The 56,885-nt window shown below is 68.1% G+C and carries 53 protein-coding genes and 1 pseudogene (1 of these 54 running past the window's edge); 43 read left to right on the forward strand and 11 right to left on the reverse strand.

Translation table 11 applies throughout. The features are described from left to right. On the forward strand, positions 1-805 hold an 805-nt coding region (locus tag ACK5IN_RS00005), incomplete at its 5' end, for an ATP-dependent 6-phosphofructokinase (protein WP_416894181.1). Positions 806-991: 186 nt separating this feature from the next. Here ACK5IN_RS00005 and ACK5IN_RS00010 read toward each other — a convergent pair. Then, positions 992-1,873: an endonuclease domain-containing protein gene (locus ACK5IN_RS00010; protein WP_416894182.1), complete on the reverse strand. Its 882-nt coding sequence runs from the start codon at positions 1,871-1,873 to the stop codon at positions 992-994. Between the two features lie 289 nt (positions 1,874-2,162). Beyond that, positions 2,163-4,289 carry a S9 family peptidase gene (locus ACK5IN_RS00015; RefSeq protein WP_416894183.1) on the reverse strand — a complete coding sequence of 709 codons (2,127 nt, stop codon included), beginning with the start codon at positions 4,287-4,289 and terminating at the stop codon, positions 2,163-2,165. A gap of 177 nt (positions 4,290-4,466) precedes the next feature. Between ACK5IN_RS00015 and ACK5IN_RS00020 the strand changes: the two genes are divergently transcribed. From ACK5IN_RS00020 to ACK5IN_RS00040, 5 genes are all read left to right on the forward strand, one after another. Then, complete coding sequence (locus tag ACK5IN_RS00020; RefSeq protein ID WP_416894184.1) at positions 4,467-5,816, forward strand: anion permease; 1,350 nt, start codon at positions 4,467-4,469, stop codon at positions 5,814-5,816. After that, the gene (locus ACK5IN_RS00025; protein WP_416894185.1) at positions 5,813-6,145 is read left to right on the forward strand and encodes a peptidase; all 333 of its coding nucleotides are present in this window, start codon (positions 5,813-5,815) and stop codon (positions 6,143-6,145) included. The genes ACK5IN_RS00020 and ACK5IN_RS00025 overlap by 4 nt, the downstream gene beginning before the upstream one ends. A gap of 28 nt (positions 6,146-6,173) precedes the next feature. Then, positions 6,174-7,103, forward strand: coding sequence for a metallophosphoesterase (locus tag ACK5IN_RS00030; protein WP_416894186.1), 930 nt, complete (start codon positions 6,174-6,176; stop codon positions 7,101-7,103). Between the two features lie 114 nt (positions 7,104-7,217). Then, positions 7,218-8,681: an aspartate ammonia-lyase gene (locus tag ACK5IN_RS00035; protein ID WP_416894187.1), complete on the forward strand. Its 1,464-nt coding sequence runs from the start codon at positions 7,218-7,220 to the stop codon at positions 8,679-8,681. A gap of 76 nt (positions 8,682-8,757) precedes the next feature. Beyond that, entirely contained in the window at positions 8,758-9,177 is a 420-nt protein-coding gene (locus tag ACK5IN_RS00040; protein WP_416894188.1) for a DUF4190 domain-containing protein, read from the forward strand. A gap of 21 nt (positions 9,178-9,198) precedes the next feature. Here ACK5IN_RS00040 and ACK5IN_RS00045 read toward each other — a convergent pair whose 3' ends face one another. Further along, complete coding sequence (locus ACK5IN_RS00045; protein ID WP_416894189.1) at positions 9,199-10,068, reverse strand: fumarylacetoacetate hydrolase family protein; 870 nt, start codon at positions 10,066-10,068, stop codon at positions 9,199-9,201. Between the two features lie 59 nt (positions 10,069-10,127). On the opposite strand from ACK5IN_RS00045, the gene ACK5IN_RS00050 reads away from it, so the two are divergent. The 3 genes from ACK5IN_RS00050 (at position 10,128) to ACK5IN_RS00060 (ending at position 12,529) form a co-directional block, all read left to right on the forward strand. Further along, positions 10,128-11,300 carry a PrsW family intramembrane metalloprotease gene (locus ACK5IN_RS00050; RefSeq protein WP_416894190.1) on the forward strand — a complete coding sequence of 391 codons (1,173 nt, stop codon included), beginning with the start codon at positions 10,128-10,130 and terminating at the stop codon, positions 11,298-11,300. Positions 11,301-11,505: 205 nt separating this feature from the next. Continuing rightward, entirely contained in the window at positions 11,506-11,871 is a 366-nt protein-coding gene (locus ACK5IN_RS00055) for an FKBP-type peptidyl-prolyl cis-trans isomerase (RefSeq protein WP_416894191.1), read from the forward strand. A gap of 100 nt (positions 11,872-11,971) precedes the next feature. Beyond that, entirely contained in the window at positions 11,972-12,529 is a 558-nt protein-coding gene (locus ACK5IN_RS00060; RefSeq protein WP_416894192.1) for a YceI family protein, read from the forward strand. Positions 12,530-12,586: 57 nt separating this feature from the next. Here ACK5IN_RS00060 and ACK5IN_RS00065 read toward each other — a convergent pair whose 3' ends face one another. Both ACK5IN_RS00065 and ACK5IN_RS00070 read right to left on the reverse strand, forming a co-directional pair. Next, a complete protein-coding gene (locus ACK5IN_RS00065) occupies positions 12,587-13,894 on the reverse strand; it encodes an MFS transporter (RefSeq protein ID WP_416894193.1) in 1,308 nt (435 codons plus the stop codon). Next, positions 13,894-14,115 carry a DUF167 domain-containing protein gene (locus ACK5IN_RS00070; protein WP_416894194.1) on the reverse strand — a complete coding sequence of 74 codons (222 nt, stop codon included), beginning with the start codon at positions 14,113-14,115 and terminating at the stop codon, positions 13,894-13,896. The genes ACK5IN_RS00065 and ACK5IN_RS00070 overlap by 1 nt, the downstream gene beginning before the upstream one ends. 152 nt (positions 14,116-14,267) lie before the next feature. Between ACK5IN_RS00070 and rpsO the strand changes: the two genes are divergently transcribed. Together rpsO and ACK5IN_RS00080 are read left to right on the forward strand one after the other, a co-directional pair. Next, complete coding sequence (rpsO, locus tag ACK5IN_RS00075; protein ID WP_416894195.1) at positions 14,268-14,537, forward strand: 30S ribosomal protein S15; 270 nt, start codon at positions 14,268-14,270, stop codon at positions 14,535-14,537. Positions 14,538-14,791: 254 nt separating this feature from the next. Next, positions 14,792-15,952, forward strand: a complete 1,161-nt coding sequence (locus ACK5IN_RS00080) for an AMP-binding protein (protein ID WP_416894196.1) — start codon at positions 14,792-14,794, stop codon at positions 15,950-15,952. Positions 15,953-16,135: 183 nt separating this feature from the next. Here ACK5IN_RS00080 and ACK5IN_RS00085 read toward each other — a convergent pair whose 3' ends face one another. Continuing rightward, the gene (locus tag ACK5IN_RS00085) at positions 16,136-17,149 is read right to left on the reverse strand and encodes an isopenicillin N synthase family dioxygenase (protein WP_416894197.1); all 1,014 of its coding nucleotides are present in this window, start codon (positions 17,147-17,149) and stop codon (positions 16,136-16,138) included. A gap of 277 nt (positions 17,150-17,426) precedes the next feature. On the opposite strand from ACK5IN_RS00085, the gene ACK5IN_RS00090 reads away from it, so the two are divergent. Then, on the forward strand, positions 17,427-18,626 hold the full coding sequence (locus ACK5IN_RS00090; protein ID WP_416894255.1) for an LLM class flavin-dependent oxidoreductase: 1,200 nt from the start codon (positions 17,427-17,429) through the stop codon (positions 18,624-18,626). 9 nt (positions 18,627-18,635) lie between these two features. Continuing rightward, positions 18,636-18,953: pseudogene (locus ACK5IN_RS00095) on the forward strand (NADPH-dependent FMN reductase); the annotation flags it as partial. Positions 18,954-18,967: 14 nt separating this feature from the next. On the opposite strand, the gene ACK5IN_RS00100 reads toward ACK5IN_RS00095, so the two are convergent. Further along, positions 18,968-19,147, reverse strand: a complete 180-nt coding sequence (locus ACK5IN_RS00100) for a DUF5302 domain-containing protein (RefSeq protein ID WP_416894198.1) — start codon at positions 19,145-19,147, stop codon at positions 18,968-18,970. A 294-nt stretch (positions 19,148-19,441) separates the two neighbouring features. Between ACK5IN_RS00100 and ACK5IN_RS00105 the strand changes: the two genes are divergently transcribed. From ACK5IN_RS00105 to dapF, 24 genes are all read left to right on the forward strand, one after another. Beyond that, entirely contained in the window at positions 19,442-21,697 is a 2,256-nt protein-coding gene (locus tag ACK5IN_RS00105; protein WP_416894199.1) for a polyribonucleotide nucleotidyltransferase, read from the forward strand. Between the two features lie 202 nt (positions 21,698-21,899). Next, positions 21,900-22,967 carry an aldo/keto reductase gene (locus ACK5IN_RS00110; protein WP_416894200.1) on the forward strand — a complete coding sequence of 356 codons (1,068 nt, stop codon included), beginning with the start codon at positions 21,900-21,902 and terminating at the stop codon, positions 22,965-22,967. Positions 22,968-23,059: 92 nt separating this feature from the next. Then, positions 23,060-23,662, forward strand: a complete 603-nt coding sequence (locus ACK5IN_RS00115) for a histidine phosphatase family protein (protein WP_416894201.1) — start codon at positions 23,060-23,062, stop codon at positions 23,660-23,662. A gap of 41 nt (positions 23,663-23,703) precedes the next feature. Beyond that, positions 23,704-24,459 carry a 4-hydroxy-tetrahydrodipicolinate reductase gene (dapB, locus tag ACK5IN_RS00120; RefSeq protein ID WP_416894202.1) on the forward strand — a complete coding sequence of 252 codons (756 nt, stop codon included), beginning with the start codon at positions 23,704-23,706 and terminating at the stop codon, positions 24,457-24,459. Continuing rightward, complete coding sequence (locus tag ACK5IN_RS00125; protein WP_416894203.1) at positions 24,456-24,941, forward strand: hypothetical protein; 486 nt, start codon at positions 24,456-24,458, stop codon at positions 24,939-24,941. Before dapB ends, ACK5IN_RS00125 begins: the two co-directional genes overlap by 4 nt. A 383-nt stretch (positions 24,942-25,324) precedes the next feature. Beyond that, complete coding sequence (locus ACK5IN_RS00130; protein ID WP_416894204.1) at positions 25,325-29,002, forward strand: SdrD B-like domain-containing protein; 3,678 nt, start codon at positions 25,325-25,327, stop codon at positions 29,000-29,002. A gap of 33 nt (positions 29,003-29,035) precedes the next feature. Then, the gene (locus tag ACK5IN_RS00135) at positions 29,036-30,400 is read left to right on the forward strand and encodes a right-handed parallel beta-helix repeat-containing protein (protein WP_416894205.1); all 1,365 of its coding nucleotides are present in this window, start codon (positions 29,036-29,038) and stop codon (positions 30,398-30,400) included. Between the two features lie 20 nt (positions 30,401-30,420). Continuing rightward, positions 30,421-31,134 carry a hypothetical protein gene (locus ACK5IN_RS00140; RefSeq protein ID WP_416894206.1) on the forward strand — a complete coding sequence of 238 codons (714 nt, stop codon included), beginning with the start codon at positions 30,421-30,423 and terminating at the stop codon, positions 31,132-31,134. Next, entirely contained in the window at positions 31,131-32,330 is a 1,200-nt protein-coding gene (locus ACK5IN_RS00145; protein WP_416894207.1) for a Dyp-type peroxidase, read from the forward strand. The genes ACK5IN_RS00140 and ACK5IN_RS00145 overlap by 4 nt, the downstream gene beginning before the upstream one ends. A gap of 122 nt (positions 32,331-32,452) precedes the next feature. Then, positions 32,453-33,262 carry a thymidylate synthase gene (locus tag ACK5IN_RS00150; RefSeq protein WP_416894208.1) on the forward strand — a complete coding sequence of 270 codons (810 nt, stop codon included), beginning with the start codon at positions 32,453-32,455 and terminating at the stop codon, positions 33,260-33,262. Beyond that, entirely contained in the window at positions 33,262-33,750 is a 489-nt protein-coding gene (locus tag ACK5IN_RS00155) for a dihydrofolate reductase (RefSeq protein WP_416894209.1), read from the forward strand. Before ACK5IN_RS00150 ends, ACK5IN_RS00155 begins: the two co-directional genes overlap by 1 nt. 17 nt (positions 33,751-33,767) lie before the next feature. Beyond that, the gene (locus ACK5IN_RS00160; protein ID WP_416894210.1) at positions 33,768-34,550 is read left to right on the forward strand and encodes an SDR family NAD(P)-dependent oxidoreductase; all 783 of its coding nucleotides are present in this window, start codon (positions 33,768-33,770) and stop codon (positions 34,548-34,550) included. Beyond that, positions 34,547-35,524, forward strand: a complete 978-nt coding sequence (dapA, locus tag ACK5IN_RS00165) for a 4-hydroxy-tetrahydrodipicolinate synthase (RefSeq protein WP_416894211.1) — start codon at positions 34,547-34,549, stop codon at positions 35,522-35,524. The genes ACK5IN_RS00160 and dapA overlap by 4 nt, the downstream gene beginning before the upstream one ends. Then, positions 35,521-37,200, forward strand: a complete 1,680-nt coding sequence (locus tag ACK5IN_RS00170) for a ribonuclease J (protein ID WP_416894212.1) — start codon at positions 35,521-35,523, stop codon at positions 37,198-37,200. Before dapA ends, ACK5IN_RS00170 begins: the two co-directional genes overlap by 4 nt. Positions 37,201-37,275: 75 nt before the next feature. Continuing rightward, on the forward strand, positions 37,276-39,957 hold the full coding sequence (locus tag ACK5IN_RS00175; protein WP_416894213.1) for a DNA translocase FtsK 4TM domain-containing protein: 2,682 nt from the start codon (positions 37,276-37,278) through the stop codon (positions 39,955-39,957). Positions 39,958-39,982: 25 nt separating this feature from the next. Next, entirely contained in the window at positions 39,983-40,555 is a 573-nt protein-coding gene (pgsA, locus tag ACK5IN_RS00180; RefSeq protein ID WP_416894214.1) for a CDP-diacylglycerol--glycerol-3-phosphate 3-phosphatidyltransferase, read from the forward strand. Then, positions 40,552-41,031 (forward strand): CinA family protein, encoded by a 480-nt coding sequence (locus ACK5IN_RS00185; RefSeq protein ID WP_416894215.1) that lies wholly within the window; start codon positions 40,552-40,554, stop codon positions 41,029-41,031. Before pgsA ends, ACK5IN_RS00185 begins: the two co-directional genes overlap by 4 nt. Positions 41,032-41,162: 131 nt before the next feature. Continuing rightward, positions 41,163-41,471 carry a helix-turn-helix domain-containing protein gene (locus tag ACK5IN_RS00190; protein WP_416894216.1) on the forward strand — a complete coding sequence of 103 codons (309 nt, stop codon included), beginning with the start codon at positions 41,163-41,165 and terminating at the stop codon, positions 41,469-41,471. Further along, positions 41,472-41,696: a DUF3046 domain-containing protein gene (locus tag ACK5IN_RS00195; protein WP_416894217.1), complete on the forward strand. Its 225-nt coding sequence runs from the start codon at positions 41,472-41,474 to the stop codon at positions 41,694-41,696. Between the two features lie 250 nt (positions 41,697-41,946). Further along, positions 41,947-42,996: a recombinase RecA gene (gene recA, locus ACK5IN_RS00200; protein ID WP_416894218.1), complete on the forward strand. Its 1,050-nt coding sequence runs from the start codon at positions 41,947-41,949 to the stop codon at positions 42,994-42,996. Between the two features lies 1 nt (position 42,997). Beyond that, complete coding sequence (locus ACK5IN_RS00205) at positions 42,998-43,666, forward strand: regulatory protein RecX (RefSeq protein WP_416894219.1); 669 nt, start codon at positions 42,998-43,000, stop codon at positions 43,664-43,666. A gap of 60 nt (positions 43,667-43,726) precedes the next feature. Further along, positions 43,727-45,271, forward strand: a complete 1,545-nt coding sequence (miaB, locus tag ACK5IN_RS00210) for a tRNA (N6-isopentenyl adenosine(37)-C2)-methylthiotransferase MiaB (RefSeq protein ID WP_416894220.1) — start codon at positions 43,727-43,729, stop codon at positions 45,269-45,271. A gap of 71 nt (positions 45,272-45,342) precedes the next feature. Continuing rightward, positions 45,343-46,281, forward strand: coding sequence for a tRNA (adenosine(37)-N6)-dimethylallyltransferase MiaA (miaA, locus tag ACK5IN_RS00215; RefSeq protein ID WP_416894221.1), 939 nt, complete (start codon positions 45,343-45,345; stop codon positions 46,279-46,281). 181 nt (positions 46,282-46,462) lie between these two features. Then, a complete protein-coding gene (gene dapF / locus ACK5IN_RS00220; protein ID WP_416894222.1) occupies positions 46,463-47,353 on the forward strand; it encodes a diaminopimelate epimerase in 891 nt (296 codons plus the stop codon). Here the strand turns inward: dapF and ACK5IN_RS00225 are convergent. Beyond that, positions 47,345-47,989 carry a class I SAM-dependent methyltransferase gene (locus tag ACK5IN_RS00225; protein ID WP_416894223.1) on the reverse strand — a complete coding sequence of 215 codons (645 nt, stop codon included), beginning with the start codon at positions 47,987-47,989 and terminating at the stop codon, positions 47,345-47,347. The genes dapF and ACK5IN_RS00225 overlap by 9 nt on opposite strands. Before the next feature lie 51 nt (positions 47,990-48,040). Between ACK5IN_RS00225 and hflX the strand changes: the two genes are divergently transcribed. After that, positions 48,041-49,603, forward strand: a complete 1,563-nt coding sequence (gene hflX, locus ACK5IN_RS00230) for a GTPase HflX (RefSeq protein WP_416894224.1) — start codon at positions 48,041-48,043, stop codon at positions 49,601-49,603. Here hflX and ACK5IN_RS00235 read toward each other — a convergent pair. The 3 genes from ACK5IN_RS00235 to lexA form a co-directional block, all read right to left on the reverse strand. Further along, the gene (locus ACK5IN_RS00235) at positions 49,590-51,524 is read right to left on the reverse strand and encodes a S9 family peptidase (protein ID WP_416894225.1); all 1,935 of its coding nucleotides are present in this window, start codon (positions 51,522-51,524) and stop codon (positions 49,590-49,592) included. The two genes, hflX and ACK5IN_RS00235, sit on opposite strands and share 14 nt — an antisense overlap. A gap of 230 nt (positions 51,525-51,754) precedes the next feature. Then, positions 51,755-53,158 carry a hypothetical protein gene (locus ACK5IN_RS00240; protein ID WP_416894226.1) on the reverse strand — a complete coding sequence of 468 codons (1,404 nt, stop codon included), beginning with the start codon at positions 53,156-53,158 and terminating at the stop codon, positions 51,755-51,757. A 15-nt stretch (positions 53,159-53,173) separates the two neighbouring features. Beyond that, positions 53,174-53,866: a transcriptional repressor LexA gene (gene lexA, locus ACK5IN_RS00245; protein WP_416894227.1), complete on the reverse strand. Its 693-nt coding sequence runs from the start codon at positions 53,864-53,866 to the stop codon at positions 53,174-53,176. Between the two features lie 256 nt (positions 53,867-54,122). On the opposite strand from lexA, the gene ACK5IN_RS00250 reads away from it, so the two are divergent. The 5 genes in view from ACK5IN_RS00250 to priA are tightly spaced (at most 20 nt apart) and all read left to right on the forward strand, a layout consistent with a single transcriptional unit that may run on beyond the window. Continuing rightward, complete coding sequence (locus tag ACK5IN_RS00250) at positions 54,123-54,506, forward strand: LysM peptidoglycan-binding domain-containing protein (protein WP_416894228.1); 384 nt, start codon at positions 54,123-54,125, stop codon at positions 54,504-54,506. Positions 54,507-54,526: 20 nt separating this feature from the next. Then, positions 54,527-55,621, forward strand: coding sequence for a histidinol-phosphate transaminase (locus ACK5IN_RS00255; protein WP_416894229.1), 1,095 nt, complete (start codon positions 54,527-54,529; stop codon positions 55,619-55,621). Further along, a complete protein-coding gene (hisB, locus tag ACK5IN_RS00260; RefSeq protein WP_416894230.1) occupies positions 55,618-56,223 on the forward strand; it encodes an imidazoleglycerol-phosphate dehydratase HisB in 606 nt (201 codons plus the stop codon). The genes ACK5IN_RS00255 and hisB overlap by 4 nt, the downstream gene beginning before the upstream one ends. Next, entirely contained in the window at positions 56,220-56,873 is a 654-nt protein-coding gene (gene hisH, locus ACK5IN_RS00265) for an imidazole glycerol phosphate synthase subunit HisH (RefSeq protein ID WP_416894231.1), read from the forward strand. Before hisB ends, hisH begins: the two co-directional genes overlap by 4 nt. Positions 56,874-56,878: 5 nt before the next feature. Continuing rightward, on the forward strand, positions 56,879-56,885 hold the beginning of the coding sequence (gene priA, locus ACK5IN_RS00270) for a bifunctional 1-(5-phosphoribosyl)-5-((5-phosphoribosylamino)methylideneamino)imidazole-4-carboxamide isomerase/phosphoribosylanthranilate isomerase PriA (RefSeq protein WP_416894232.1). It continues 740 nt past the right edge of the window; only the first 7 of its 747 coding nucleotides appear in the window; the start codon lies at positions 56,879-56,881; the stop codon falls past the right edge of the window.

Raw genomic sequence — 56,885 nt, forward strand, 5'->3', positions numbered from 1 at the left:
CTACGAGGGGCCGCGTGGCGGGGCCGAGAACATCTCCAAGACCCTGTACGGGCATCGTATCGACGGCATTGTCGCGATCGGCGGAGAAGGCACACTCGCCGCGGCTGACCGCCTGCACAAGGATGGGATCAACGTGCTGGGCGTGCCGAAGACCATCGACAACGAGCTTCGCGCGACGGACTACTCGTTCGGCTTCGACACCGCGGTGACACTCGCCACCGACGCGATGGCCCGGCTGCGCACCACGGGCGACTCGCACAAGCGCTGCATGGTGGCCGAGGTCATGGGCCGGCGCGTCGGCTGGATCGCCCTGCACGCGGGCATCGCCGCGGGCGCGCACGTGATCTGCATCCCCGAGGTGACGATGTCGATCGACGAGATCGTCGCCCAGGTCGACAAGGCGCACGACCGCGGCCGGGCGCCGCTCGTGGTGGTCTCCGAGGGCTTCACGCTGACCGGCATGGACGAGGCGTACAGCGACAAGGGACTGGATGCCTTCAACCGCCCGCGCCTGGGCGGCATCGGCGAGGTGCTCGCCCCCCAGATCGAGCAGCTCAGCGGCATCGAGACCCGGTCGACGGTGCTGGGGCACATCCAGCGCGGCGGTTCGCCGTCGGGCTTCGATCGCGTGCTGGCCACGCGCCTCGGGCTGCACGCCGCCGATGCCGTGATGGACGAGGCATGGGGTCAGATGGTCGCGCTGCGCGGCACCGACATCGAGCGGGTGCCGTTCGCCGACGCGCTCGGCGAGCTGAACACGGTGCCGCTCTACCGCTACGAAGAAGCTGCCGCTCTCTTCGGCTGACACGCCCCTCTCTTCGGCTGACACGCCTCCTGCCGCTTCCCCCTCACCCCGACCCCTTCGCCCGAGCTCCTTCACCCCGACCCCTTCGCCGAAAACTCCTGTTCTGGCGGAGACAGGCCGTCAGACACCCGCCACATCCTGACTCCGCCGGATCAGGAGTTTTCCGCGAGGGGGCGGGTCGCCGGATCAGGAGTTTTGGACGACAGCCTGTCGGTGCAGGTTCTGCGCCATCGCCGTCAGCACTGTCGTCAGCACACTCGACCAGTCGAAGAGCACCTGGTAATAGTCGAACCTGAGGACGGTGTAGCCACGCAGCACGAGCCGCGCATCGGCCGCGAGGTCACGGCGCCGCTCCGCCGCCCTATGGTGGGTGAAACCGTCGATCTGCACGATCAGCGAGTCGCCGACGAGTCCATCGACCGCGTGCCCATCGATCCAGACCTGCTGTCGCACGGCGACGCCCGCCGTGCGCATGCCGTCGACGAAGTGAGTCTCGAGTCCGGAATCGGACAGGAAGGATGCCACGGCCGCGAGCGCGGCGGCATCCTCGCTACGCCACGCGACCCGCATGAGCACACCGGTTTCGACGGCTTGGTTCCGGATCGCCGACTCCCATACCGCCAAGGCGTCGCGACGAGCAAGGCAATGCGCGACGTGGAACAGCACGTTGACGATGTGCTCCTCCGTCGCACCTCGTCCGATGGGTGCCGGCCCGGTTCCCCAGTGGACATGGAGCCCGTCGGCGTCGAATCGGGATGCCGTCCCGGGAACCGCGACATGGATCTCGCCGTGCTTCGGGACCCAGAGTCTCTGTATCGCCGCCGCGCTGACGCACGTCACACGCCCACCGACGCGTGCGGCAGCGACTCGCCGGCGATCGCAGTCGATGGTGACCAGCCAGGAGCGACGCACACGGCGGAGTGCGTCCAGGCGCACCGCGTGCGCGACGTCGTACGGACGAAAGCCGGCCGCGCGCACGAGAGACGTGTGCGCGACACCGTGGCGAGTGCCCATCCACTCCATGAGTGCACGGTGACGGGTGACGATCGGCGGCTCTGTGCGTTGCATGTCGACGATCCTGCACGCGCGCTCACGCCTGTCGGGCGCCCCGGATGCATCCTGTGCAGAACTCGACCGCCGATTCACGTTGGGGAGGAACAGACCGCCCGCAACGGTGCGCCCCGCGACCGACCGCCTCCGAGATCAGGTGTTCTTGCTGACACAGGATGCCTGCGGCATCCATTCTCCTGATGTCGCCAGATCAGGAGTTTTCGGTGAAGTGAGGAAGGAGTGCGGCTGGGGTGCAGGGGTGGGGTGGGGTCGGTGGGGGCAGGTTGAGTGCAGGCGGTGCAGGGGGTCAGGATGTGTGCAGGACGTCGAGCAGCCAGGCGATCTCTACGGCGCGCTCGCGCCAGGCGTTGTAGCGCCCGCTCACACCGGCGTGACCGGCGACCATCTCGCACTTCAGCAGTGCGTCGGCGCCGACCTCTCGCAGCCGTGCCACCCACTTCGCGGGCTCGACGTACAGCACGCGCGTGTCGTTGAGCGAGGTCACGGCGAGCACCCGTGGATACTCCACACCGGAGCGCACGTTCTCATACGGCGTGTACGACTTCATGTACGCGTACACCTCGGGGTCGTGCAGCGGGTCGCCCCACTCGTCCCACTCGATGACCGTGAGCGGCAGTGACGGGTCGAGGATCGTCGTCAGCGCGTCGACGAACGGCACCCCGGCCAGGATACCGGCGAACAGCTCGGGCGCCAGGTTGGCGACCGCGCCCATCAGCAACCCACCCGCCGACCGCCCCTCGGCGACCAGCTGCTTCGGCGTCGTGTACCCGGCGTCGACCAGGTGCCGTGCGCAGTCGACGAAGTCGGTGAACGTGTTGCGCTTGCGCTGCAGCTTGCCGTCCTCGTACCACTGCCGGCCCATCTCGCCGCCGCCGCGGATGTGTGCGACGGCGAACACGACGCCGCGGTCGAGCTCCGAGAGCCTCGGCACCGAGAAGCCCGGCTCGATCGAGTGCTCGTACGAGCCGTACCCGTACAGGTGCAACGGTCGCGGCGACGCACCGGCATCGCCGAACGACCGCTTGAACACCAGCGACACGGGGATGCGGGTGCCGTCCTGCGCCGTGGCCCATACTCGCTCCTGCGCGTAGTCGGCCGGATCGTAGCCGCCGAGCACGGGTTGCTGCTTTCGCAGCAGCAGCTCGCGCGTGGCGACGTCGTAGTCGTACACCGTGCTCGGAGTCACGAACGAGGTGTACCCCAGCCGCACGACCGGCGGCGCCCACTCGGGGTTGCCGCTCGCGCCGGCCGCGAAGAGCGGTTCGGGGAAGGCGATCTCGCTCACTTCGCCTGTCGCGTACGGCAGGATGCCCGTGCGCGCCAGGCCCTCGCGCCGATAGTCGACCACGGCCCAGTCGCGGAAGCAGTCGACATCGAGCAGTCGGCGGCCGGGTACATGCTCGAGCAGCACGCGGCGGGCGCCCTGCGGGTCGTCGGCGTCGACGGCGACCAGTTCGAAGTCCAGCGCCTGTCCGCCGGCGGCCGCCTCGTCGTTGTGCAGCACGAGCAGGGTGTCGCGTCCGTCGATCACGGCATGGTCGACGGAGTACTCGACGCCCTCGCGGCGCGGCCAGACGACGACCGGCGGCGCGGACAGATCGGATGCCGGGACCAGCCACACCTCGGACGTGATCGACGAGCCGAGCCCGATCACGAGGAACCGGTCGCTGCGCGTGAACCCGCCGCCGAGCCAGTAGCGCTCGTCCGGCTCGTGGAACAGCTGCACGTCGTCGGCGACGGCGCTGCCGAGCACGTGATGCCACAGAGTGTCGGGCCGCCACGCGTCGTCGACGGTCGTGTAGACGATCGACGCGCCGTCGGGGGAGAACTCGGCGCCGGAGAACGTGTTTGCGATCTCGTCGGGCAGCTGCTGGCCGGTCACCAGGTCGCGCACGCGGATCGTGTAGCGCTCGTCGCCAGCGACGTCGATGCCGTAAAGCATGCGCGTGCCGTCCCGCGACACGTCGAACGAGCCCAGCGCGAAGAACTCGTGCGCGGCCGCTTCGACGTTGCCGTCGAGCAGGATCTGCTCGCCGGCGACGTCGACACCAGGGGTGAGTGCCGGGGGAGTCCAGTCGTCGGGGCCGGCGATCGGCGCGCGGCACTGGATGCCGTACTGCTGACCCTCCACCGTGCGCCCGTAATACCACCAGTCGCCGCGGCGGGACGGCACCGACAGGTCGGTCTCGAGCGTGCGCCCCTTGATCTCCTGGAAGATCTGCTCCTGCAGTCCGGCCAGATGCGCGGTGCGCTCCTGCGTGTACGCGTTCTCGGCCTCGAGGTGCGCGGTGACGTCGGCATCGTCTTTCGCGCGCAGCCACTCGTACGGGTCGTCGAACGTGTCACCGTGGTGGGTGCGGGGCGTGGGGTGGCGCGTGGCGACGGGGGCGTGGGCAGTGGTGTCCTGGGTCACTCGTCCACCGTAATCGAGAGCGGCACGGCAGGCGCCCGCGCCGGTTACCCGATGTCCCGCGAATGTGCGAGGATTTGCGTGTCCGGTTACCGGACTCAGAACTCTCGGTGAACTGTTCGTTCGCGTGCGCCGGCTCCGCCGGCTCCTACCCATCCACATCTCTACGGAAAGCGAACGGTGGAAGCAGCAGCACTGATCGTCGTCCTGGTCATCGCGCTGGCCCTCTTCTTCGACTTCACCAACGGGTTCCACGACACGGCCAATGCGATGGCCACGCCCATCGCCACCGGCGCGCTCAAGCCCAAGGTGGCGGTGTTGCTGGCGGCGGTCCTGAACCTCGTCGGCGCGTTCTTGTCGACGGAGGTCGCCAAGACCATCTCGGGCGGCATCATCCGTGAGGATCAGTTGTCGGCGGCGATCTTCCCGTCGATCATCTTCGCCGGCCTCATCGGGGCGATCACCTGGAACATGCTCACGTGGCTGCTGGGTCTGCCGTCCAGCTCGTCGCACGCGCTGTTCGGCGGCCTCATCGGTGCCACGCTGGTGGGTGCGAGCGCGGCGGCCATCGACTTCGGCGTCGTGCTGTCGAAGGTGATCCTGCCGGCCGTCATCGCGCCGCTGACCGCCGGTGTGATCGCATACGCGGTCACCAAGCTGGCCTATGCGCTCACCCGGAGGTACGACACCAAGCCCGACGGTCGCGATGGCTTCCGTTGGGGGCAGATCTTCACGTCGTCTCTGGTCGCTCTGGCCCACGGCACGAACGACGCACAGAAGACGATGGGCGTCATCACCCTTGCCCTGATCACAGTGGGCTGGCAGTCCGCCGCCCACCACGAGCCGCAGCTGTGGGTGGTCTTCGCGTGCGCGATCACGATCGCGCTGGGTACCTACATGGGCGGCTGGCGCATCATCCGCACCCTCGGCAAGGGGCTGACCGATGTGAAGCCCGCACAGGGGTTCTCGGCAGAGACGTCCACGGCATCCACGATCCTCGCGTCGAGCTTCTTCGGGTTCGCACTGTCGACCACGCAGGTCGCATCGGGATCGGTGATCGGGTCGGGCCTGGGCCGGCGCGGGTCGAAGGTGCGCTGGCGCACCGTCGGGCGCATCGCGATCGGCTGGCTCCTCACGCTCCCCGCGGCCGGTGCGGTCGGTGGTGCGGCGGCGCTGCTCGTCGTCTGGTTCGGCACGTGGGGCGTGCTCGTCGACGCGGTGATCGCGCTCGCCGTCATCGTGGGCCTGTTCCTGCGCTCACGTCGCAACCGGGTCGACGCCAGCAACGCCATGAGCGATGTCGCGGATTCGGGGCACGCCATCAAGATCAAGCGCAACCCGCCGCCCACGCGCCGGCAGCGGCGCATCCTGCGCGAGGAGGAGAGGCTCAAGGTCGAGGAGAGGGCCCGACAGAAGGCGGACGCGAAAGCGAAGGCGAAGGCGCTCGCGCGGCGTGACGCGGAGGAGCGGGCACGGGCGGATGCCCCGGCGAAGACCGCCGCACGCAACGGCGAGGGGGACGTGAAGTGATCGAGATCAACTGGGTCGCCTTTTTCGAGGTGTTCGCCGCCGCGCTCGTCGCCGCCGTGCTCGTGGTCGGCTTCTACGCGATCGCACTGCGCCTGATGGTGCGCGCCGGGCGGGCGCCGGTCGTGGCACCGGCCGAGTTCACCGACGCCATCTCGGTGATGACGTCGAAAGAGGTGCGCAAGGCCGAAAAGGCCGCGGCGAAGGCCGCCAAGCGCAGCCCGCTGACCGAGGGGCAGAAGCTCGTCGCGCTGATCGGCGCGTATGCGTGCTTCGGCCTGTGCGGGCTCGCGGTTCTGGGCGGCATCGTCCTGTTGGTGATCGGGCGCTGACGTCGGCCGCGGCTCCTAAGCTGGCGGCATGCGTGACGAGGCCGGCATCCATCCTTCCTTCGGTCAGCACCCACCGGCGCGGCACGTGCTCGTCCACGTATCGGACACGCACTTCCTGGCCGGGGATCGCCTGCTCGGCGACCGCTACGACACGGCGGCGAACTTCGGTCGCACGCTCGAGGCGATCGAGCGGCTGGAGGTGCGGCCGTCGGCGCTCGTGTTTACTGGGGATCTCGCAGATCTGGGCGAGCCGGAGGCGTATCACGCTCTGCGGCGTGCCGTCGAGCCCGTCGCCCGGCGCCTGGACTGCCCCGTCGTATGGGTGGCGGGAAACCACGACGAGCGCCCGGCGTTGCGGCGCGACCTGCTCGGGCTCGAGCCGACGCAGGATCCTGTGACATCCGTCCATGACCTCGACGGCCTGCGTCTGATCGCGCTCGACACGAGCGTGCCCGGCTGGCACCACGGCGAGCTCGGCGCACAGCAGCTGGCCTGGCTCGCAGACGAGCTGTCGCGGCCGGCGCCGCACGGCACGCTGCTGGCGCTGCACCATCCGCCGCTGCCGAGTCACGTGCCGCTGTTCGACATCCTCGAGCTGCGCGATCAGCCGGCGCTCGCCGAGGTGATCGCCGGGTCGGACGTGCGCGGCATCCTGGCCGGTCACCTGCATTACTCGACCAGCGGCACGTTCGCCGGCGTTCCGGTGGCCGTCGCGGCGGCGACGTGCTACACGATGGACATCTCCCGCCCGGCGGTGGAGGTCAACGGCATGGACGCCGGCCGATCGTTCCACCTCGTGCACGTGTACGACGAAATGATCACGCACTCGGTCGTTCCGGTCGTGGGCGAGGGCGAGCCGGGATTCTTCTCGGCGGAGTGGATCGAGCGGATGGCACGCCTGAGCCCGCAGGAGCGGCTCGACGTGTTCTCGCGTAAGCCGCCTCGGTACGACGATTAGGTGTTGCTGGCGACCGGCGTCGCAGAGTCTCTTCACGGAGGCAGGGGATTGCGGCATGCGCGGGGGTAGGCTCGACCCATCCCACACAACGCCGTGACCCAGAAGGACGCACGCATGGCCCTCGACTCCGCCCTGAAGACCCGCACCGAATCCGACTCCCTGGGGTCGATGGAAGTTCCTGCAGACGCCTACTGGGGCATCCACACCGCTCGCGCGCTGGAGAACTTCCCGATCGCCAAGCGCCCCATCTCGGTGTACGACGACCTGGTGCGCGCCCTCGCGATGGTCAAGCAGGCGTCGGCGCGGGCGAACCGCGACATCGGCACCCTCGCCCCCGACAAGGCCGAGCTCATCGACCGTGCCGCGCAGCGGGTGATCGACGGCGAGTTCCATGACCAGTTCGTCGTCGGTGTGATCCAGGGCGGTGCCGGCACCTCGACGAACATGAACGCGAACGAGGTCATCACCAACATCGCCCTCGAGCTGGCCGGACGCGAGAAGGGCGACTACGCGTTCCTCTCACCGATCGACCACACCAACCGCAGCCAGTCGACCAACGACGTCTACCCGACCGCGATCAAGGTGGGTCTGTCGCTCATGCTGCAGAGCATGCTCGAAGAGCTCGCACTCCTTCGGCAGGCGTTCCTCGACAAGGCTGTCGAGTTCCACGACGTGCTCAAGGTCGGCCGCACCCAGTTGCAGGATGCCGTACCCATGACGCTCGGCCAGGAGTTCCACGGGTTCGCCACGACGCTGCGCGAGGACTACGGCCGCCTGCTCGAGAACCGCTACCTGCTGTTCGAGGTCAACATGGGGGCCACGGCGATCGGCACCGGCATCACGACGCACCCCGAGTATGCGTCCACGGTGGTCAAGCACCTGCGTGAGATCACGGGCCTCGACCTCGAGACCGCGGCCGATCTGGTGGAGTCGACCAGCGACACGGGCGCGTTCATGTCGTTCTCCTCCTCGCTCAAGCGCAATGCCATCAAGCTGTCGAAGATCTGCAACGACCTGCGGCTGCTCTCCAGCGGCCCGCAGGCCGGCCTCGGCGAGATCAACCTGCCCGCCATGCAGGCGGGCTCGAGCATCATGCCGGGCAAGGTGAATCCCGTCATCCCCGAGGTCGTGAACCAGGTGGCCTTCTCGGTCGTCGGCGCCGATATGACGGTAACGATGGCGGTGGAGGCCGGCCAGTTGCAGCTGAATGCGTTCGAGCCGGTGATCGCGCACTCGATCTTCCAGTCGATCACCTGGATGCGTCAGGCGATGTGGACGCTGCGCGTGAACTGCGTCGAAGGCATCACCGCCAACCGCGAGCGCCTGGGCGCGATGGTCGGCTCGAGCGTCGGCGTGGTGACGGCGCTGACCCCGTTCATCGGCTATGCGGCTTCGGCCGCCCTGGCCAAGACCGCGTTGCTGACCGGTCGCAACATCGCCGATCTCGTGGTCGAGGCCGAGCTCATGTCGCGTGACGAGGTGACCAAGCAGCTGTCGCCGGCGCGCCTGTCGGGGCTGGAGGCCATCACGGTGGCGATCCCGATCGTGCAGGCTGCCGAAGACGTCGTCGTCGAGTGAGGCGGCGTTACCTGCCGAGGCCCGCATGCTCTAGCGTTTCGAGTGCGTCCCTGCGAGCGCTGACGAGAGGAACATCATGACCGATCCGCAGAACCCGACCCCGCCCGCGTACGGGACGCCACCACCCGCGTACAGTGCACCGCCGCCGGCGCCGTCGGTCGCGCCCGGACAGCCGCCGGCAACCAACACCTATCCGGGGAAGACGATGGGCATCGTCGCTCTGGTGCTGTCGTGCATCTTCTTCGTCGGCATCTCGGTGCTGGTGGGGCTGATCCTCGGCATCGTCGCGCTGGTGCAGAGCAAGAAGGCAGGCCGCAAGAACGGCCCGGCGCTCGCCGCGATCATCGTGGCATCCGTGCTGATCGTGATCAGCATCATCGTCGGCATCATCCTGGCGGTGACGCTGCTGCCGCTCATTCTCGACATGGCGGCGTTCTGCGTCGAGATGGGCCCGGGCGAGCACCTCTACAACGGCGTGATCATCACCTGCAGCTGAGCCGTGCGACGCGCTGTCGAGTCAGTCGATGATCCGGCAGTGCGTCGTCAGTTCGCCGATGCCGTCGATGCCGACGGTCACGGTCGAGCGGTCGCGCAGGAAGATCTGCGGATCCCGCGAGTAGCCGGCGCCGCCCGGACTGCCGGTTGAGATGAGCGTTCCCGGCAGCAGTGTCACCGACTGCGACAGGTGCGAGATGAGGGCGGCCACCGAGCGGACCATCTGCCCCGTCGAAGCGTCCTGCACCCGGTGCCCGTCGACGGTCGTCCAGATGTGCAGGTCCTGCGGGTCGGGGACCTCGTCCGCGGTGACCACGACGGGTCCTGTCGGCGTGAACCCGTCGAACGATTTGCACCGCGACCACTGCGCCTCCGAGAACTGGATGTCGCGTGCCGTGATGTCGTTGACGACGGTGTAGCCCCAGACGTGGTCGAGGGCCTCGTCGACCGACACGTCGTGTGCCGGGCGGCCGATGATCACGCCCAGCTCGGCCTCGTAGTCGATCGACTCGCTGAGCGACCGCGGCCACGACGTGGTCTGCCCGTGCCCGGTGAGCGAGTTGGGCCACAGTGTGAACACGGTCGGGTTGGTGTCGGTCTTCAGGCCCAGCTCGCCCGAGTGTGCGGCATAGTTCAGTCCGACGGCCAGGATGACGGGCGGGGCGAGGCAGGCCGACGCGAAGGCGACGTCGGAGAGTGGATGCCGCGGCGCGCCGCCCCGCGCCAGTCCCGCACGCAGCGCCTCCTGACCGGCGCTGCCTGCAGCGATGAGGCGCTCGAGCGTCGACGGCGCCCGTGCGTCGAGGTCGGACGCCAGAATGGCGTCGGTGTCGTCGACGACCGCCAGTCGAGGATCGGTGAATCCGGGCAGCACGACATGGGCGAAACGCATCCCTCCACGCTACCCGCGCTTTCGCTCGTGCAAACGATCGTGACCATAGGCTGAGCGATATGAGCTTTCCGTCGCCGCTATCGCAGCCGCAGCCGGGTGCGCCCGCGCTCGTGCCGCCGGCGCCGCCGGCCGGTCCGACGCCGTTGCCGGTCGCACCGCGGCGGGCGGGGTCTGCGGCGATCTGGATCATCGGCGTGCTGGCGGTGGTCTTGGTCGGGGTCGTCGGCTACTTCCTGACCTTCCTGGGTGCGGGTGCGTCGCTCATCGGCATGGTGCTGGCGCTGATCCCACTCGTCGTGGTGCTCGCCGTGGTGCGGGTCATCGACAGGTGGGAGCCCGAGCCGCTCCGGCTGCTCGTGCTGGCCTTCGTGTGGGGTGCGGTGGCGGCCGTCGCGCTCACGCTGCTCGTCGATACCGGTCTGCGGGTCGTGCTCGACCCACAGCCGTCGGGTGCGCAGGACGTGCTGAGCGGCATCGTGCAGGCGCCGATCGTGGAGGAGCTCGCGAAGGGCCTCGGCCTGCTCATCATCCTGGCCACCGGTCGTCGTGCCTTCGACGGCCCGGTCGACGGGGTCGTGTACGGGGCGATGATCGGCGCTGGATTCGCGTTCACCGAGAACATCCAGTACTTCGCGATCGCGTTCATCGAGGGCGGCCTGGCCCAGACCTCGACGACCTTCTTCATGCGCGGCATCCTCTCGCCGTTCGCGCACGTCATGTTCACCGCGGTCACCGGCTTCGCTCTGGGACTGGCCGCCCGCCGCGGCGCCCGCGGCGCCGCGGCGCTGAGGCCGTGGCTGGCAGGACTGGCCGGTGCGATCATGCTGCACGCGCTGTGGAACGGGTCGGCGCTGCTCGGCGACTTCTTCGCGCTCTACCTCACGCTGCAGGTGCCGCTGTTCCTTGGCTTCATCGTCGGCATCATCGCCCTTCGCCGTGAAGAGGCCCGGCTCACGCGTGCACGCCTGAGCGACTACGCGGCTGCCGGCTGGTTCACGCCGCAGGAGGTCGAGATGCTGGCCACGCCGGTTGGCCGGCGGACCGCGTTGGCCTGGGCGAAGACGCTGCGCGGCGACCGCACCGACATCATGCGGGCGTTCGTGCGCGACGCGACGGCGCTCGCCGCCACGCGCCAGCGCGCACTGACCGGTCGTGACCCGCGTGCGGTGCAGGACGAGCACGCGTACCTCGAGCGGGCCGCCGCTGCCCGGGCGGCGCTGCTCGCACCGTGACCGAGGCGCAGTGCTCGCAGCAAGACTCAGCGCCCGGTGCCGCGGCGATGCCTGCGTGTCTCCCGAGCGCTGAGTTGATCTGTCCTCAGGTTGCCGGGTCTGGCGACTTCTGTCAAGCATCCCGCCGGCACGTATTCGCGTCGGCGCGTTTCGCGGCACGCGTACCCGATTGACCCCGCCGGGCGCCCTCGGGTTGGATGGAGGCATGACCGATCGCACAAAGCCCGAGATCGACGCCCCCGAGGGGCCCGCACCGTCCGAGCTCGTCATCCGCGACATCATCGTGGGTGACGGCACCGAGGCTCAGCCCGGCGACACCGTCACTGTCCACTACCTGGGCGTCGAATACGACACCGGCGAGGAGTTCGACTCGTCGTGGAGCCGGGGGGAGAGCATCCAGTTCCCGCTGCGCGGCCTCATCCAGGGCTGGCAGGACGGCATCCCGGGCATGAAGGTCGGCGGCCGGCGCGAGCTCGTCATCCCGCCGCACCTGGCGTACGGGCCGGCCGGCGGGCACTTCCTCGGCGGCAAGACCCTGATCTTCATCATCGATCTGCTGGCGGTCGGCTGAAGAGAAACTTTCCATGCGCGGGAATGGATCAGGCAGAAGTGCCGTTCTCCTTTCGTGAGCTTGTCGCTGACGCGACGACGAACCGACACGAAGGATCGACATGACCACCACCACGATCGACATTCCCGGATACAAGGTCGGCACCTGGGTGCTCGACCCGTCACACAGCGAGGTCACCTTCAGCGTGCGCCACATGATGATCTCGAAGGTGCGCGGCACCTTCGGCGTCAAGAGCGCCACGATCGTCGCCGCTGAGAACCCGCTCGAGACCACGGTGACCGCGTCGGTGGACGTGACCTCGGTCGACACGAAGGACGAGGGCCGCGACAACCACCTGCGCTCGGCCGACTTCTTCGACATCGAGAACCATCCGACCATGGACTTCCGCTCCACCGGCGTGCGCATCGAGGACGGCGACTTCCTCGTCGACGGCGACCTCACGATCCGCGGCGTCACCAAGCCGGTCACGTTCGAGCTGGAGTTCGGCGGCTTCGGCACCGACCCGTGGGGCAACTACAAGGCCGGCGCGACGGCGACGACGATCATCAACCGCGAGGACTTCGGCCTCACCTGGAACACCGCGCTCGAGACGGGCGGTGTGCTCGTCGGCAAAGACGTCACGATCTCGCTCGACCTGCAGGCGAACCTGCAGGCCTGAACCTGCGTGAGAGGGCGGGATGCTGCGGCAGCACGCCGTGGCATCCCCCACCCTCTCTCACGGCACGGGGTTCTCGGCGTCGTACTCGCGGAAGCGGGGGTGCAGGCGCACGAGCAGGCCGACGAGGCACACGATGACGATGCCGCCCAGCAGCGGCGGGAACCACAGTGCCGCGAACGTCGCGAGCGTTCCCGAGTAGAGCGCTCCCAGTCGTGGCCCGCCCGTGACCACGACGGTGAAGATGCTCTGCAGCCGCCCGCGCACCGCATCTGGCACCGCCGACTGCATCATCGTCATGCGGTAGATCGCGCTGACGTTGTCGGCGGCGCCGACGAGGGCGAGGGTGAGGGCGGCCAGGCCGATGAGCACGTAGTTGGCATGGGTCTCGTCCACGATCGCGGGGGCGAACCAGCCGAGCTGGGCCGCGCCGAGCACGAGACCGAACAGCACGGTGGCCAGGCCGAACACCTGGATCGCCCGTTCGATGCCGAGGCCCTGCCGGCGCACGCGCCCGATGGGACCCGAGAACAGGCTCGACAGGAAGGCGCCTGCGGCGATGGATGCCGTGAGCACACCGGTCGTGATCGCGCCGCCGCCCAGCAGCACGGCACCGATGGCGGGGAACAGTGCCAAGGGGTGCCCGAACGTCATCGCGATGATGTCGAGGATGTACTGCAGGCGGATGTTCGGCGCGCGGCGGAGGAACCGCAGTCCGTCGCGCAGCGACTCGAGCCCGGGGCGGACGATCTCGCCTTCGGGCCTGATGCTCGGCAGCGTCCACAGCCCGAGGAACAGCGTCGACATGAGCAGCACGTCGATGCTGTACGTCCAGGCGTACCCGGCGACGGCGACCAGCACACCGGCCAGCGCGGGCCCTGCCATCACCATGATGCCGACGGTGATGCCGCTCAGCGCCGCGGCGGCCGGCAGCAGATCGCGGGGGATGAGCCGGGGCACGATCGCCGACCGGGTCGTCATCACGATGGAGTTGGCCGCCGCGTTGATGACGCTCAGCACGTACAGCCACCACACCGTCTCGAGCTGTGCCCAGGCCAGCACCGCCAGCATGAGCGTCGACAGCAGCGTGACCGACGCCGACAGCAGTCCGACGATACGGCGATCGAACGCGTCGGCGAGCATGCCGCCGTACAGGCCGGCGACGATCATCGGCACGAGTCCCGCGACGGCGATCATCGACACCGCGAACGTGTCGTGGGTGAGCTCGTAGACATGCAGCATGACGGCGACGATCGTCAGCTGGCCGCCCATGCCCGACAGCGTCGACCCGATCCACAGCCGGGTGAACGCGGGGGAGACCCGGAACGGCCGCAGGTCGATGAAGTGGTCGCGGCGCAGCCGCGCCATCAGGAGTCGACCTCGATGCGCTTGACGCGTGCGGAGTGCCCGCCCACGATGCGCACGCGGCTCGGCGCGGTGCCGAAGTGCGCCGCCAGCGCACGGACGACGCCGTCGTTGGCCGCGCCGTCGACGGCACGCTCGCGCACGAAGACGGTCAGGGCGTCGCCGGTCGTCTCGACCAGCGGCCCCTTGCGGCTCCCGGGCTTCACCCGCACCGTGTACTTCACGTCATGAGGCTACCCGGACCGGCGTCGTCGGGTGTGCGCGGGCATCCTGCTGACTGGTAGACTTGTGCGGTTGCCGTTTGATCGGCCGCGGATAAAGAGAGCTCACGCAGCAGGCGTCGGGCACCGCGCAACGACGAGGAAGGGGATCACCTATGGCATTGGAAGCAGACGTCAAGAAGGCGATCATCGAAGAGTACGCGACGCACCCCGGTGACACCGGATCCCCCGAGGTGCAGGTCGCAATGCTGACGCAGCGCATCAAGGACCTCACCGAGCACCTCAAGGAGCACAAGCACGACCACCACTCGCGTCGTGGTCTGTTCCTGCTCGTCGGTCAGCGCCGCCGTCTGCTCGGCTACCTCCAGGACATCGACATCGCGCGTTACCGCACGCTGATCGAGCGCCTGGGGCTGCGCCGCTGACGCGACCCGGCGTATATCGCACTTCTTCCGAAGGCCGTCCCACGGTGTGGGGCGGCCTTCGCCGTGCCCGTGGCATCCCATCACCCCCATCACCCCCATCACCCCCATCACCCCCATCACCCTCCCCATCGCCACCACCCATCGCCACCACCCATCGAAAACTCCTGATCTGGTGACATCAGGATGTTTCGGGGACGGAACGTCCTGTGTCGGCCGGAACACCTGATCTGGGAAGCGCCGATAGGGTCGGGAGCGTGCCCGAACGTCGCCTGCTGACCGTTGACCCGGCCGATTGGCGTGGGGTGCACGCGGCGCTGCGCGCGCGGCTGGACGGCGCTGGTGCTGCAGTGTTCCCAGTGAATGCGGCCGACGCGCCAGTCGAGGTGGGCGATGACATCGCGCTGGTGATCGAGACGTCGGGGTCGACCGGCGCACCCAAACGGGTCGCGCTGAGCGAGCGGGCGCTGCGGGCGAGCGCACAGGCGACGGATGCCGCGCTCGGCGGCGCGGGGCAGTGGCTGCTGTGCCTGTCGCCGGCCTTCGTCGCCGGCTCGCAGCTGCTTGTGCGCTCGGTGCTGTGCGGGACCGAGCCGATTGCCGGGCCGCTGCACGGGTTCGACGCACCCGGCTTCGCCGAGGCATCCGCCGCGATGACGCATGCACGCCGCTACACCGCGCTGGTTCCCGCGCAGCTCGCTCGCCTGGTCGAGGCCGGGGAGTCGGATGCCGCGGTGCGCACCGCCACGGCGCGCTTCGATGCCGTGCTCATCGGCGGGCAGGCGCTGCCGGCATCCGTCGCCGCCCGGGCGCTTGACCTCGGGTACCGCATCGTGCGCACCTACGGCTCGTCCGAGACCGCGACCGGCTGCGTCTACGACGGATACCCGATCGGCCAGACGCGGCTGCGCATCAGTGACGGCGTGCTCGAGATCAGTGGCCCCATGCTCGCCGACAGCTATCTCGGCGACCCTGACGCCACGGCCGCTGCCTTCCGCATCGACGACGGCGTGCGCTGGTATCGCACCGGCGACCTCGCCGAGCTCCGTCCCGACGGCCGGCTGCGGGTGCTCGGCCGTGCCGACGACGTGATCATCTCTGGCGGCGTGAAGGTGGCGCTCGGGCGCGTCGAGGCGCTCGTGCGCGAGCTGCCCGGTCTGACCGACGCGGTCGTGGTGGGTGCGCCCTCGGCACGGTGGGGTGAGGTGCCGGTCGTCGTCGTGGCGGGTGAGCCCGCGGCATCCCTCCCTCTGGAAGACGTGCGCACCCGCGTGGGCGCGGGGCTCGGCGCTGCTGCGCGCCCGGCATGCATCGTCACGATGCCGGAGCTGCCGCTGCTCGCAACAGGCAAGCCCGACCGTCGCTCCCTCGCCGCCCAGCTCGCGCCCGACGCCCCTGAGTACCCTGACGCCCCCTGAGCGCCCCCGCACGTCCTCTGAGCGCCCCCGCACGCCCTCGCTCCAAAACTCCTGATCCGGCGCATTCAGGGCATGCGCGGCAATGATCGTCCTGTGCTCGTCAGATCAGGAGTTTTCGGCGGTGGGGGTGGGGCACATCACGCGCCGACGGCAGGGCACATCACACGCGGGCGGTGGATCACATCACACGGCGGTGGCGCGGGCCGCGAGCAGGTCGGCATGCCAGCGCTCGGCGACGTCGGGGTGCGCGCGCAGGCGCGACTTCAGCGCGTTCTCTCCGTACAGTGCGTGGATCGGGTTCGCCGGGTCCTGCGTGACACCGGTCGCCTGAGCGGCGAGCTCGGCGGGCAGCTCGATGAGCGGCAGCCGCTGGTCGAGCGCGGGATTGAAGAAGAACGGCACCGAGATGCGGTCGTCGGGGAACCGCGGCGACACGACGCGGTGGTTGGTGGCCTTCAGGTAGCCCTGCGTAGCGTACTCGAGCAGTTCGCCGATGTTCACGACGAAGGCGCCGGGCACCGGTGGCGCATCCACCCATTCGTCGCCGCGCTGCACCTGCAGGCCGCCCTTGCCGGGCTCGATCCACAGCAGCGTGAGCACACCGGAGTCCTTGTGCGCACCGACGCCCTGCTGGGGCTCCGGCGCGGTCGACCCGGGGTAGCGCACGATCTTGATGAGCGTCGACGGCTCACCGAAGTGCTCGTCGAAGTACGACTCCGCCGCACCGAGCGACAGCGCCCACGCACGCAGCAGTCTGCGCGCCACGCCGCTGAGGTGATCGTGCCACTCGGTCACGACCTGCTGCAGCTCTGGCTGCGCCGCCGGCCACAGGTTCGGGCCGATGAGGCGGTGGAAATCGGGCCCGCCGACGACCACCTCGCGCTCGGGGCCGATATCGATCTGCTCGCGCCAGTCGACCTCGCCCTGCGTGCGCTCGCCGCCGGTACGGGTGTAGCCGCGGAAGTGCGGGCTCGTGACGTTCTCGATCGCGAGCTTGTCGGCCACGGGCAGGGCGAAGAAGTCGCGCGCGGCGCGGTGCAGGCGCCCTTCGAGTTCGGGCGTCACCCCCGTGCCGGTGAGATAGAAGAAGCCGACCTCGTGCGTCGCCCTGCGCAGGTCGTCGCAGAATGCGGCGGCAGCGATGGGCCCGTCGTCGAGGCGGGACAGGTCGAGGATGGGAAGGTTCAGATCGGGCATACATCGACCGTAGGCGGATACGACGCCGCCCGGGCGCACTGTTGCGTCGTGTTAAGCGACCGCGTGATGTGATGGTGCGGCCGGCCGGAGGGGCGCGTGGCCTACCCGACCCGGGCATGCCCCGTGCGAGACGACCCCGCACCAGCTCGTGCGTGACATGGTGCAGCTGTTCGAGACCGCGCCCCAGGAATAACCTCGACATGGCTGCGTTTCACGAAGTATATTCACTCGCATAAACTACGGAGCGATCGTGAGCGACAACACCAGCTGGCCGGCCATGCAGTTCGGCATCTTCTCGGTGAGCGACATCACCCAGGACCCGACCACGGGGCGTACGCCCTCCGAGGCCGAGCGCATCCAGGCCACCTTGACCATCGCCACGCACGCCGAGGAGGTGGGGCTCGACGTCTTCGCCATCGGCGAGCATCACAATCCGCCGTTCTTCTCGTCGTCGCCGACCACGACGCTCGCCTACATCGCTGCGCAGACCGAGCGGCTCGTCGTCTCGACGGCCACGACGCTCATCACTACGAACGACCCGGTGAAGATCGCCGAGGACTTCGCGATGCTGCAGCACATCTCGGGCGGCCGCGCCGACGTCATGCTCGGCCGCGGCAACACCGGACCGGTGTACCCCTGGTTCGGCAAGGACATCCGCCAGGGTCTTCCACTGGCGATCGAAAACTACGCCCTGCTGCACAAGCTGTGGCGCGAAGACGTCGTGGACTGGGAGGGTACGTTCCGCACACCCCTGCAAGGCTTCACCTCCACGCCGCGGCCGCTCGACGACGTGCCCCCGTTCGTGTGGCATGGCTCGATACGCACACCCGAGATCGCCGAGCAGGCCGCCTACTACGGCGACGGCTTCTTCGCGAACAACATCTTCTGGCCCGCGGAGCACTACCAGCGCCTCATCGAGCTGTACCGCCAGCGCTACGCCCACTACGGGCACGGCGCTCCCGAACAGGCGATCGTGGGCCTGGGCGGTCAGGTGTTCTTGGCGGCGAAGTCACAGGACGCCATCGCGCAGTTCCGCCCCTATTTCGACGCCGCCCCGGTGTACGGACACGGCCCGTCCCTGGAGGACTTCACCGAGATGACGCCACTCACCGTCGGCTCACCGCAGCAGGTCATCGACCGCTACGCCGGCATGCGCGACCTGTTCGGCGACTACCAGCGCCAGCTGTTCCTCATGGACCACGCCGGCCTACCGCTCAAGACCGTGCTCGAGCAGCTCGACATTCTCGGGGGCGAGGTCGTGCCCGTGCTGCGCCGCGAGCTCGCGCAGAACCGGCCGACCGCCGTCCCGGACGCTCCGACTCACGCCGCGCTCGTGCGTGCCACGTACGGCGACGAGGCCCCCCGCCAGCCGCGCCCGAACGCCAACCGCGGAGACAACGTCACGGGCGGCTCGCCATACCAGGACACGCCGGCCCCCGCCGGTGCGGCCTTCGGCCTCGCACGGAAGGATGCCTGAGATGACCGCGGCACACCGGTGCTCATCGGCGCCAACGCGGGCACACCGCGGCATTCCCTGGCGATCGACTACGCGATCCGGCCGCTGTTCGCCTACGTGCATGCCGATGCCGTGTCCACTGGGGTGTTCGCGGCGTCGGCCGACTGGGGCGGCGCGGGCGATCAGGTCGCTCCGCTGGCCGACCGCATCGACAAGGGCGCCCGTGAACTTGCCGAGGCGATCGAGCGGCGCGGGGCGAAGGCATCTGTCGACCCGTTCGACCCCTCGTCGTACCTCGGCGAAGGCCGCTCGTTCGACCACCTGCTGGGCGGTTTCGCCGGAGAGTGAGAGGCCTGCCTGCCTCAGCCGCTCTTGCGACGGAACTCGCGCCTGGTCGTGGGGGCGTGCGTGCCGTGCACGGCGGAGTCCCCGTCGAGATGCGCCTCGCCCTCGCGGTGCTGTGCGTTCTTCTTGTCCAGCGCCTCGCGGAACTTGCGCTTCATCTCATCCGATGCGCCGCCGGCAGTGTCGTCGGTGCTCATGGCCTCATCTTAGAGGGAGAAGCACTGTCCCCTGGTAGGATTGGTGAGGTTGCCCTCGGGCATCCGTTCAACCACATATGAGCACGGTGTTCACGTGCTCAGCGGAGCAGGCTGGCAGCTAGCTGGTCCCCTGTGGTGGGTTCCCCGTCGATCGTGCCGGGTGATCTTCTACTGGTGACCAGTGCTGGCGAATCCGCGGGTCCGCTCGCGCGCCGAGATCTGCCTGTTCCTGCTCCTTCGCAATGCTCGCGCGTCAGACGGACGCGCGAGCTAAAACAAAGAAGGAGAGACCTCTTGGAAGGTCCTGAAATCACGTTCGCCGAAGCCGTCCTCGACAACGGCCGCTTCGGCACCCGCACCGTCCGGTTCGAGACCGGACGCCTTGCCCAGCAGGCGCAGGGTGCCGTCGCCGCCTACCTCGACGAGGAGACGATGCTGCTGTCGGCCACCAGCGCCGGCAAGCACCCTCGCGAGGGCTTCGACTTCTTCCCGCTGACGGTCGACGTCGAAGAGCGCTCGTACGCGGCCGGCAAGATCCCCGGCTCGTTCTTCCGCCGCGAGGGCCGCCCCTCGACCGAGGCCATCCTCGTGTGCCGGCTCATCGACCGCCCGCTGCGCCCGTCGTTCGTCGACGGCCTGCGCAACGAGGTGCAGATCGTCGTCACGGTGCTCTCGATCGCACCGGGTGAGTTCTACGACGCGCTCGCGATCAACGCGGCCTCGCTGTCGACGCAGATCTCCGGTCTGCCGTTCTCGGGCCCGATCGCCGGCGTTCGCCTGGCGCTCATGCCCGGCCACGGTGAGCACGGCGACCAGTGGATCGCCTTCCCGACGGTCGCGCAGCTCGAGGAGGCCGTGTTCGACCTCATCGTCGCCGGCCGGGTGCTGCCCGACGGCGACGTCGCGATCATGATGGTCGAGGCCGAGGCCACCGAAGGCAGCTGGAACCTCATCAAGGGCGGCGCGACGAAGCCGTCCGAAGAGGTCGTCGCACAGGGTCTCGAAGCGGCCAAGCCCTTCATCAAGGAGCTCGTCGCGGCACAGAACGTCGTGGCGAACACCGCGGCGAAGGAGATCAAGGAGTTCCCGGTCTTCCTCCCCTACAGCCCCGAGACCTACGAGTTCGTCGCCGCCCGCGCGTATGACAAGCTCGCCGCCGTCTACCAGATCGCCGAGAAGGTCGCCCGGCAGGACGCCGACGACGAGGTGAAGGATGCGGTCAGGGCCGAGCTCTCCGCCGCGATCGAGGCGGGCGAGCTCCCCGCCGCGGCAGCAGCGGAGTTCTCTGCGGCGTACAAGTCGGTGACGAAGAAGATCGTGCGCGGGCGCATCCTCACCGACGGTGTCCGCATGGACGGGCGCGGGCTCGCCGACATCCGCCCGCTCGACGCGGAGGTCGACGTGATCCCCCGCGTGCACGGATCGGCGATCTTCCAGCGCGGTGAGACCCAGATCCTGGGCGTCTCCACGCTGAACATGCTCAAGATGGAGCAGCAGATCGACTCGCTGTCGCCGGTCACCCGCAAGCGGTACATGCACCACTACAACTTCCCGCCGTACTCGACCGGTGAGACCGGCCGGGTGGGCAGCCCCAAGCGCCGCGAGATCGGCCACGGCTTCCTTGCCGAGCGCGCTCTCGTGCCGGTGCTGCCGTCGCGCGAGGAGTTCCCGTACGCGATCCGTCAGGTGTCCGAGGCACTCGGCTCCAACGGCTCGACGTCTATGGGCTCGGTGTGCGCATCGACCCTGTCGCTGCTGAACGCCGGTGTGCCGCTGCGCGCACCCGTCGCCGGCATCGCGATGGGCCTGGTCTCGGACGAGGTCGACGGTGAGACCCGCTACGCGGCGCTCACCGACATCCTCGGCGCGGAGGACGCCCTCGGCGACATGGACTTCAAGGTAGCCGGCACCAGCGAGTTCGTCACGGCGATCCAGCTCGATACGAAACTCGACGGCATCCCGTCGTCGGTGCTCGCGGGTGCGCTGGAGCAGGCCAAGGACGCGCGACTGAAGATCCTCGATGTCATCGATGCGGCCATCGACAGCCCCGACGAGATGGCGCCCACCGCGCCGCGCGTCATCAGCGTGCAGATCCCGGTCGACAAGATCGGTGAGCTCATCGGGCCCAAGGGCAAGACGATCAACGCGATCCAGGATGAGACCGGTGCCGACATCTCCATCGAGGAGGACGGCACGGTGTACATCGGCGCGGTCGACGGTCCGTCTGCCGAGGCGGCTCGCGCGCAGGTGAACGCGATCGCCAATCCCACCAACCCGGAGGTCGGCGAGCAGTTCCTCGGCACGGTGGTGAAGATCGCCGCGTTCGGCGCGTTCATCTCGCTGCTGCCCGGCAAGGACGGACTGCTGCACATCAGCGAGATCCGCAAGCTCGCCGGTGGAAAGCGCGTGGAGAACGTCGAGGACGTGCTCAGCGTCGGCCAGAAGCAGCTCGTGCGCATCACCAAGGTCGACGACCGCGGCAAGCTCTCGCTTGAGCCCGTGCTCGACGAGTCGGCCGACGCCGCGGCAGAGGCTCCGACCGAGGGCTGAGAAGCGGCCACAGACGCCCGGTCGCCTCGCAGGGAGGGGTGACCGGGCGTTCTGCGCGCTTTGTGATCGAAGCGTTATGCAATATTCGCCAACTGGCCGCGGGAACGGCCTGATCAGCCGCATCCCTGCCCTAGCCTTCTTGTAAGCGTCGGGGGCGACGCGAAGAGCGATCACGAGGCCCAGGCATCGTGAGAGGGGCGACATGCGTATCTTCGGCGTCGGTTCATCCGAAGCGGCACAGACGGCGATCGGCACGTCCACCGCGACGTCCGCGCCGACAGTGAGGACGCGCAGCATCCACCCCTCGGCCCCGATCCCGGTGCAGGGCGCTCCGATCGGCGAAGCCCTGCGCGTTCCGCTCGGCGAAAGCGGCCTGAGCGTGTTCCCGTTGATCCTCGGCGGCGCCGAGTTCGGCTGGAACGTCGACATCGCAGCGAGCCACTCGATCCTCGATCGGTATCGCGCCTTCGGCGGCAACATCGTGCACACCGCCGACAGCCATGCGTCGGGTCGCAGCGAGCACATCATCGGCCGGTGGATCACCACACGGTCGGCGCGCGACGACATCGTGGTGGCGACCCGCGTGGCCGGCAGCGTCGACCACCCCGGGCTGGGGTCGGTGAACCTCGTGCGCGCCGTGGAGGCCTCGCTGCAGCGACTGGAGACCGACCGCATCGACCTGCTCTACCTCGACGGCGGCGCCGACCTGCGCACCCCGCTGGACGAGACTCTCGCGACAGCGGAGTGGCTCGTCGAGTCGGGCAAGGTGCGCGCCGTCGGCGCATTCGGCTTCACCCCCGAACGGCTGGTCGAAGCACGGATCCTGTCATCGGCCGGCTACCCGCACCTGACCGTGCTCGATGCGCCCTACAACGTGCTGCGCCGGAAGGACTTCGAGGGCGACCTGCGCCTGGTCGCGGGCGCTCAGGGGATGGCGGTGACGCCCTCGCACGCCCTGCAGCACGGGTTCCTCTCGGGTCGGTACCGCTCGCGCCCGCGCAAGGGCGACAACACCGGCGTGCGGCGAGCTCAGGCGGTCGGCAGCCTCAACCGCCGCGGCAACCGCATCTTGCGGGCACTGGATACCGTCGCCGGCGACGTGGATGTTCCGCCTGCTGCGGTCGCGGTGGCGTGGCTGCTCGCGCAGAAGCCGGTCGTCGCGCCGATCGTGAACGTGTTCGCACCCGATCAGGTGGATGAGCTCGTCCGCGGAATCGGTGTGCGCCTCAGCCGCGCACAGCTCTCGGAGTTGGCGCGCGCTGCCGAGTGACGACGGGCCGACGCCCGCAGGAGTGACGTAGGGTGGATGAGGCGGCTCGGCCGCCGACCCGGACCTCTTGTCGCGAAAAGTGAGCCTGTGCAGTGACGCATTACCTCTACCTCGTGCGCCACGGTGAACAGCAGGATGCCGAGCACGGTCTGCCCGACGGTCCGCTCTCGCCGAGAGGTCAGCGGCAAGCGGCGCTCGTCGCGGACCGGCTGTCGGGCGTTCCCCTCACTTCGGTGTGGCACTCGCCGTTGCAGCGTGCCGCGCAGACGGCCGAGGTGCTCGCCGAGCGGCTGCCGGCCGTCGACCCGAAGCCGAGCGCCCTGCTCTTCGACTGCGTGCCCACCGGGATCACCCCCGACACGCCGAGCGCCTTCGAGCCGTTCTTCGGCTCGATCAGCGATGAGCAGATCGAGGCTGGCCACGCGCAGATGGCCGACGCCGTGGCAGAGTTCCTGGCACGCAAGCCCGGCGAGATGCACGACGTGCTGATCACGCACAACTTCGTGATCGCCTGGTTCGTCCGTGAGGTGCTGCAGACGCCGGAATGGCGCTGGATGACCCTCAACCAGGCCAACTGCGGGCTGACCGTCCTCGGGCAGAAGCCCGGCCGGCCCTGGACCCTGCTCACGTTCAACGACATGGCGCATCTACCCGTCGAACTGCGCACCGGGCTGCCCGAGTCGCTGCCGTTCTGAGGTCGACCGGTGCCTTCGGTCGGCTGAATAGGATGGATGACATGACGACGCGTGTGGCCATCGTGGGGGGTACGGGCAAGCTCGGTGCCATCATCCGCGCGGTCGTCGACGACACGGACGGCTTCGCGACGTCTGCGGTGCTGACCTCGCGCAGCGCGGTGGACGACATCGACGGCGCCGATCTCGTCATCGATGCGAGCGTCCCGGCGGTGAGCATGGATGTCATCCGCGCGGCGATCGACCGTGGTCAGAACCTCCTCGTCGGCACTTCCGGGTGGTCGCAGGAGCGCATCGCACTCGTGCGGCCGCTGGTCGAGGCCGCGGGAACGGGGGCCGTCTTCATCCCGAACTTCTCGCTGGGCTCGGTGCTCGGCACGGCCCTGGCCGCCGCCGCCGCACCATTCTTTCCCTCGGCGGAGATCGTTGAGGCACACCGGGAGACCAAGATCGACTCGCCCAGCGGCACCGCGGTGCGCACCGCTGAGCAGCTCGCCGCCGCGCGGGCGTCCACCGGGCCCGTGGAGGCCCCCTACACCGATCAGCGGGCACGCGGGCAGCAGGTGGCGAGCGTGCCCGTGCACTCGCTGCGCCGCCCCGGCGTGATCGCCCGGCAGGAGGTCATCCTCGCCGGCCCCGGGGAGTCGCTGTCGATCGTGCACGATACGGTGGACCCGGTGCTGGCGTATGCCCCCGGCATCCGTATCGCCCTTTCGGCGGCGCGTGACGCGACGGGCGTCGTCGTGGGCCTGGACAGCCTGTTCGACATCGGTCTGCGGGGCGGGGCGACCGGCGCATGAATCCGCGCATCGGCGTGGCCGTCATGGCCGCGGCCCTGCTGCTGTACATCGTGCTCGTCGCCCAGCGAGCCTACGTGCTGCTGGTCAGCGGCGATGTCGTCGCCGTCATGATGGGAGCGGCGCTCGTCGTGCTCCCACTGTTGGCCGTGTGGGGGCTCGGTCGCGAGCTGTGGTTCGGGTGGCGCGCCGAGCAGCTCGGCCGACGGATCGAGACGGAGGGCGCCCTGCCTACCGAAGAGTTCGACGTGCGCCCCAGCGGTCGCCCGTTGCGAGAACACGCCGACGCGCTGTTCCCCGCGTACCGCGCGGATGCCGAGGCGCACCCCGAGGACTGGCGGGCGTGGTACCGGCTGGCGCTCGTCTACGACGGTGCCGGTGACCGGCGACGCGCACGGGCGGCGGTGCGCACGGCGATCGCCCTGGAGTCGGTGGACCACTGTGGCTCGATCGGCGGCAGGTGTCGGGCGGCCAGGCGAGAGTAGCTTCGAGTGTGACCTCGACTCCGGCCAGCACCTGTGATACCGGGCAGCCGGATTCGGCCTCCTCGGCGATCAGCTCTTCTGGCGTCGTGACGAAATCAGAGCCCTCGCTGCGCGCCTTCCCGTTGTGGGCGTGGTTGTTTCCTTTACCCGCGGCCAGCAGAACCTCGCCTTCCACACGGCATGCTTCACCCCCGACGTACCTGAGACACCGAACCGCCCCACGCGTGCGAAGACGCTGAGGAACGTCGGCGTTGAACGGCGACGAGACCCGTGGTGTAGGGTGTGTAGACGGATATTTATGATGGGGGCTGGATTTGTCGAGACAAATGAAGATCACGGGGTCGATCGCTGTGACCGCACTGGTGCTATCGGGGGTCGGCCTGATGGCTGCTCCTGCCGCTGTGGCTGCGTCAGGAGCGGTGAGCGGGACGGTCTTCTATGATTACGACGGCGAGGGGGATTTCGACACAGGCAATCTACCCACGACCGGTATCGCGAATGATCGCGTTGCAGCGGGAATACTTGTCACCGCCTACGATGCGGCGGGAAATTCAGTGGGCTCTGCGACGACCACCAACACGGGGTCAGTCAACTATTCTATCTCGTTGGACTCTGCGGTGAGCGTTGGAGACCCGCTGCGTATCGAGTTCACGAAGATTCCGACAGGGTACGCAGACACCTTCTTTCCTACCGAAGGTGGAGAAAGCGGAACAAGCGTGCAGTTCGTCTCCGCGGGCGCGGAGAACGTCGATCTTGGCTTGTTCTCGCCGAACGAGTACAACACGGGGAACACTGCCCTCGCGATGTCCATGATCCTGCCGGGCACCCCGGGCGAATCCCTGCAGGGTAGCGAGCCCGCTATTTCTGCAATTCCTTGGACGGCACCCATCAATTATCCCGCCTGGTTGGGCCCTGGGTACGAAGACGGGTCTCCAGATCACGCATCACGGAAAACCTATGCGACCTTCGATGAGGTTGGGTCGGTAGACACGGGTGTCTTCAATCCTGTCAACGGGTCGTTGTATGCTGCGGCAACGTACAAGCGTGGTGCTGGGCTAAAGGAAGATGCCTCGGGCCCTAAGTTGGGTGCTATTTATGAAGTGCCGAAGGCAATGGACCCGGCCACAGGTGCCCTGCTTGAGGGAGATTCGGTCACTGAATGGGTCGACGTCGTCACACTTGGAATAGACATCGGCCAAGGAGACATCCAAACCAACGCTGCTCGTGGGCTTGGAAACGGGACGACGGCTGGTGCCGACATCAATGCGTTCAAGAACGCAGGCAAGGTTGGTATCGGCGGAGTTGCCGTTGACGCCGCAGGCAAGACGCTCTACTTTGTCAATCTGAAAGACGAAAAGGTGTACGGGATTGACATAGCAACGAAGTCTCTGCTCAAGACCAGTTGGGCCACACCTGCTGCTTCTCGTGACACCCAGCGTCCCTACGCACTGCTCATCCGCAACCAGGAACTCTACGTGGGGTATGTAGACACCTCGGATTCTTCAGGTAAGCCATTCACGGCGATGAGCAACGAGCAGAAGGCCTACGTCGCAAAGGCTCTGCTTGACGACGCTGGCGGTGTCGGCTCGTTCGATGTGGTACTCGAGGCACCGCTGGGCTATGCGAAGGGTGATCCTCTCGACGGCTGGTGGACGGGTTTCGATTCTCACCCAGAGACGATTCCTCTGAGGGACACCTATCCTCAGATCGTGCGGTGGAATAGCTGGACAGACGTATGGACCGACGGTACGGATGCCGTAGCGTTTGAGCCGTCCAATCCTGCCGCCGGGTATGGGACGACCCCGTGGCCGTACGGGACCCAGACCTATCCTCAGGCCATGCTTACCAGTATTGCCATTGACAGCGACGGATATCTCACCCTCGGATTAAGGGACCGAACCACAACGCAGGGCGGCGTATACCAGGATCCAGCACTTGAGCATCCAGTCAAGAAGAACGAAGCTGGCGTGTTCTACAAATACGAGGCGGTGTCCTCGGGCGACATCCTCCTTGCGGCGCCCACGGCCGACGGCAGGTATGAGCTGGAGTCGAACGGTGAAGTCGGCACTCGTGCGGCAAGCACTAAGGCATACAACCCGAGCAACGGGACAAACCCTGAGCGCAACCCGCAGGTCCCGACGGTGGGAGAAGGCCCCGGGGGCCGTGAATTCTACGATGACGCGATGTACCTTGACTTGCGCCCTACTAAGGACAACAGGCACCATGAGATTGGTCTCGGCGGCGTCCTGAGCCTCCCGGGCGTCAGTGAAGTCGCAGCGAGCGCCTACGACCCGTGGAGCCGTGTGTACGTGCAGGGTGTTGCCTGGTACCGCTCCACCGACGGAACCGCGATACGCGCATACGAGCAGAACGCCGCCGGGTCGAGTTTCGGGTTGAAGCAAGGGGAGATTCTCGGTTTTGGCAAGGGCGGCGCGTTGAATCTGCTCTCTACTATGACGCGCGCAGCGCCCATCGAAATTGGAAACCGCACCTGGCTTGACGCCGATCAGGACGGCATTCAGGACGCGGACGAGCCAGCGATCAACGGCGTAACGGTTTCGCTGTACGCGGCAGATGCGGCCGGCAAACCCACTGGATCCAAACTTGCCGACACGACGACGGCTACTCTGAACGGTGAGCCGGGCTCGTACATTTTCTCGAGTGCCAAGACGGAACGACTTGAACCCAACAAGAACTACGTCGTGGTCTTTACCTACCCCACCACCGCCGATGAGGTCGCGCTCGGAGGCGCTGGAGCCGACAATCCGGACTACGAAGGCCTCACATGGAATCGTCTGTCGATCACCAAACCTAAACAAGGAGATTCACGGCTCATCGACTCGAACCCGAACCCCGAGACCGGTCAGGCCCCAGTCTCACTGGGTGATCCGGGGAGAAACGATCACACCATCGACGCCGGATTCATCTTCAGGACACCGAAGGTCACCATCGAAAAGGGCGACTCCGCTGACGGACAGAGCATCACGCACGATGCGGACACTGCGTCTGAAAGCCAAAACTATGAGCCCGGCGAAACTCGTACCATTGTGCTGGAAGTGACGAACACCGGCGATGAAGACCTGCGAGAGGTCGTTCTGGTAGATGACACCCTGGCGGGAGATGCCATCGTCAGCCTCGTCTGGACCATGCCCGACGGTACGAAGACTGAAGCAGTGAAGAACGCTGATGGGAAGTTTGAGGCGCGCTGGGAAGCAACGTTCGGCAAGGGTGACGCTCGATGGGCTCCAGGAGCGGTCATCACCGGAGTAGCGTCGCTGACCATTGATCCTGAGCAACTACCGCACCTCAACAGTGTTTTGGTACGTGCTCGAGGCGCAGGCTCCGGCATTCTTGTCACTGATGAGGACCCGTACTATGCGGTCACGAGCGGAATCCAGGTCATCAAGTACGATGGCGAGTTGCCCGACCCGAAGGTGAAAGGCAGCGACGGAGCCTGGGTTGCACCCGGCAAGCCGCTCGTTGATAGTGCGCAGGATGCGAACACTACTGACAAGGCAGTGAAGTATGTTGCCGGTGAACCACAGAAGGTGCGCTGGGTGGTCACGAACATCGGCAATACGTGGCTGACCAACATGACGCTCGTGGATTCGACTAGCGTCGGTCCGAAGATCGGTGCGGACTGGACCGCTGATCTCAGCGCGTTCGGTGGCCCCTCGGCGTACTCCTTCGTCGAGGAGGGGCCGTGGAGCGGACTGCTTCCCCCTGGTGCGTCGTTCTTCGCGCAGGGCTCACTGACGATTGAGGCAGGCACGCATACCGACACCGTCACTGTGACCGGGCAGCCGATCGCTCCTGCTGTAGACGAGAAGGGAGTGCCGACAGGTAAGCCGATGCTCGACGAGAACGGCAACCCGGTGCTCCTCACCGGCGATGATGGCGAACCGATCACTCTCACTGACGACGATCCGTTCAACGCGATCGTCATGATGCCTGACACCGGTGGTGGCACCATCGGGTTGGCAGCTGTTGTCATCGGAGCAGTTCTCCTTGCCGGAGGAGGTGTCCTGATGCTGCTTCGCCGCCGCAGGCAGGAAGCGTAGCTCAGGGAGACTGCTGTAGCGCGACGAAGCAGGGTGTTCTCGGACGCCCCGCTTCGTCGCGTTCCGGGCGCCGAGGAGGCAGAGAAAATTGTGAGACGTCTGCGATTGTCGCTGGTCGGGCTTGGAAGCGCCCTGGCCATCTTCGCCACCGGCCTCACAGGTTGCACCGCGGCGAAGGAAGACCTCGTTAGCGTCCCAGAAGACGTTGCGACGATTTCCGAGGCGGTTGACCGGGTAGCCGAGGGCGGCCTCGTGCTCGTCGGGCCAGGAACATACCCTGAACAAGTGCTGATCGAGAAGAACGACGTCACGGTTCGAGGGCGGGATCGCAATACGGTCGTGATCGACGGCGAGGGAATGCGGCCCTATGGTGTGGTCGCCGTCGCTGACGGGGTCTCTGTGGAGAATCTGACGGTCACACAAGCGACCTTGTACGGGGTTCTCGTCACTGGACTTCATGATGAGAGCGGGCCTATTGCTCGAGGCGCACGTGGATACACCACTCTCGATGTGGAGGATTTCCCCCCGGTTCAGCGGTTTGCAATCGATCATGTCACGGCGTACAACAACGGGCTGTACGGACTCTATGCGTTCAACGCGCAGCACGGAACGATCACCGATTCCTACGCCTCGGGATCTGCTGACAGTGGCATATATGTAGGTCAGTGCGAGAAGTGCGACATTCTCGTGGCGGGGAATATTTCGGAAGCCAACGCGGTGGGGTTCGAGAACGCCAACGCTTCTGACTCTGTCACTGTGGCTGGGAATCGATTCACGATGAATCGAATCGGGGTCACTTTGATCTCCAGCTACCAGGAGGCACTGGCACCGCAGCGGCGAAACACCGTGATCGGAAACCTGATCTCGAACAACGCGAATCCAGATTCCCCATCGCAAGCAGAGGGCATCTACGGAGTAGGTGTGGGGGTGAGCGGCGGTAGGGAGAACCTCTTCAAGTGGAACAGAATTTCTCAGAACCCTGTCGCTGGAGTGGTTCTCGATAACACAGAAGACTTCGCCCCGCTTGACAACCGCTTCACAGAAAACGTGTTCGACGCCAACGGCGTCAATGCCGCAATCGTTGCCGCGGACCGTGCTCCTGCCTCTGGTAACTGCTTCGATACTCCTCCTGCATCGGTCTTGCCCGACGGTGCATTCAACGAATGCGAGGGCGACCCGGGTTTCGGTTCACGACAGGAAGCCGTGCGATACGCCGCGCTCCCCGCAATCGAGGTGCCAGATGGCATCAGCTTCCTGCAGGTACCTCCGCCCCCGGCCCAACCGACGATGAAAGACCCGATGCGAGCGGCTCGGAAACTCCCCGCTCGTGTACCGCACCCCCCGCTCGAACAGTTCACCACCCCAGGTCAGTCGTTCCTTCAGGAGTGGTCACGATGATACGCGCTGTAGCGGTCGGCATGGCCGTTCTCCTGTTCTTGCTCTCCGGTTGTTCCGCTTCACAAGAATCTCGACCCGTGACGACGGAAGAAGCCCAGATCCTCGCCACCACACGATTCCACAACTTCAATGCTGGTGTGAGATCACTGCGGTTCGACGTCAGATCTCAGGGCAGGCAGCTTGCGTTCAGTGGCTGGTACGACTGGGTTGACCACGTCGGCTACGGACTGTTGAAGGGGCGGGCACAGGACCAACAAAGCGCGCTAGCGCTCCTGCTCTGGAACGCGACCTCGGTCGGCTCTCATCCTGTCGCGTCTACTGCGGCCTCTGCTCCGCTCCCGATCCCCGATGTCGAAAGCCTCGACACCGAATGGACGGGAACGCTGTTGGAGCCTGGAGAGTCAGGACTCGACACGATACTTGGAATGATGCCATTACTTGGACAAGATCGACCAGAGAATGCTCTCTTGGTGCAGCAGAACGGCGCCCGATTCGAAGGAACAGAAGAACTGAATGGGGCGACTGTTTCGGTCTTTTCTGTGCTTGCTGACAATGCGGAGACACGCGAGAGTGATAGCGCAGACAGTCAATCCAACACACGACTATACGTCAATGAGCAAGGGCTCCTTATGCGACTAGGACTTCGCCTTGGAGATGGCGCCGAATGGACATTCATTGAGTTCGGCGAGGCTCCCGGTGTTGAGCTCGGCGACCCATTCGCGGAGTCGGGATGAACGAGAAGCCACGGCTGAATGCTTCTGACCCGGTTTCGAATCTGGGGCGACGTCGTTTCCTCTGGGGCTCCATCGCGGGTGCCGCTGGTACCGCCATCGCTGTCGTCGGTGGAAAACTAGCTGCAGAGTCGCGCGGCGACTCACCCCGCGACGCTGAGGGTGTTGCCCATGTTCCTGCTCACGGGCGCTACCAAGCCGGAATCGATAGACCCGAGACGCCGCAATCACACACACTCTTCACTGTGATAGATATTGGTGGCATCACTGTCGCCGCCGAGGTCGAAAGCGTGATCGGGGCGCTGGGAAGGGCGATAGCGGCCCTCGCCGACCCGTCGCGAACCCCAAACTCGAACATGCCTGAAGGGCCAAGAGACATCACTGCCACCGTGGGGATAGGACCGAGACTTGTCTCACTCCTCAACCCGAGCCTACCGGGCGCGACCCCGCTGCCAGATTTTGTAGGAGATGAGGGGATGGTGCCTCTTTCGAACGGGGGCGACCTCGTTCTACAGCTGTGTGCATCAGACGGTGGCGCTCTCGATTCGGCGCAGCGAGAACTGATGAGAGTAGTCGGTGGGACTCTGCGCTGGCAGCAGCGCGGCTTCCGCGGAGCGGGAACCGGTTCAATCGTTCGCAACCCACTCGGATTCCATGACGGCATCATCGTGCCAACCGGGGAGGCAGAACTCTTCGAGAACGTGTGGATCCGTGACGGTCCAGCTGCGCACGGGACCATCATGGTCGTGCGGAGAATCCAACTTGACGTCGACGCATTCGAATCGCTTTCCATTCTGGAACAAGAACAAGTCATCGGTCGGGAGAAACTCAGCGGTGCGCCACTCTCGGGCGGGGTGCGTGAAGATGAAGCAGACCTCCTCGCTAAGACGCCCGACGGCGAATACCTGATACCGGCGAGGTCGCACGTCCGCGCAGCACACCCGTCCTTTACGGGGAGTGGGCTCATGCTACGACGTGGTTACGCCTACTCGAACTCTGATGCAAGCGGGGTCTCGCAGGGTCTGCTCTTCATCTGCTATCAGAACGATCCATCTGTTTTTATCCGAACGCAGCAGAGGCTCGACGAGACGGACGCCCTCGCGGCGTTCTCCCAGGTGACGGCCTCCGGGATGTTCCTCGTTCTTCCAGGCGCCAGTACAGGCTCCGCTCTTGGCGAGGGCCTTCGCGCGACAGGATGAAGGGTCGCCCCTGCAGCATCGTGAGCCCCTGCGTGTCGGGGTTGGGTGAGTAGTCCGCCGGCTGGTCGCGGATCGGCGTCGAGGTCGCCGCTGTGACATCTGCATGACGTATCGTGGCACTCGTGACCACCGGCATTCCGACTCCGTACGAAGATCTGTTGCGGGACGTGCTTGGGCACGGAACACGCAAGGACGATCGCACCGGCACCGGGACCACGAGCGTCTTCGGCCGGCAGATCCGCTTCGATCTGGCCCAGGGCTTTCCGCTCATCACCACCAAGCGCGTGCATTTCAAGTCGTTGGCAATCGAACTGCTGTGGTTCCTGCGTGGCGAGTCGAACGTCTCGTGGCTGCAGGAGAACGGCGTCACGATCTGGGACGAATGGGCCGATGCTGCGGGAGAGCTCGGCCCCGTCTACGGCGTGCAGTGGCGCTCGTGGCCGACGCCCGACGGCGAACAGATCGACCAGATTGCGCAGGTCGTCGCGCAGATCCGCGCCAACCCCGACTCGCGGCGCCTTCTCGTGTCGGCCTGGAACCCCGCGGACATTCCCGACATGGCGCTGGCGCCCTGCCATGCGATGTTCCAGTTCTATGTCGCCGACGGGCGGCTGTCGTGCCAGCTGTACCAGCGCAGTGCCGACCTGTTCCTCGGCGTGCCCTTCAACATCGCGTCCTATGCGCTGCTGACCCTCATGATCGCGCAGCAGACCGGCCTGGAGCCGGGTGACTTCGTGTGGACCGGCGGGGATTGCCACATCTACGACAATCACCTCGACCAGGTGCGCGCGCAGCTCACCCGCGACCCCTACCCATACCCGACGCTGCGCTTCGCGCGCCGGCCTGCGTCGATCTTCGACTACGCCTACGACGACTTCCTGATCGAGAACTACCACCACCACCCGACCATCCGCGGCCCGGTCGCGGTCTGATGATCGGACTCGTGTGGGCCCAGGCGCACGGCGGTGTCATCGGTGCCGACGGTGGCATACCGTGGCATGTTCCCGAAGATCTTGCGCACTTCAAGGCCGTGACCCTCGGTGCGCCGGTGGTCATGGGCCGGCGCACGTGGGACTCACTGCCCGTGCGGTTCCGCCCACTGCCGGGTCGACGCAACATCGTGGTGACCCGCCAGGCCGAGTGGACAGCGGACGGCGCGGAGCGCGCCGGGTCGCTGAGCGATTCCCTCGCGGCCGCCGGTGACGGCGACGTCTGGGTCATCGGCGGAGGAGTGCTCTTCGCCGAGGCCATCGAGGTCGCCGACGTCCTCGAGGTGACCGAACTCGACCTCGCGGTCGACGGCGATGCGTTCGCGCCGACGACGGACGGCTGGGAGCCGGCGACCCGCGACCCGGTGGACGGATGGCACGTCTCGCGCAGCGGCATCCGCTATCGCTTCCGCACCTATCGCCGGGCGTGACCCGGTAGCGTGTCGCTGTGCCCACCGCATTGATCACCGGTGCGAGCTCCGGCCTGGGCGCGGAGTTCGCCCGTCAGCTCGCTGCCCGAGGCGCCGACCTCGTGCTCGTGGCACGCGACCGGCGTGCGCTCCAATCCTTCGCCGTCGAGCTGCGCGAACACTTCGCCGTCCGCGTCGACCTCATCTTCGCCGACCTCACGGTGCCGCGCCAGCTCGCCGCCGTCGAGCGGCGCGTCGCCTCGGTGGAGCAGCCGATCGAGGTGCTCGTCAACAATGCCGGATTCGGGCTTCCGCTCACGTTCGAGCGCAACGAGATCGACGACGAGGTGACCCACCTGCGGTTGCATGTCGAAGCGCCTATGCGCATCATGCACGCCGCTCTGCCCTCGATGCTCGAACGCGGGCACGGTCGCATCATCAACGTCGCGTCGGTCGCTGCCTTCATGCCGCGTTCGACATACGGCGCGGTCAAGCGGTGGGTCGTCAGCTTCAGCCGGTGGGCGAACGTGCACTACGGCTCCCTCGGCGTAACGGTGACCGCCGTGTGCCCCGGCTTCGTGCACACGAACTTTCATGAGCGCATGGGGCTGCCGCCTAGCAAGGAGGGCATCGCGTCGATGCTGTGGCTGGATGCCCCCTCTGTGGTGCGGCAGACGCTGCGCGCGGCCGCCCGAGGTCGCGGCGTGACGATCCCGTCCCTGCGATACAAGGCGATCGCCGCCGTGGTGCGAGTGCTGCCGGCATCGCTCACCGCTCGTCTCGGTGAGACGGGTCGCCGACCCGATAGCCTGAGGCAATGACGCACACGGGCAACCCCTTCGGACAGGTGCTCGTCGCGCTCGTCACCCCGATGACGGCCGACGGCGAGGTCGACTGGTCCGCCGTCGAGAAGCACATGGACGACGTCATCGTCGCCGGTGCCGACGGCATCGTCGTGACGGGCACCACCGGCGAGACCAGCACTCTCACCGATCCCGAGAAGCTGAAGCTCGTCGAGGTCGGCAAGTCGGTGTCGGCCGGTCGTGCCAGGATCATCACCGGTGGGGGGTCGAACGAGACGGCCCACGCGATCGAGCTGTACCGGGCGAGTGAGCGCGCCGGAGCGGACGGCATCATGATCGTCACGCCCTACTACAACAAGCCGACCCAGGCCGGCATCCTCACCCACTTCCGGCTCGTCGCGGACGCCACCGATCTGCCCGTGATCCTGTACGACATCCCCGGGCGCACGGGTGTGCCGATCATGTACGAGACCCTGCTGCGCCTGGCCAAGCATCCGAACATCCTCGCTGTGAAGGACGCCAAGGGCGACTTCAGCGAGGTGAGCCGTGTGCTGAACCAGAGCGACCTGATGTACTTCTCGGGCGACGACGCGAACGCTCTGCCGCATCTGTCGATCGGGGCCACCGGGCTCATCGGTGTGACCGCGAACATCGCCGCACAGCCGTACCGGACGATGGTGGACGCGGTCAACCGCGGCGACCTCGCTGCCGCGACGGCTGCGCACCGCGGCCTCGAGCCGCTCGTGCGCGCGGTCATGACGCACGTGCCGGGAACGGTGAGCGCGAAGTACATCCTGCACGGGCTCGGGCGCATCTCCAGTCCCCGCGTGCGGTTGCCACTGGTCGGGCCCGAAGAGTGGGAGGCCGCGATCATCGAAGACGAGCTGACGCTCGTGACCGAGGTTCCCGGCGCCGACTTCTCGAACTTCAAACCAGACCGAAACGCCGCCGCCGGCGGCGCCCTGCCGAAGGTGCACGGAACCACGCGATGACTCCGACCGACGTCCACACGCCGCTTGCGCTCGAGGCCGGCACGCTGCGCATCACCCCACTCGGCGGCCTCGGCGAGGTCGGACGCAACATGACGATCTTCGAGTACGAGGGCAAGCTGCTGGTCGTCGACTGCGGCGTGCTCTTCCCCGAGGAGCACCAACCCGGCGTCGACCTCATCCTGCCGGACTTCGAGCCCATCAAGGACCGTCTCGATGACATCGTCGCGATCGTGCTCACGCACGGGCACGAAGACCACATCGGCGCCGTGCCGTACCTGCTCAAGCTGAAGCCCGACATCCCGCTGGTGGGTTCGGGCCTGACGCTCGCGCTCATCGAGGCGAAGCTCAAAGAACACCGCATCAAGCCGTTCACGCTGCTGGTGTCGGAGGGCGCGCATGAGCGGCTGGGGCCGTTCGACTGCGAGTTCGTCGCCGTCAACCACTCGATCCCGGACGCCTTGGCCGTCGCGATCCGCACGCCCGCGGGCCTCGTGCTGGCCACCGGCGACTTCAAGATGGATCAGCTGCCGCTCGACGACAGGCTCACCGATCTGCGCGCGTTCGCCCGGCTGGGGGAGGAAGGCGTCGACCTCTTCCTCGTCGACTCGACCAACGCCGACGTGCCTGGGTTCACCCCGCTCGAGCGCAGCATCGGTCCGGTGCTCGACCAGGTGATCGGCAAGGCGCCACGCCGGGTCATCGTGGCGAGCTTCTCGAGCCACGTGCACCGGGTGCAGCAGGTGCTGGATGCTGCGCATGCCCACGGCCGCCGCGTGGCGCTGCTGGGCCGCAGCATGGTGCGCAACATGACCATCGCCGAAGACCTGGGGTATCTGAAGGTGCCCGAGGGCGTGCTCATCGAGTACAAGAAGGCGAAGGACCTTCCCGACGACAAGATCGTCTATATGTCGACCGGGTCGCAGGGTGAGCCGATGGCGGTGCTCAGCCGCATGGCCAATCTCGACCACGCGATCGAGCCCGGGCCCGGCGACACAGTGATCCTCGCCTCGAGCCTCATCCCCGGCAACGAGAACGCCGTGTACCGGGTGATCGACGGGCTGACCAAGCTCGGTGCGAACGTCGTGCACAAGGGCAACGCGAAGGTGCACGTGTCGGGTCACGCGGCCGCGGGCGAGCTGCTGTACTGCTACAACATCCTGAAGCCGAAGAACGTATTGCCGGTGCACGGCGAATACCGGCACCTCATGGCCAACGCGAAGCTCGCGCAGGACACCGGCATCGCCGCGGAGCGCACGATCCTCGGCGAGAACGGCACCGTGGTCGATCTGCGCGACGGCCGTGCGGAGGTGGTCGGCCAGCTCGACCTCGGCTTCGTGTACGTCGACGGATCGACGGTGGGCGAGATCACCGACGCCGACCTCAAGGACCGCAGAATCCTCGGCGAAGAGGGCTTCATCTCGGTGATCGTGGTGGTGGATGCCTCGACCGGCGCCATCATCTCGGGCCCCGACATCCACGCCCGTGGCTTCGCCGAGGACGACAGGGTGTTCGACAGCGTCAAACCGAAGATCGCGGCCGCCCTGGCGGAGGCCGCGCAGTCCGGTGTGCGCGATCCGCATGCGCTGTCGCAGGTGGTGCGCCGCACCATCGGCCGCTGGGTCAACCAGTCGCTGCGGCGGCGGCCGATGATCGTGCCGCTGGTGATCGAGGCGTAACGAGTTCACATCCATCACATCCGTCACGCCGCGTCGCTGCCGGGAAATGTCGGCCGTCGGTCGTAGCGTGGGGGCATGGCCAGGAGCTCCAGCTCGACCAAGAGCACTCGCGCGCCCTCGAAATCGTCGTCCCGCGGTTCGGGGGGCTCGCGCAAGCCTGCGCCCGAGCCGAAGCGCTACGTCGACGAGGCGGAGCGGCCCCCGCTGGCCGTGCGCGCCTGGATGGGGCTCGCGCACGGCGTCGGCGGCATGTTCCGCGCCTTCGGGCCCGAGACGCTCGAGAAGGAACAGCGCCGCGACGGCTTCCCCTTCTTCATCGTGCTGCTGGCGATCGCGGGTGCGGTCGTCGAATGGTTCTTCATCGGCAACGACGTGGCCGCCACCATCAGCGCCTACTCCGTCGGCGGGCTCATCGGGCGGGTCGCATTCGTGTTCCCCGTGTTGCTGCTGGCGCTCGCCGGGTGGCTGTTCCGGCATCCGTCGTCCGTCCACGACAACGGCCGCGTCGGCATCGGCTTCGGCCTGTTCGTCGTCACCGTGGCCGGCTTCTGCCAGGTCGCCGGCGATCGGCCGGCGCCGAAGGACGGGCTGCCGGCGCTGAGCGAGGCCGGCGGGCTGTTCGGCTGGATGCTCGGCGAGCCGCTGGCGTGGCTGCTGACCGACATCGGTGCGTACGCCGTGCTCGCGCTGCTCGCCGTGCTGAGCGTGCTGATCCTCACCAAGACACCGCCGAACCGCATCGGCCGGCGCCTGGGCGACCTGTACGCGTGGATGTTCGGCGCAGAGCGGCGCGCCGAGCCGGAGACGACGGATGCCACGGCCGACGACGACGCGGACTCGTCGCTGCCCTGGTGGCGCCGCAACCGCACCGGGCGTGAGACCGACCCCGAGGGCGAGCTCGGCTCGCAGGACCTCACGGCCCTGCTGCCGCCCGGAACCGCACAGGGCGGGTTCGATCAGGCGATCGTCGAGGCCGACTCGGTGGCGCCGGATGCCGCCACCGAGGTGCTCACCGATGTGCGGGCGGCCGTGTCGTCGCTCGGTGTGCCTTCTGGCTCCACGTCGCTGCTGGACGATGTGCCCGAGGGGGACGACACCGGCGACCTGCCGGGCCTGTCGGGACTGGGCATGTCGGGCTCGGGAGGCGCGCCGCCCGCACCGACGGCACCGTACCGGCTGCCGAACGCGAACACGCTGGCGGCGGGAACCCCGGCCCTGGCGAAGTCGGCGGCCAACGACGCCGTCGTGGCCGCCATCACGAGCGTGCTCGAGCAGTTCCAGATCGATGCCAAGGTCACGGGTTTCTCGCGCGGCCCGACGGTGACGCAGTACGAGATCGAGGTCGGCCCCGGCGTGAAGGTCGAGCGCATCACGGCGCTCACCAACAACATCGCCTATGCGGTCGCATCCAACGAAGTGCGCATCCTCGCACCGATCCCGGGAAAGAGCGCGATCGGCGTGGAGATCCCGAACAGCGACCGCGAGATCGTGACGCTGGGCGACGTGCTGCGCGCCCCGGCTGCGGCATCGGCGACGCATCCGATGACGATCGGCATCGGCAAGGACGTCGGCGGCGGGTACGTCGTGGCCAACCTCGCCAAGATGCCCCACCTGCTCGTGGCGGGCTCGACAGGCTCGGGCAAGTCGAGCTTCGTGAACTCGATGATCACGAGCCTGCTCATGCGCGCCAAGCCCGCCGATGTGCGCATGGTGCTCATCGACCCCAAGCGCGTCGAGCTGACCTCGTACGCGGGAGTGCCGCACCTGATCACCCCCATCATCACGAACCCCAAGAAGGCGGCCGAGGCGCTCCAGTGGGTCGTGAAGGAGATGGACATGCGGTACGACGACCTGGCGTCGTTCGGCTTCCGCCACATCGACGACTTCAACCGTGCGGTGATCGCCGGCGAGGTGAACCTTCCCGCCGGCAGCGAGCGCGTACTCAAGCCGTACCCGTACCTGCTCGTCGTCGTCGATGAGCTCGCCGACCTCATGATGGTGGCCCCGCGCGACGTCGAGGACTCCATCGTGCGCATCACTCAGCTGGCGCGGGCCAGCGGCATCCATCTCGTCCTCGCCACCCAGCGGCCGTCGGTCGACGTCGTCACCGGTCTCATCAAGGCCAACGTGCCCTCCCGCCTCGCTTTCGCCGTCACGAGCGTCACCGACTCGCGTGTGATCCTCGACCAGCCCGGCGCCGATCGGCTCATCGGCCAGGGTGACGGGCTCTTCCTGCCGATGGGTGCCTCCAAGTCGCTGCGCGTGCAGGGTGCGTGGGTCAGCGAGGCCGAGATCGAGAAGGTCGTGGCGCATGTCAAGCAGCAGGCGCTGCCCGACTACCGCGACGACGTCGAAGCGGTCGCCGAGAAGAAGGAGATCGACGCCGACATCGGTGACGACCTCGAACTGCTGCTCGCTGCCGCCGAACTCATCGTGTCGACCCAGTTCGGCTCGACCTCGATGCTGCAGCGCAAGCTGCGCGTCGGCTTCGCGAAGGCCGGCCGTCTCATGGATCTGCTGGAGTCGCGGGAGATCGTCGGCCCGTCCGAGGGGTCGAAGGCCCGCGATGTGCTGGTCACCGCCGAACAGCTGCCCGAGGTGCTCTCGCGCCTCCGGGGCGACGATGTGACGCCCCGTCCTTCTGCCGAACCGGCCGAGCCGTACGCGGGCGACCCCGTGCAGCAGCAGTTCGACGGCTATCCGACGGAGCAGAGCGACGGAGACGAGGATGCCTGGGGGCTCACCGGCCGCGATTGATCGGCTGCGGCAGTAGGCTCGGCACGTGGCCGTCCCTCGTCAGCTCCCGAACGCGATCACGATGGCGCGCATCCTGTGCGCACCCGTCTTCCTCTGGATGCTGCTGGCTGACGGGGGTGCGGACGGGCCGCTGCGCTGGTGGGCGGCGGTCCTGTTCATCGTCGCGATCGCGACCGACGGGGTGGACGGCGCGATCGCACGCCGCAACGACATCGTCAGCGACCTCGGAAAGCTGCTCGACCCCATCGCCGACAAGGTGCTCACCGGGTGCGCCTTCGTCGGGCTGTCGATCCTCGTCGAGCTGCCATGGTGGATCACGATCGTCGTGCTCGTGCGTGAGGTCGGCATCACGATCTACCGCTTCGTGGTCGTGAGCGACCATGTGCTGGCCGCGGCGTGGATGGGAAAGCTCAAGACCGTCGCGCAGGCGGCGGCCCTGTCGCTCGCGCTGCTTCCGCTGTGGACGATCGTGGGCGAGTGGATCTTCTGGGTCAACGGAGTCACGATGACGATCGCCGTCGTGCTCACCGTGGCCAGCGGCATCGACTACGTGGTGTCCGAGGTGCGCGGGGCGCGCTCGCACCGGGAGGCGCGGTGAACGGTGCCGCCGCACTGCTGGATCGGCTGCGGGAGCGGGGACTGACCGTCGCGACCGCCGAGTCGCTGACCGGCGGGAGGGTCGTCGCCGCGCTCGTCGACGTGCCCGGGGCATCGACCGTCGTCAGGGGCGGCGTGGTCGCGTACGCGACCGACACCAAGCAGACGGTGCTCGGCGTCGATGCGGCACTTCTCGCCGCGCACGGAGCGGTGCACGACCAGGTCGCCCGCCAGTTGGCGGCCGGCGCCCGACGGGTGCTCGGCGCCGATGTCGGCATCTCGACCACCGGTGTCGCCGGGCCGGCCACGGCGGACCGGCAGCCTGTGGGCCGGGTGTTCATCGGCATCGCGGCGCACGACGGCATCCAGGTCTTGTCTCTGCAGCTCGCCGGCGACCGCGAGCAGATACGGTCCGAGACTGTGACCCGGGCGATCGCGTTCGCCGAGGCGCTGGTGACCGGCCGACCGAGGAAATAGCGTGGATCTCGACGAGGTGAGAATCGGTGATTCTCAGCCGTCACCGAGCCGAACGGGTTAGATTGGTTGAAACGGGTCGGGTACTGTTGTGCACCCGGAGAATGGACAGTTCGCGCGAGAGGGGGCCCACAATGATCCTGGTTCGTCAAGAGATCGGGGATGTCCTGCGGGACCTCCGTCAGCAGAAGGGGCACACGCTGCGACAGGTCGCCGGTCGTGCCAGCGTCGCGCTCGGCTACCTCAGCGAGGTGGAGCGCGGTCAGAAGGAGGCATCGAGCGAGATCCTCGCGTCGGTCGCCGAAGCGCTCGACGTGCCGATCTCCACGATCATGCGCGAGGCGGGCGAGCGTATCGCGGTGCTCGAAGGCATCCAGCAGTTCCCCGACGTCGTGCCCGACGAGCTCGTCGCCTCGGTCGAGCTCGAGCCGTCGCTGCACTGAATGCGGCGATCGGAGCTGCAGCGCGCCGTCGCACATGAGTTCGGCGCCCGCGGCGACGCGCTGATCGCCGATCTCACGTTGAGCACGCTCGGTCACCGGACGGCCGCAGAGGCGCTGGCCGAGGGGGAGCCCGCCGGCGAGATCTGGCTCGCCCTGTGCGAGGAGATGGATGTGCCGCTCTCGCGGCGCCACGGCGCAGGCAGGATCGAGCCCGGCCGACGCTGAATCGTGCACGGCGAGTGCGCGCTCAGCGGCGTGTCGTTCTCGAACGTGTGTTCTAGCTGGACGTAGGCTCCTCCACAAGAGATGTCGAAAGAGCTCTTTCCACAAAATGGGGGATCCGACGGCTGGATGTCGGAAGCCCCTCGTAGCGTGGACAGCGTCATCGCACACCTCACGCCTTGTCGCGATCCGTCTTCGCCGAAGGGGACCGCGACAGCCTACAGGCGGCAAACCGCGACAGAAGGAGCACGCCATGCCATCACCCGCCGACCGCGAGAAGGCCCTCGACTCGGCCCTCGCCCAGATCGACCGGCAGTTCGGGAAGGGCTCGGTCATGCGGCTCGGCTCCGACGAGCGCGCGCCCGTCGAGGTCATCCCCACCGGATCCATCGCCCTGGATGTGGCGCTCGGCGTGGGCGGACTGCCCCGAGGTCGCATCGTGGAAATCTACGGTCCGGAGTCGTCGGGTAAGACGACACTGACCCTCCACGCGATCGCCAACGTGCAGCGCGCGGGCGGCATCGCCGCGTTCGTCGACGCGGAGCACGCACTCGACCCCGAATACGCCCAGAAGCTCGGCGTCGACATCGATCAGCTGCTGGTCTCGCAGCCCGACACGGGGGAGCAGGCGCTGGAGATCGCCGACATGCTCGTCCGCTCCGGGGCGATCGACCTCGTCGTCATCGACTCGGTGGCCGCGCTGGTGCCGAGGGCCGAGATCGAAGGCGAGATGGGCGACTCGCACGTCGGTCTGCAGGCACGCCTCATGTCGCAGGCCCTGCGCAAGCTCACCGGCGGTCTCAACCAGACCGGCACCACGATGATCTTCATCAATCAGCTGCGCGAGAAGATCGGCGTGTTCTTCGGCTCGCCCGAGACCACCGCCGGCGGCAAGGCGCTGAAGTTCTACGCGTCGGTGCGGCTCGACATCCGTCGCATCGAGACGCTGAAAGACGGCACCGATGCCGTGGGAAACCGCACGCGCGTGAAGGTCGTGAAGAACAAGATGGCCCCGCCGTTCAAGCAGGCCGAGTTCGACATCCTCTACGGCACCGGAATCTCGCGTGAAGGGTCGCTCATCGACTTCGGCGTCGAGCACACCATCGTGAAGAAGTCCGGTGCCTGGTACACGTACGAGGGCGAACAGCTCGGGCAGGGCAAGGAGAACGCCCGCAACTTCTTGATCAAGAACCCCGACATCGCGGCCGACATCGAGTCGAAGATCAAGGTCAAGCTCGGTATCGGCGTCGCACCGGCAGCCGTCGAGGTCGCCGACGAGCTGGCCGCGCGTCGGCCGGCCTGAGATGGTCGATGCCGTCGGGGATGACGGGGGCGTCGACTCCGACGTCGCCCCCGTCACCCCCCTGTTCGGTGCTTCCGCGCCCGTTGAGCGAGCCGACGGCGAGGCGAAACGCCCCGCATGGCACACGACCTGGAACGACGAGTCCGATCTCCACGCAGACGACGACCACGACGCGTGCAGCGCGAGCGAGTGGGAGATCGCCGAGCGCACCCTCCTGAAGAAGCTCCGCACGCGGTCGCTGTCGGTGCGTGAGGCGCGGGCGGTCGTGGCGAAGCACTCGCTCGATGCTGATCAGGTCGAGGATGTGCTCGCCGCGTTCCTCGACCGCAAGTACCTCGACGACGTGGCGCTGGCCGGGCAGCTGGTGCACTCCAGTATCGAGCGCAAGGGGCACGGTCGCCAGGCGATCGCACAGGCACTCGCCCGTCGCGGTATTCCCCGAGAGGTGGCCGACGAGGCCCTCGCAGCTCTGCCCGACGACGACGCCGACCGGGCGTTGGACTTCGCCCGCTCGAAGGCGCGGTCGATGGGCGACATCCCTGCCGACACGGCGCTGCGACGACTTGTCGGGCAGCTGGCCCGTCGCGGTTATCCGGGGCCCGTCGCGATGACCGCGGCGAAGGCGGCGCTCGCCGACCCGTCGGCACGTTCGGGAGTGCGATTCCGCTGACGCTCCCCGAATACGCTCGCGCGCCTTCTCCGCGGGCGAGCCTCGTACAATGGGGGACGTATGTCCGCTCCCCTCTCGACTCCCACGCACATCGCACCGTCGTCGGCCGCGCTCGCCGCCGACGGGCAGCACCGCACGTACGAGGTGCGCACGTTCGGCTGTCAGATGAACGTTCACGACTCCGAGCGGCTGTCGGGGTCGCTCGAAAGCGCGGGGTACGTGCGCGCCGACGCGGGTGACGAGGCCGACGTCGTCGTGATCAACACCTGCGCGGTGCGCGACAACGCCGCCGGAAAGCTCTACGGCACGCTCGGGCACCTGAAGTCGCGCAAGGACAAGCGGGAGGGCATGCAGATCGCTGTCGGCGGATGCCTTGCCCAGATGGACAGGGACGCCGTGCTCGACAAGGCCCCGTGGGTCGATGTCGTCTTCGGCACGCACAACATGGGATCGTTGCCGTCGCTGCTCGAGCGTGCGCGTCACAACGGCGAAGCCGAGCTCGAGATCCTCGAGTCGCTCGAGGTGTTTCCGTCGACTCTGCCGACCAAGCGCGACAGCGTGTACAGCGGCTGGGTGTCGATCTCGGTCGGCTGCAACAACACGTGCACGTTCTGCATCGTCCCGAGCCTGCGCGGGAAGGAGAAGGACCGGCGGCCAGGAGACATTCTGAACGAGATGCGCCTGCTCATCGAGGACGGCGCCATCGAGGTCACCCTGCTCGGGCAGAATGTCAACAGCTACGGCGTCGAGTTCGGTGACCGTCAGGCATTCGGCAAGCTGTTGCGCGCCGCCGGCGAGATCGAGGGCCTGGAGCGCATCCGCTTCACGAGCCCGCACCCGGCCGCCTTCACCGACGACGTCATCGACGCGATGGCTGAGACGCCGGCCGTCATGCCGCAGCTGCACATGCCGCTGCAGTCCGGGTCCGACCGCATCCTGAAGACGATGCGTCGGTCGTATCGCAATGCGAAGTTCCTCGGGATCCTCGACCGCGTGCGCGAGCGCATTCCGCACGCGGCGATCTCGACCGACATCATCGTGGGCTTCCCCGGCGAGACCGACGAGGACTTCGAAGACACCCTGCGGGTCGTCGAGAAGGCGCGATTCGCCAGCGCCTTCACGTTCCAGTACTCCATCCGCGAGGGTACGCCGGCGGCGACGATGCCCGACCAGGTGCCCAAGGCCGTCGTACAGGAGCGCTACGAGCGGTTGGTCGCCCTGCAGGAGCGGATCTCGCTCGAGGAGAACCAGCGGCAGCTCGGTCGCGATGCCGAGGTGCTGGTGTCGACGGGCGAGGGCAAGAAGGATGCCGAGACCCATCGCCTCACGGGACGCGCCGAAGACAATCGCCTCGTGCACTTCGAGGTGCCGGCCGGCTCGGAGACGCCACGGCCGGGTGATGTCGTGACGGTGCGGATCACGCATGCCGCGCCGTTCCACCTGCTCGCCGATGCACCCGGTGGCGCCCCGCTGCGCATCCGGCGCACGCGCGCGGGCGACGCCTGGGACCGGACGCAGACCGAGTCGTGCGCCGTGCCCGCACCGGGAGCAGCCGCGCCGCATCCGGTGTCTCTCGGCCTGCCGACGCTGCGCGTGGGCTCGTGACCGGCTCGCGCGGCATCGGGCAGCGTAACTGCGGCACCGTGCGGCATCCGCTGTACTGATCGGTGGCGCGCATGACGCAACCTGGCGGGGACGCGGTGACGCCCGGCCTCTGGGCCGTCGTCGGTGCGACCGGCACCGGAAAGACCGCGCTCTCGCTCGACCTCGCCGAGGCCATCGCCGCGCGCGGCGGGTCGGCCGAGATCGTCAACGCCGACGCGATGCAGCTGTATCGCGGCATGGACATCGGCACGGCGAAGCCGGCCGCGGCAGAGCACCGAGGCATCCCGCATCATCTCTTCGACGTGCTCGAGGTCACCGACGAAGCCGCCGTCGCCTGGTACCAGGGCATCGCACGCGACATCATCGGCGAGATCCACGCTCGCGGGGCCGAGGCGATCCTCGTCGGCGGGTCGGGGCTGTACGTGTCGAGCGTGCTTTTCGACTTCCGCTTCCCGCCGCGCGACCCGCAGGTGCGGGCAGCGCTGGAGGAAGAGCTCGAGCTCCACGGCCCGGGCGCGCTGTACGACCGCCTGCGGGCGCTCGACCCGCGCACCGCGCACCGCGTCGACCCGCGCAACGGACGCCGTATCGTGCGGGCGCTGGAGGTGCTCGCGCAGGGCGCGGACACCCACGGTGCGGCACTGCCGGACGAGCCGGTGACGTGGCACGAAGCGACGCGCATCGTCGGCGTGCACGTGCCCCGGGATGAGCTCGTCGCCCGGTTGAACGCGCGCGCCGCGCTGATGTGGCGCGACGGCCTGCTCGACGAGGTCGCGGCGCTGCGCCCATTCGGCCTGGAGCAGGGGGTCACCGCGTCTCGCGCCATCGGCTACGCCCAGGCGCTCGCCCAGCTCGAAGGTGCCCTGACCGAGGCCGAGGCGATCGCCGAGACCCAGGCGTTGACCCGCCGCTACGCCCGCCGGCAGGTCTCGTGGTTCCGGCGCTACCGCGGCATCGAATGGGTCGAGCCCGGCATCGACGCGGCGAGCCTGGCAGACGCGGGAGCATGACCCCCGAAATATGCGCCTTCTCCGTCTCCGACACACCGGGGCTGGCTGTACTCTCTCGCCGCCGACCCGCATCGCCGCGGCGAAGGCATCGGCGCACGGCTCGCTCGGCTACGAGCCGTTCGAGGTGTGGACCGCGGGAAAACGCCTCATCGCGAACTGAGCCGCCGCGTAGGCTGGATGCATGTCCCGCACCCTCCCGTTCAGCAAGGGCCACGGCACCGGCAACGACTTCGTGATCGTTGCCGACGAGGACGGCCTGCTGCAGCTCAGCGACGACCAGGTTGAGGTGCTGTGCGACCGGCACTTCGGTATCGGCGCCGACGGGATGCTCCGGGTCGTCCGGTCGACGGCCATCGCCGCGGGCGAGGGACTGGACGCCGAGTGGTTCATGGACTATCGCAACGCGGACGGATCGGCCGCGGAGATGTGCGGCAACGGCATCCGGGTCTTCCTGCACTACCTGCTCGAATCCGGCCGGCTCGCGCTCGCCGAGGGTGAGACCGTGCACATCGGCACGCGCAACGGTGCCCTGCCCATGCGGCGCACGCCTCGAGGCTACGAGGTCGACCTGGGGGTGTTCACGATCGAGCCGGGAGAGACGCTCGTGCGTGTGCGTGGCCTGCCGGTGCCGCGCCCGGGTCAGGGTGTCGACGTCGGGAACCCGCACGTCGTCGTGGCGCTGCCCACCGAGGAGGACCTGGCCGACCTCGATCTGACGGTCGTGCCGCACCTGCAGCCAACGCCTGCGCACGGCGCGAACGTCGAGTTCGTCGTGCCCTCCGATCCACTCGTGCGCGACGGCGTCGGGTCGATTCGCATGCGGGTGTTCGAGCGAGGCGTCGGGGAGACCCTGAGCTGTGGCACGGGTGTCGCGGCGGCGGCGATCGCGGTGCGCGAGTGGGCGGGACCTTCGGCGCCGGAGCGCTGGGAGGTGACCGTGCCGGGCGGCACGCTGGGTGTGCGTGTGGCGCCGGTGGATGGCATCCCACATGTCTTCCTGTCGGGGCCGGCGACGCTTGCGTTCTCGGGTGAGGTCGCCCTCGCCGAGCAACCGGCGCCCAGGTCACGCTGAGGAGCCGCCGTACCGGCGCACCTTGAGCACCCGGTAGCCACGGCCCGTGGCCGCCCGATGCACGCTGTAACCGTGCTCGAAGGTACCGGCCAGCCAGCGCTGCAGCGAGTCCGAGCCGAGGTTGCGCTGCACGACCAGCCAGGCGTCGCTGCGTTCGTCCAACCGCGGGATCCAGCGCTCCAACAGTCCGTGCAGCTCGTGCTTGCCGACGCGGATCGGCGGGTTCGAGCGAATCGTGCGGAAGACGATGTCGCCCGGCACCTCGTCTGGGAGCACCGCGTGGACGTTTTCGACGCCGATCGACGCCGCGTTGCGCCGCACCAGGTCGAGGGCCCGTTCGTTGACGTCGACGGCCCATACGGTGGCATGCGGCGACTGCAGTGCGAGGCTCAGCGCGATCGGGCCCCATCCGCATCCGAGGTCGAGGAGCTGACCGCCGGGGGGCGCCGCCGGGGCGTTCGCCAGCAGCACGCCGGTGCCCGCATCGAGGCGGTCGGGGCTGAAGACGCCGCCAGCGGTGGTCAGCTCCAGGTCGCGTCCAGCGAGGTTCAGCCGTACGGAGCGCAGCTTCTCGGGGCTGGCGGGGACGGCGGTGAAGTAGTGATCCCCGGGGACGGGGCCGACGTCGTTGGCCATGGCCCCAGAGCCTAGCGGAGCGGCGACCGCAGGGGAGCGTAGAGTTTACGGATGCCTACGGACAGTGAGGAAGGACCGACGGAGAAGACCGATGCGTCGTGCCACGACATCGACGCAACCGACGCGGTCGAGCGCGTACTGGGGTGGGCGCAGCATTCGGAGGCCGGCCCGCGTGTCTTCGGTGCGGCGCTGGATGGCGACTCGGCGCCCGAGCGTTCGGAGGCCGACGGCGAGCAGTGGGACCGTGAGGAGCGCGCCGCCCTGCGCCGGGTCGCCGGGCTGTCCACCGAGCTCGAGGACGTCACCGAGGTCGAGTACCGGCAGCTGCGGCTCGAGAACGTCGTCCTGGTCGGTGTCTACCCGCAGGGACAGCAGGTGGATGCCGAGAACTCGCTGCGCGAACTGGCGGCCCTCGCCGAGACCGCCGGCGCCGTCGTGCTCGACGGCGTGCTGCAGCGGCGGCCGCACCCCGACCCGGCGACCTACCTCGGCCGCGGCAAGACCGAGGAGCTGCGCGACCTCGTGGCCGCGCTCGGCGCCGACACGGCGATCGCCGACACCGAGCTCGCGCCGAGCCAGCGGCGTGCTCTGGAAGACGTCGTGAAGGTCAAGGTCATCGACCGCACGACGGTGATCCTCGACATCTTCAGCCAGCACGCGAAGAGCCGCGAGGGCAAGGCGCAGGTGGAGCTCGCCCAGCTCGAGTACCTGCTGCCCCGACTGCGCGGCTGGGGCGAGTCGATGAGCCGTCAGGCCGGCGGTCAGGTCGGTGCCGGTGGTGCAGGCATGGGCTCGCGCGGACCCGGTGAGACCAAGATCGAGCTCGACCGCCGGCGCATCCGCACCCGGATGGCGCAGCTGCGTCGGCAGATCAGGGACTTCGCCCCGGCACGCGCCGCCAAGCGCGAGGGGCGCAAGCGCAACACGATCCCGTCGGTGGCGATCGCCGGGTACACCAACGCGGGCAAGTCGAGCCTGCTCAACCGGCTCACCAGTGCCGGGGTGCTCGTCGAGAACGCGCTGTTCGCCACGCTCGATGCCACGGTGCGCCGCACCGAGACCGAGGATGGCCGCGTGTACACGCTCACCGACACCGTGGGCTTCGTGCGCAACCTCCCGCACCAGCTGGTCGAGGCCTTCCGTTCGACACTGGAGGAGGTCGCCGAGGCCGACGTGATCCTGCACGTCGTGGACGCGGCGCACCCCGACCCGGGGTCGCAGCTGGCGACGGTGCGCGACGTCATGGGCGAGGTGGGGGCCCGCAGCATCCCCGAGATCGTCGTCTTCCACAAGGCCGACCTCATCGACGACGACACGCGGCTCGTGCTGCAGGGGCTGGAGCCGAAGGCCCTGTTCGTCTCGTCTCGCACCGGTGAGGGCGTCGACCAGCTGCGCGCCGCGATCGAGGGCGTGCTCCCGCTTCCCGAGGTCGAGGTGCACGCACTGGTGCCTTACGACCGCGGCGACCTGGTGTCGGCCGTGCACGAGCACGGCCTGATCCTCGCGCAGGAGCACTCGGCGCAGGGCACGCTGCTGCACGCCCGCGTACCGCCGGTACTGGGCGGGCGCCTGGCCCCGTACGCGCTCGACAACGGCGAGGCTACCGCGGGCTGAGTTCGAGCGGCGGCACGCCGGGGGTCTCGAATCCGAGGATCGCACCCAGGAAGCCGAGCTCCGCCTCGAGTGATCGGATGAGTGTGTCGGCACGCCGGAAGCCGTGCGCCTCGCCCTCGAACGCCAGGTACGCGTGGACGATGCCGCGCGCCGCGAGCGCGTCACGGACTGCTTCGGACTGCGCCGGCGGTACGACCGCGTCGTCGAGCCCCTGCTCAATCAGCATGGGGGTGGTCAACCGGTCGAGGTGCGACAGCGGCGAGCGGTCGACATACACCGGCTCGGCCTCCGGCAGCGGCCCGACGAGACCGTCGAGGTAGCGCGCTTCGAAATCGTGCGTGTCGGCGGCCAGCGCGCGCAGATCGGCGACGCCGTACCGGCTGATGCCCGCGGCGAAGCGGTACGACGCGGTCAGCGCGCACAGCACCGTCCAGCCGCCGGCCGAGCCGCCGCGGATCGCCAGACGTGCGCCGTCGGCAAGGCCCCGATCGGCCAGTTCGGAGGCGGCGGCCACCACGTCGTCGCGGTCGACGATGCCCCACTGGCCGGTGAGCCGTTCGCGGTAGGCGCGGCCGTACCCGGTCGACCCGCCGTAGTTGACGTCGAGCACGCCGATCCCGCGGCTCGTGAAGTACGCGACATCGAGCGACGCCCCGCCTGACGCATTCGCGGTCGGTCCGCCGTGGGCCAGCACGAGGTAGGGCGGCAGCTCGCCCTCCGGCGCCGTGGCGTCGGGGTTCGTGGGCGGGTAGGCGAAGGCGTGCACCGGCCCGTGCGGGCCGTCCACCGTCACGGCGCGCGCGGTCGGCAGCCACGCGGCATCCAGCTCTTCGTCGACGTTTCCGCGCACGAGCCGGGGCTGCGGGTCGTCGGCATCCAGATCGAATACCCACAGCCCGCCGAAGGTGGCCGACCCCGCGCCGCGCAGCAGCACGAGCGAGTCGCGGGCATCCTCGATCAGCACACGCGAGGTGAGCGGAGACGGGATTCCGCGCACGACGCCCGCGACGGGATCGATGACGACCAGCTCGTCCGCCCCACGCGTGCGCACCGCGAGGATGCGCCCGTCGGCCAACGGCACGAACCAGCGGAGGCCGAGGTTCCACAGCGGCCCGCCGGTCTCGGCCTCGGCGGGAGCGAGGGCGAGGACATCCGTACCCGCCCAGCGATACAGGTTCCACCATCCGCTCCGGTCCGACGCCACCGTCAGCTCGCCGGGGCCGGTCCACTCGGGCTGCAGGACCGACTCCTCGGAGCCGCCGGTGATGGCCGACCATTCCGGCACTGCTCCGTCGACGAGGTCGCCCACGCGCAGCTCGGTGCCGTCCCACGGCATGCGCGGGTGGTCCCATGCGATCCACGCCAGCTGGGAGCCGTCGGGTGAGACCCGCGGGTAGGCGACGAAGTCGCTGCCGCCCACCACGACTCGCACCATCGCCGCATCGTCGGCGGCCGCCCCGTCCAGCGGCACCGCAACGATGTCGCGCGGCGGCACACGCGAGGCCGTGCCGTGGACCTCGCGCACCGTCCATACCTCGTCGCCGACGATCTGCAGGTCGCCGAAGCGCATGCCGGTGTCGGCGGGAGTGAGTGGATACGGCGGCTCGCCGGGGCGGAACGCCCACACCCGCTGATCGGTCTTTTCCACGAACGCCGACAGTCCATCGTCAGTGACCGCCCACGCCGCTCCACCGTACTCGTGCACGCGGGAACGGGCGTCCCACGGGGCGGGCAGCAGTGTCTCGGGAACGCCGTCGACCGTCCGCCGGACGGCGGTGCGTCCGCCCTCGGCGGGAAGGCGCTCGAGCCACCAGATCTCGTCGCCGACGAAGCGTCCGGCCTCGATCGGATGCGACCCGGCGGCGACCGCGGCGGCCGAGATCGGTGACGGCCAACTGCCGTAGGGGAGTGTCTGAGGCATGTGCCCACGCTACCGGGCGTGCGTACGAGGGATGCCGCGAGGCATCCCTCCCGCCATATACCTCTGTGCGTACGCATACTCGAAACAGTCCGGCTCGATGAAGGCGATCCCATGTCTGCTCTCGACGCTCGCATCCCGCACTCGTTCGAGCTGTACCCGGCACGCACGACCGCGGGAATGGCGGCGGTGACCGCGACCGCGACCGCGTGACGATGCACGCTGTGGGCTGATCAGGTCGAGGCCGGGACGGATGCCTCGGGCTCTCCGGCATCCGACTCCGCCTCGTCGTCTTCGTCGGCCTCCGGCAGGGTCCCGCCCGCTTCGTCGGGGCGGCGCTGTACGAGCTCGCACAACCACCAGACCACGAGCCCGACGATCAGGATGAGGATCACGTCGCCGACGCCCAGAGGCTGCAGGAGCAGAAGCCACAGGGCCAGCAGCACACCGAGGATCACGCGGACGAGCACGCGCTGCGCGTACATCCACGCCCCGAAGCGGCCCGTGTCGACGCCGCGCTGGGCGAGGCCGCGGCGCAGCCCGGAGTTGACGGTGCCGATGCCGTGACGCAACGATCGTGCCCCGTGTGAACGTCCGAAGCTCCATGCGAGCACCGCGACGATCAGGCCGAACACGGTGACCACGATCGCGGTGCGCGCCATGCCGTCGACGATCTGCGTGTACATCGCCGTCAGAGCCCCGGGGGAGACGCCCAGCTGCGGCGCGATCGCGGTCAGCACCGTTCCCGCTGTCGTGAGCGTGATCGAGACGATGCCGGCGCTCACGAACAGTCCGATCCCGGTGCCCAGCACCGCCGTACTGCGGCGGCGGGCCAGCAGTATGCCCGCGACGAAGAAGCCCAGTGCGAGAAGCGGCAGCCACCAGCCGGCGAGCACCGCCGTGTTGTAGACGATGGTCACGGTGACCAGCGCGTCGCTCTGCACGAGCACGATCGTGCGGTCGATCTCGGGGATCAGCGCCGCGATGGCGATGCCCTGGTCGGTCAGCTGCCCCTTGACCTCGGCGATCAGCGGGCCGAGCTCGATGCCGACCTCCCCGGATCGGCTGATCGACACGATGTCGCCGCCACCGGTGGCCGTGGCCACCAGGGTGCGGTGGCTGGCGCGCAACGCCGTGCGCCACGCGGCAGAGAACGCCTCCGATTCGACCAGGCGCGTGGTCACCGAGCCCACGAGGTTCCGCAGCCCCTGCGCTGCGGGCATGCGCAGCAGGTCGATCGCCGCGCCGGCGCGGGGCGGCAGGCCGAGCGACTGGATGCCGTCGAACAGATCGTCGGTGACCTGCTGGAAGTCGACCTGGGCCTCGATCGCCGTCAGTGCGCTGTCGATGATCATGGCCTGCACGTCGGGATCATCGGCCAGCGGTGCGAACGTGTCGACGAACTGCGTCTCGTCGACCAGCTGCACTCGCGCCCACGAGCCGACGATAGACACGGGGACGAGGATCGCCGCGATCACGATGCACAGCGCCGACAGCACCGCACGCCAGCGACCGCCTTGCGCCGACACCTCCGCCGCGCCGTCGACGCGCTCACGAAGGCGGGCGTTCTCGGCCTCGAGGGCGGCGAGACGTGCTTCGACGTCGGCGGTCTGCGGGCTCACGGCGTCAAGGCTCATACCCCTCTTATATCGCTAAACCGCACGCAGCACCGCAACGACCTTGCCGAGCACGACGGCGTCATCGCCGAGGATCGGTTCGAACGCGCTGTTGCGGGGGAGCAGCCACGTGTGCCCGTCCCGTTGCCGGAACGTCTTGACTGTCGCCTCGCCGTCGAGCATGGCCGCGACGATGTCGCCGTTGTCGGCGGTGGGCTGGGTGCGCACGACGACCCAGTCACCGTCGCAGATGGCGGCGTCGATCATCGACTCGCCGTTCACCTTCAGCATGAACAGCTCGCCCTTGCCGACCAGCTGGCGCGGCAGGGGGAAGATCTCCTCCACCTGCTGCTCGGCGGTGATCGGCACGCCCGCGGCAATCTGGCCGACCAGCGGGACGAGTGCGGCATCGCCGACGGCGGGACCCTCGTCGTCGGGGTTCTCCGCCGCCGAGCCGGGGAGGTCGATGAGCACCTCGAGCGCGCGCGTCTTGCCGGCGTCGCGGCGCAGGTAGCCGCTCAGCTCGAGCTGGTTCAGCTGGTGCGTGACGCTGGACAGCGACTTGAGCCCGACGGCGTCGCCGATCTCGCGCATGCTGGGCGGGTATCCATATCGGGCGATCGAGCGCTGAATGACCTCGAGGATCGCCATCTGCTTATCGCTGAGGCTCTTGCGCCGGCGTGTCTGCGGCTTCTCGTGGCGGGCCGGATGGCTCTGCGGGTCGCTCATCTGCAGTGCTCCTGTCTGCGTTGCTCTTCGAATGTCGGAGGTCGGTGATGGGGTATCCCTGTCGAAACGGTATCCGATCCTCCCGACCTGCAGCGGCGGCACGCCGCACTTTGTTTGGGAAACCCGGTGCGTATCGAGAAGCACTTGACGGCATTCAAGATTAGAACATAGATTTAGTACAGAGATTCGCTCTAGGCTCTTGTGACCGAGATTCGGGAGCGAACCTCTCACCGACGGAAGGAACGCGAGGCCCGCCATGAGCAGCGTCACGATCGCAGCATCCCCTCTTCTCCACCACGCAGCGCCGGTGCGCACGCGGCTGCGGGCGACGGCTCGCGGTCGACGCGTGCTGTCGGCCCTCATGGCGGTCCCGGCCATCGTCGTCGTCACCGTCGTGCTGTGCGCGGCCGTCTTCGCCGGTGGATCGGCGCTCGCGTCCGACGATGGCGGAGCGCCGTCCGGATCCTTCGCCAGCGTCACCGTGCAGTCCGGCGACTCGCTGTGGTCGATCGCGTCCGATGTCGCTCCGACGGCCGATCCGCGCGATGTCGTGGACGGCATCGTCCGGCTCAATGCACTCGAGGGCGGAGCGATCCACCCCGGTCAGCAGCTGGCGCTGCCGCTCGAGTACGCGCCGTAGCGCGGCCCGATCGGCCTAGCATGGGCAGAGTGACAGGTTCCCTCGATGATCTTCCCCTCCGCGACGATCTGCGCGGCCTGGCTCCGTACGGAGCCCCGCAGGCCATGCTGCCGGTCACCCTGAACGTCAACGAGAACACCCACCCGGTGCCGCAGGAGGTGGCCGACGACATCCTCGACGCGCTGGCGCACGCGCTGCGCGATGTGAACCGCTACCCGGATCGCGAGTTCACGGCGCTGCGGGAGGGTTTCGCGGCCTACCTCGGTCACGGGCTGGCCCGCGATCAGATCTGGGCGGGCAACGGGTCGAACGAGGTGCTGCAGCACCTGCTGCAGACGTTTGCCGGTCCCGGTCGCACAGCGTTCGGATTCGCGCCGACCTATTCGATGTACCCGCTGCTCACGCGGGGAACGGGGGCGACGTGGCTGTCGGGCACGCGCCAGACCGACTTCACGATCACCGCCGACAACGCCGCGGCGCAGGTGGCGGCGGCTGACCCCGATGTCGTCTTCCTGTGCGCACCCAACAACCCCACGGGAACGCCCCTGCCGCTGGAGGTCGTCGCGGCCGTGTACGAGGCGGCCCGCGGCATCGTCATCGTGGACGAGGCGTACCAGGAGTTCGCTCCGCGCGACGAGCGCTCGGCGCTCGCACTCCTGCCCGATCGGCCGCGGCTGGTCGTCTCGCGCACCATGAGCAAGGCGTTCGCCTTCGCCGGTGCGCGGGTCGGCTACCTCGCTGCCGACCCCGTGCTCATCGACGCCCTGCGGCTGGTGCGCCTGCCCTATCACCTGAGCGCGCTGACGCAGGCCGCAGCGACCGCGGCGCTGCGGCACGCGGACGTCATGCTGAGCATGGTCGACGAGATCGTCGCGCAGCGCGACCGCATCTCGGCGACGCTGCCGGCCCTCGGGTTCGCCCCGTACGAGTCATGGTCCAACTTCGTCCTCTTCGGCGGCGTGGGAGACCCGGCGGCGGTGTGGCAGGCGCTGTACGACAGCGGTGTGCTCATCCGCGACATCGGCCTGCCGGGCCACCTGCGCGTGACGGCCGGCACCGAGGCCGAGACCACGGCGTTCCTCGAGGCCCTGGCCTCGGTAGGATCGGCCTCATGACGAGCGTCCGCACCGCCACCCGTCGCCGCGCGACCAGCGAGTCCTCCGTCGAACTCGACATCGACCTCGACGGCACGGGCAAGAGCAGCATCCACACGACGGTGCCGTTCTTCGACCACATGCTCACCGCGTTTGCGAAGCACTCGCTCACCGATCTCAGCGTCCGCGCGTCGGGCGACACCGACATCGACGTGCACCACACGGTCGAAGACGTGTCGATCGTGCTGGGTCAGGCCATCAGCGACGCGCTCGGCGACAAGGCGGGGATCTCGCGCTACGGCGACGCTCTCGTGCCCCTCGACGAGGCCCTCGCGCAGGCTGTGGTCGACATCTCCGGGCGCCCGTATCTGGTCCACTCGGGGGAGCCGGCCGGGTTCGAGCACCACCTCATCGGCGGCCACTTCACCGGGTCCATGGTGCGGCACTGCTTCGAGGCCATCGCCTTCAACGCGGGACTGACCGTGCACGTCACACTGCTGGCGGGGCGCGACCCGCACCACATCGCTGAGGCAGAGTTCAAGGCGTTCGCGCGCGCGTTCCGCCAGGCCAAGGCGATCGACCCGCTCGTGGAGGGCGTGCCCAGCACGAAGGGCGCGCTGTGACGGCGGGCACACCGCTCGTCGCCGTCCTCGACTACGGGTCCGGAAACGTGCACTCCGCCGTCAAAGCGCTGTCGGCGGCCGGTGCCGACGCACGGTTGAGCTCTGACCCCCAGCTGATCCTCGACGCCGACGGGTTGTTCGTCCCCGGGGTGGGTGCCTTCCGCGCCGTCATGGACGCCTTGCGCGCCAGTCGCGGCGATGAGCTCATCGACCGTCGCCTGGCGGGGGATCGTCCGGTGCTCGGTGTGTGCGTCGGCATGCAGGTGCTGTTCGAGCTGGGTGTCGAGCGCGGCGTCGACGCTCCCGGGCTGGGGGAGTGGCCCGGTGTCGTCACAGAGCTCGACGCCCCGGTGCTGCCGCACATCGGCTGGAACACGGTGCGGCCGGGCGAGGGGTCTCGGCTGTTCGACGGCATCGAGCACGAGCGCTTCTATTTCGTGCACTCGTTCGCGGCGCAGCAGTGGCTGCTCGACGCGCAGCCGCCGTTTCCGTCGCCCGTGCTGACCTGGAGCACGCACGGCTCGCCGTTCCTCGCCGCCGTGGAGAACGGGCCGCTGGCCGCGACGCAGTTCCATCCGGAGAAGTCCGGAGTCGCCGGCATCCGTCTGCTCGCCAATTGGATCGCCGGCCTGGCCACGGCTAGCATCTGACCCTGATGAGCG

Origin of the sequence: Microbacterium sp., assembly GCF_047971895.1 — a bacterium.
GTDB lineage: Bacteria > Actinomycetota > Actinomycetes > Actinomycetales > Microbacteriaceae > Microbacterium.

Excerpts from the sequence above, each read along its gene's own strand:
- ACK5IN_RS00010 (WP_416894182.1), bottom strand. The coding sequence starts at position 1,873 with ATGCAACGCACAGAGCCGCCGATCGTCACCCGTCACCGTGCACTCATG.
- ACK5IN_RS00030 (WP_416894186.1), top strand. The coding sequence starts at position 6,174 with ATGCGTGACGAGGCCGGCATCCATCCTTCCTTCGGTCAGCACCCACCG.
- ACK5IN_RS00035 (WP_416894187.1), top strand. The coding sequence starts at position 7,218 with ATGGCCCTCGACTCCGCCCTGAAGACCCGCACCGAATCCGACTCCCTG.
- ACK5IN_RS00040 (WP_416894188.1), top strand. The coding sequence starts at position 8,758 with ATGACCGATCCGCAGAACCCGACCCCGCCCGCGTACGGGACGCCACCA.
- ACK5IN_RS00045 (WP_416894189.1), bottom strand. The coding sequence starts at position 10,068 with ATGCGTTTCGCCCATGTCGTGCTGCCCGGATTCACCGATCCTCGACTG.
- ACK5IN_RS00050 (WP_416894190.1), top strand. The coding sequence starts at position 10,128 with ATGAGCTTTCCGTCGCCGCTATCGCAGCCGCAGCCGGGTGCGCCCGCG.
- ACK5IN_RS00055 (WP_416894191.1), top strand. The coding sequence starts at position 11,506 with ATGACCGATCGCACAAAGCCCGAGATCGACGCCCCCGAGGGGCCCGCA.
- ACK5IN_RS00060 (WP_416894192.1), top strand. The coding sequence starts at position 11,972 with ATGACCACCACCACGATCGACATTCCCGGATACAAGGTCGGCACCTGG.
- ACK5IN_RS00065 (WP_416894193.1), bottom strand. The coding sequence starts at position 13,894 with ATGGCGCGGCTGCGCCGCGACCACTTCATCGACCTGCGGCCGTTCCGG.
- rpsO (WP_416894195.1), top strand. The coding sequence starts at position 14,268 with ATGGCATTGGAAGCAGACGTCAAGAAGGCGATCATCGAAGAGTACGCG.
- ACK5IN_RS00085 (WP_416894197.1), bottom strand. The coding sequence starts at position 17,149 with ATGCCCGATCTGAACCTTCCCATCCTCGACCTGTCCCGCCTCGACGAC.
- ACK5IN_RS00090 (WP_416894255.1), top strand. The coding sequence starts at position 17,427 with ATGCAGTTCGGCATCTTCTCGGTGAGCGACATCACCCAGGACCCGACC.
- ACK5IN_RS00100 (WP_416894198.1), bottom strand. The coding sequence starts at position 19,147 with ATGAGCACCGACGACACTGCCGGCGGCGCATCGGATGAGATGAAGCGC.
- ACK5IN_RS00110 (WP_416894200.1), top strand. The coding sequence starts at position 21,900 with ATGCGTATCTTCGGCGTCGGTTCATCCGAAGCGGCACAGACGGCGATC.
- dapB (WP_416894202.1), top strand. The coding sequence starts at position 23,704 with ATGACGACGCGTGTGGCCATCGTGGGGGGTACGGGCAAGCTCGGTGCC.
- ACK5IN_RS00125 (WP_416894203.1), top strand. The coding sequence starts at position 24,456 with ATGAATCCGCGCATCGGCGTGGCCGTCATGGCCGCGGCCCTGCTGCTG.
- ACK5IN_RS00130 (WP_416894204.1), top strand. The coding sequence starts at position 25,325 with ATGGCTGCTCCTGCCGCTGTGGCTGCGTCAGGAGCGGTGAGCGGGACG.
- ACK5IN_RS00140 (WP_416894206.1), top strand. The coding sequence starts at position 30,421 with ATGGCCGTTCTCCTGTTCTTGCTCTCCGGTTGTTCCGCTTCACAAGAA.
- ACK5IN_RS00145 (WP_416894207.1), top strand. The coding sequence starts at position 31,131 with ATGAACGAGAAGCCACGGCTGAATGCTTCTGACCCGGTTTCGAATCTG.
- ACK5IN_RS00155 (WP_416894209.1), top strand. The coding sequence starts at position 33,262 with ATGATCGGACTCGTGTGGGCCCAGGCGCACGGCGGTGTCATCGGTGCC.
- dapA (WP_416894211.1), top strand. The coding sequence starts at position 34,547 with ATGACGCACACGGGCAACCCCTTCGGACAGGTGCTCGTCGCGCTCGTC.
- ACK5IN_RS00170 (WP_416894212.1), top strand. The coding sequence starts at position 35,521 with ATGACTCCGACCGACGTCCACACGCCGCTTGCGCTCGAGGCCGGCACG.
- ACK5IN_RS00175 (WP_416894213.1), top strand. The coding sequence starts at position 37,276 with ATGGCCAGGAGCTCCAGCTCGACCAAGAGCACTCGCGCGCCCTCGAAA.
- ACK5IN_RS00190 (WP_416894216.1), top strand. The coding sequence starts at position 41,163 with ATGATCCTGGTTCGTCAAGAGATCGGGGATGTCCTGCGGGACCTCCGT.
- ACK5IN_RS00195 (WP_416894217.1), top strand. The coding sequence starts at position 41,472 with ATGCGGCGATCGGAGCTGCAGCGCGCCGTCGCACATGAGTTCGGCGCC.
- recA (WP_416894218.1), top strand. The coding sequence starts at position 41,947 with ATGCCATCACCCGCCGACCGCGAGAAGGCCCTCGACTCGGCCCTCGCC.
- ACK5IN_RS00205 (WP_416894219.1), top strand. The coding sequence starts at position 42,998 with ATGGTCGATGCCGTCGGGGATGACGGGGGCGTCGACTCCGACGTCGCC.
- miaB (WP_416894220.1), top strand. The coding sequence starts at position 43,727 with ATGTCCGCTCCCCTCTCGACTCCCACGCACATCGCACCGTCGTCGGCC.
- miaA (WP_416894221.1), top strand. The coding sequence starts at position 45,343 with ATGACGCAACCTGGCGGGGACGCGGTGACGCCCGGCCTCTGGGCCGTC.
- dapF (WP_416894222.1), top strand. The coding sequence starts at position 46,463 with ATGTCCCGCACCCTCCCGTTCAGCAAGGGCCACGGCACCGGCAACGAC.
- ACK5IN_RS00225 (WP_416894223.1), bottom strand. The coding sequence starts at position 47,989 with ATGGCCAACGACGTCGGCCCCGTCCCCGGGGATCACTACTTCACCGCC.
- hflX (WP_416894224.1), top strand. The coding sequence starts at position 48,041 with ATGCCTACGGACAGTGAGGAAGGACCGACGGAGAAGACCGATGCGTCG.
- ACK5IN_RS00235 (WP_416894225.1), bottom strand. The coding sequence starts at position 51,524 with ATGCCTCAGACACTCCCCTACGGCAGTTGGCCGTCACCGATCTCGGCC.
- ACK5IN_RS00240 (WP_416894226.1), bottom strand. The coding sequence starts at position 53,158 with ATGAGCCTTGACGCCGTGAGCCCGCAGACCGCCGACGTCGAAGCACGT.
- lexA (WP_416894227.1), bottom strand. The coding sequence starts at position 53,866 with ATGAGCGACCCGCAGAGCCATCCGGCCCGCCACGAGAAGCCGCAGACA.
- ACK5IN_RS00250 (WP_416894228.1), top strand. The coding sequence starts at position 54,123 with ATGAGCAGCGTCACGATCGCAGCATCCCCTCTTCTCCACCACGCAGCG.
- ACK5IN_RS00255 (WP_416894229.1), top strand. The coding sequence starts at position 54,527 with ATGGGCAGAGTGACAGGTTCCCTCGATGATCTTCCCCTCCGCGACGAT.
- hisB (WP_416894230.1), top strand. The coding sequence starts at position 55,618 with ATGACGAGCGTCCGCACCGCCACCCGTCGCCGCGCGACCAGCGAGTCC.